Here is a 57,671-nt window from a genome sequence, read left to right on the forward strand (position 1 = left end):
CAAGGGGAAGTGGATATCCATCATGCCGGTACGGCAATGCGATTCCTAACGGCTTATTTTGCTTCGCAAGAAGGTAAAAATGTAATTTTGACAGGTTCACAACGGATGACCGAAAGGCCCATAAAGGTTTTAGTAGATGCTTTGAGGGATCTTGGCGCCGATATTACTTATGTGAAAAATGAAGGATATCCCCCTATTGCCATTCAGGGAAAAACATTGAAGAAAAGTCGCGTAAGTTTGCCGGCCAACATCAGTAGTCAATATATTTCTGCTTTATTGTTGATCGCTTCCAATCTGGAAAATGGCTTGGAGCTAGAGTTGATCGGGAAAATTACCTCGGTTCCTTATATTAAAATGACCTTGGCGCTGTTGACGCAAATAGGAGTAGAAAATTCTTTTAAGGGGAATACAATTCGGGTGTTGCCTAAAACCACGGTTGGCCCCAGAGATTTGGTGGTGGAGTCCGATTGGAGTTCGGCTTCCTATTTTTATAGCATCGCGGCAATGGGCGATGTCAATACGGAAATTAGCTTAACAGCCTATAAAGAGGATAGTTTACAAGGAGATAGCATTCTTGCTAAAATATATACGCATTTTGGAGTGGATACTTCGTTTGACAACCATAAAGTGATCTTGCGAAAAACTAGGGAACCTAATCCGGGTAGATTTGAATACGATCTATCCAACGCCCCGGATATTGCACAGACCATAGCCGTAAGTTGTTTTGGGTTAGGGATAGGATGTTATCTTACCGGCCTTCATACGCTTAAAATAAAAGAAACCGACCGTTTGGAGGCATTAAGGATAGAGTTGTCCAAATTGGGAGCAGAAATTCATGTGACCAATGATAGCTTGGAATTAAAAGCATCCTCAACCATAAAAAAAGATGTTGCCATTGGGACTTATCATGATCATAGAATGGCTATGGCCTTTGGTCCATTGGCTCTTAAAACGCCCTTGTTTATAGAAGATGCCGATGTAGTTTCCAAATCATATCCCGATTTTTGGAAGGATATGAAAACACTTCAATTCAACATAAAAGAACAATAATTGTATTTAATGGCGCTTTTACTTGACATCCCCTATGTGGAGATTGTATATTTGCTGCCGCAAAAAACGACAACTAAAATTCGTATAGATGAAATTATCACACTTTAGTTTTGAACTTCCTAAAGAATTATTGGCCGAATACCCAGCGGAGAACAGAGATGAATCCAAATTAATGGTCATCCACCGCGAGACTGGAAAAATTGAACACAAAATGTTCAAAGACCTCATTAATTATTTTGATGAGGATGATGTTATGGTCATTAATAATACCAAGGTTTTTCCCGCTAGACTTTATGGAAATAAAGAAAAAACAGGAGCTCGAATCGAGGTTTTTCTTTTACGCGAATTGAACGAAGAACAGCGCCTTTGGGATGTATTGGTGGATCCTGCGCGTAAGATACGTATTGGGAACAAACTGTATTTTGGGGATGACGAAACATTGGTTGCAGAAGTCATTGACAATACAACTTCCAGAGGAAGAACATTGCGATTTTTATACGATGGTTCCTATACCGATTTCAGAAGAAAGTTACGGGAATTGGGAGAAACTCCTCTTCCAAAATATATCAAAAGATCTGTAGAACCTGAAGATGAGCAGCGCTATCAAACCATTTATGCAAAGCACGAAGGTGCCGTAGCAGCTCCAACTGCCGGGTTACACTTTTCCAAACACTTGTTAAAGCGTTTGGAGATCAAAGGAGTTAATTTTGCAGAAGTAACCTTGCATGTAGGTCTGGGAACATTTAACCCTGTTGAGGTAGAAGATCTTTCCAAGCATAAAATGGATAGTGAGGAGTTGGTTATCGATGAAAAGGCTACAGAAATAGTCAATGAAGCCAAAAAGAATAAGCGTCGTGTATGTGCTGTAGGGACCACCGCTATGCGCGGATTGGAAAGTGCAGTTTCTTCCCAAAATACGTTGAATACTTTTGAAGGGTGGACCAATAAATTTATTTTCCCTCCTTATGATTTTAGTATTGCCAATGCCATGGTGACCAATTTTCATTTGCCAAAATCTACCTTGTTAATGATGGTATCGGCATTCATGGGGCACGATTTAATGAAAAAAGCGTATAAAGAAGCAATTTTGGAAAGCTATAAGTTTTATTCTTATGGAGATGCCATGCTTATTTTATAAGATCAATTTCATATCATATTTTCCCGTCCTGGTCTGGAATACATTTCAGTAGGACGGGATTTTTTTTAGATGCATTATCTTTAGGCCATTGGAAACAACAAAAAAGAAAGATATACGGGCTTTGACCAAGGACCAATTGCGCGATTTCTTTGTGAAACAAGGAGATAAGGCGTTTCGGGGCAATCAGGTCTATGAGTGGCTTTGGCAAAAATCGGCCCATTCTTTTGAGGCCATGACCAACGTGTCCAAAGCGACCCGAGCCCTGTTGTCGGCAAATTTTGTCATCAATCATATCCAAGTGGATCAAATGCAGCGCAGCTCGGACGGCACGATTAAAAATGCTGTACGTCTGCACGATGATTTGATCGTGGAATCGGTGCTCATTCCCACCAAAACTAGGACCACCGCATGCGTATCCAGTCAGGTAGGCTGTAGTTTGGATTGCAAATTCTGTGCTACTGCGAGATTGAAGCGGATGCGCAATCTAAATCCGGATGAGATATTTGATCAGGTAGTTGCCATAGATAATGAAAGTAGGCTGTATTTTGGAAGACCCCTAAGCAATATTGTTTTTATGGGGATGGGAGAGCCATTAATGAATTATAACAATGTGCTTAAAGCCATTGAAAAAATTACATCAAAAGAAGGTTTGGGGATGTCCCCAAGGCGCATAACGGTATCTACTTCTGGGGTGCCAAAAATCATCAAAAAAATGGCAGATGACGGCGTAAAATTTAAATTGGCGGTATCCTTACACTCGGCCATTGAGGATGTCCGTACTTCCATTATGCCTTTCAATGCTACCTTTACACTAGTAGACTTACGGGAAGCCTTGCAATACTGGTACGCAAAAACAAAAAGTAGAATCACGTATGAATATGTGGTCTGGAAAGGAATCAACGACACGCAAGAGGCCATACGGGCGTTGGTGGATTTTTGCAAATTTGCGCCGTCCAAAGTAAACTTAATTGAGTATAACCCTATTGATGGGGGCGAGTTTCAGCAAGCATCCAATGCTGCAATTGAGGCTTATGTGCAGACCTTGGAAAGAAATGGGATCACCGTCACCGTACGCAGATCTAGAGGGAAAGATATTGATGCAGCTTGCGGTCAACTGGCAAATAAAACACAATAACGTATAATGAAGGGATTCCTGTTTAATTTATTTAATTTTATACGACTAAAGAAAGGTTCAAGTTGAGCTTTAACATACCAGTGTGATCCGTGAAAATAGCAGCACAAATACGAGAGCCTATTGAAGAGGAAATGGAACTTTTTGAAAAGAAGTTCTATGAGTCTATGTCTTCCAAGGTGGCTTTGCTCAATAGAATTACCTATTACATTGTTAACCGTAAGGGAAAACAAATGCGACCTATGTTTGTTTTTCTGACCGCCAAGATGGTTTCTGGAGGAACAATCAATGAACGTTCCTATCGAGGGGCTTCCGTAATCGAGTTGATTCATACGGCAAGTTTGGTCCACGACGATGTAGTGGACGATAGTAATAAGCGAAGGGGGTTCTTTTCCATTAATGCTCTTTGGAAAAACAAAATTGCAGTATTGGTAGGCGACTATCTATTGTCTAAAGGAATGCTATTGTCCGTAGATCATGAAGATTTTGATCAACTGAAAATTATTTCCGTAGCTATACGTGAGATTAGTGAAGGGGAATTGCTCCAAATTGAAAAAGCCAGACGTTTGGATATCACGGAGGACGTTTACTATGAGATTATACGACAGAAAACGGCAACTTTGATTGCCGCCTGCTGCAGTTTGGGTGCCTGTTCCGTAAAGCCCGATTCTCCAGAAGTGGAAACCTTTAGAAAGTTTGGAGAACTTATAGGAATGGCATTTCAAATAAAAGATGATCTCTTTGACTATGGGGACGCCAAAATTGGAAAACCAACAGGCATTGATATCAAGGAACAAAAGATGACACTGCCATTGATCCATGTATTGAATCACTGTTCTCAAAAAGAGAAAAAATGGTTGATCAATTCTATTAAAAATCACAATAAGAATAAAAAGAGGGTCAAAGAAGTCATTGCTTTTGTCAAAGAAAAAGGTGGTTTGGGCTATGCTGAGAAAAAAATGTTGGATTACAAGAATGAAGCCCTGGAAATTCTTAATGACTACCCCGATTCCCCATATAAAGCCGCTTTAGAGCTGATGGTCAATTATGTAGTTGACCGAAAAATTTAGATATAGCATCTTTTTTTCAGGATTTTTTTTGAAAAAAATAAACTTCGAGGCAACCTTTTTTAAAATCATGCCGTCTATCTTTATAGAACGTATTACACAAAACCAGTGAAGCTTATCTCATTTTATACTAATGAAAAACAGCTGATTAAAAAGGCTGCAGCGGCAAATAGAGAGGCGCAACAACATCTATATGATAAGTTTGCACCCAAAATGTTGAGCGTGTGTAGACAGTACATCAGAGATTTACAGTTTGCGGAAGATGTCATGGTAAATGGTTTTGTTAAGGTCTTTAATCACCTAAGTGATTTTAAACATGAAGGAAGTTTTGAAGGTTGGATCAGACGTATTATGATAAGGGAATCGATTTCTTATCTAAGAAAAAGACAATTTGTGGTTTTTGATGATACCCTATATGAAAATCACAATAAAGATCATGTTTCCATGCACACGGATATGGATGTGGAACATATTCAACGTCTGATCGATGAATTGCCGGAAGGATACAAAATGGTTTTTGTGCTTTATGCGGTAGAAGGATATAAACATGCCGAGATTGCGGAAATGTTGGAAATAAGCGAAAGCACTTCTAAATCGCAATTGTTCAAGGCAAGACGCTTATTACAAGAAAAATTAAAAGAACAAAAAATTCGAAGTTATGGCACCCCTTAAATTTGAAGAAAATATTGGAGAAAAGCTGGGAGCTCGGGAAATAAAGCCTTCTGAAAAAGCATGGGATACTATTGCTTCTAAATTGGATGTTTCCAAACCTCAAAAGAAAAATAGATTCCCATGGTACGCCATTGCAGCATGTGTTATAGGTTTGTTGATCGTATCTACACTGTATTTAGGTAGGGAGACAGGTGTTGACCCAATGCAGAATACCAATAAAGTAACGGAAGCACCAAAAAATGATATCGATAAACCCTCTGGAATACAAACGCCAGCAGAAGCAACTGTTGCAGTACAAGAAAGCGAAGTGATACCGGAAGAAGTGACAAAAAAAATGCCTGAGGGAAAACAAATTCACAAGGACCAACCACAACATTCCCCAAAAGAGGTTCAAGAAATGGGAGTTACTGCTGTAGCATCTGCGGAAACAATAAAAGAATCTACAGTGCTTAATGAAATGGATAAAACATTCCAGAAAGTGGAAGGGATTATCAATACTAAAGTGGAAGGGATTATCGCTCAGGTGAATTTGTTGGAGGAAAATAATGAGGCCATTACCGATGCGGAAGTGGATTCTTTGCTGCGTATTGCCCAAAAAGAAATCCTGACCAAGAAGTTGTTTAATGAAGATCGAACAGTAGATGCCATGGCCCTGCTTTCTGAAGTAGAGGGAGAGCTGGACAAATCGTTTCGAGAACAGATCTTTGAAGGCTTAAAAAATCGCTTCTTTGAGGTGAGAACTGCCTTGGCCGATAGAAACAATTAATTAATCAAAGAGTTTATTTATCAATCATAGTACCCAATTTCCCTGGGAGAGGAGAGGTACGTTCAAAAATCAAAATCATCAATCATTAATCGTCTCATTTTTTTAGTCCTAAATGGTAAAAAAAGAGCATAATAAAAATTATATGGGAACAATAGCAAAGTATGTAGGAGCATTATTAATCGTCCTGATGGCACAAAATATATATGCACAGGACGAGGACTATAAGTCGAAGATAAAAATTTTGGAAGAGCAAAAGGAAAAGATAAGCACGCAAGAAAAAGCGGAATTAAAAAAAGGGATACAAAAAATCAACAAACAATTAGAAAATAAAGAAATCTCGACAACAGAAGCTCAAGAGTTGAAAGAAGCTTTGGCAAAAAAACATGCCTTGAATATTGAGAATAGGATAGCTATTTTAGATAATCAGATTGCTTTGCTGGAACGCAATATGGGAGATGGATTATCATTAAACAATAGGTATGACACCCGTTTTATAGAAGTTGGATGGGGGCAACCGGACGAATCGGATAATCTCCTTTTGGGCATACGATATAATAATGGCAAGTGGAAAAAAAGACATCGTAAGTACGATAGAAGGACCTACTCCGATCTTGTATTGGCCATTGGATTGAACAATACGTTGATCGACGGACAATCATTAGATGATAGTCCTTATAGAATTGGAGGAAGCCGATTCTTTGAATTGGGCTATGCCTGGCGTACACGTATCTTTAAACATACCAATTTCTGGAGATTGAATTATGGGTTCTCCTTTCAGTTCAATGGGCTAAAGCCTAAGGGAAATCAGATTTTTGTTGCCAATGGAGATCAAACCGAATTGCAGGAATTTGAATTTGATCTTCGGAAGTCAAAACTGCGAACTGATAACTTAGTGTTCCCTGTGCATCTGGAAATAGGGCCTTCCGTACGAAGGGAAATGAAAGATCGATTCCGGTACTCCCTTAAAAATCAGTTCCGTTTGGGAATCGGAGGCTATGGAGGATTCAATATCGGAACGCGCCAAAAGCTAAAATACACGCAAAACGGTGAAAATATCAAGGAAAAACTAAAAAGAGATTACAATACTGCAGATTTAATTTACGGATTGAGTGCTTATACAGGAATCGGAGGGGCGCTATTGTATGTAAAGTATGACCTTAATCCTCTTTTTAAAGATGCCGTGGTAGAGCAAAATAATATCTCCGTGGGCCTAAGGTTCGATTATTAAGAAAAGCGTGTGCTGGTCACATCCTGTTTCTGAACATACCAAACCAAAAAAAAGCCAGAAGAAATTTCCTTCTGGCTTTATATTTTAAGGCTACTTAAACGCTAGATCGCTACAATACCTTGGGTATTGGTATCTGGAAGATTTCCAGACTCTTCGCCAATGAACTCCAAGGATTGTCCGTTAACCCTGTAGATTCCGATAGTGCCATCCAATCCGTATAATTGATATAAAAACTGTCCATCTTCGGAAATCCACATATCGATCCATCCATCAGTATTGGCAAAAGCCTCAGATCCTACATTGGTATCTCCCGTTCCGGTACCCTGTGCGGCCGACTGGTCGATCAATTTTACAATACCGTTGTTAAAACTATAAGAAGCCAATCCGGCTTCAATGGCATTGGATACAAAGAAAGTATTGCCATCGGCGGTAAAATCCAGCCAACACGCTGTTCTTCCCGTATTTCCCGTTCCCGAGCGTTCGTCCAGGGAAATAGCGGTTAGGCTACCATCGGCCTGAATTTGCCAAGTAGATACCGATCCATCCTGTAAAGCAGGAAAGGCTGGTGGAGTACCGTCAGGCTGAAATTCCCTGGCTTCGGTAACTACAACATAATTCTCTCCAACAACTTGAAAGCCAATGGCAGAAGGTAAGTTTCTATCTTGTGTGTTTCCACGTAGGGTAGAGGTGGCCGCACCTAAGGCTGTAGCACTTAGGGTACCATCTGCACCAACACTGTATACCACTACTTCATCCTCGCTTCCAGAAGCTAACGCTACGGCACCGGAATTAATGGAAGTGACTACCAACCAATTTCCATCGGGTGAAAACTGAACGGCAGAAGGCCTATTGTTTAAGTCTCTGGTAGATCCGGCAATAGGTTGCAAGCTTCCATCATTGAGCAACCAATAGCCTGTGATCGTACCTTGATGTTCGGGTTCGCCTCCAGCTAAAAATTCCGGCCTTGTGATGTTGGATACATACACAAGTCCTTTGGTGCCATCTACGGTTATTTGACCCGTTGTAGCAATACTATTAGGGCCTATGGCGCCTGTGGGTACCGGATCTCCTGCTCTTTCCAAAGAGAAATCGTCAGCAATGTTAAAAGAAGTGATGGTATTGCTCCCGGCATTCACGGCCAATAAATTCTCATTGTCATCCGTCTTGGTCAGGGCATAAGCAGAAATTAATGGATCTAAGCCCTCTCCGCCATCAAAATCCCCGCCATTGCCACCCGTAGGATTGGGACCAATGGGCGTTAAGGATCCATCTTCATTTCTACCATAGGCGATAATGACGTTCGCTCCTTGTACGTTCCCAGCTACCTGTCCATCACCATTGGTCATGGCATATACTCCACCTACAAAAGAAGTGGTAGGATCATCCGTTGGGTCTTCCGTGGGATCGTCTCCTCCATTAGGATCTACGGTAACATCGTCATCTGATTTGCAGGACATAAAAAATAGACTGACGGCCATAAAAGTGGATAAGTAAATTTTTGTTTTTTTCATTTGTTGTAACGTTTTTGTTTAAATCATAGAAAATTGTGGTAATCGAAATGTTGTATTGATTTTCAATTCCACAAAAATTTCAAGCTGTTGTTGTGGTTTCATCACAATGGCACAAGGAATTTTTCTTAATTCATTGTGTGAACGCACTTTAAATTAGTACATAGCTATTTTCAATACTTACATCGAAAAAAAGTATAGTGAACTTTGTTATTGTTTTGATTGAGAGGGTTTTGTGTAGAACAGGATGAAGGTCAGGAGGTTATAAAAAAGAGGATTTTTCTCGAAATAAAAACGCAATGAAAATGTTATACTTTCTATATAAATTTTAACAGATAAAAGAAAGTGATTTGGACTTATGGAAGAGGCAAAGAGACGCAAATTGTTCTTTGGAGGGGAAGCTAGTTTGCTTTAAAACGTTTTAGATCGGTTTTTTGGAAGATCCATTCCGGAGTTTTTACTTGTGATCCTTCTTTGATACTGTACCAAGGGCTTAAATCAGGATTGTTTGGATTCTTGAGAATTTGTGTTTCCTGAGCCGGCATATAGCTTTGAGCCAGAAGGAATATTTTTTCTTGAGTGTCTTGGTGAATGGCCACGTCTACAACAATTACGGCATGTCCCGGGAATCCTCCTTGAATAAATACATCTCCAATATCCAGCTGTTCCGAAGGTATTGGAATCATTTCTTTGCTTAAAGAAGCTGTTCCGGCATAACTAAAGATAATTTCCATGTAGTTCCAGAACTCTTTATAAGTGTGGGAAGGTGCTGTCTTCTGTATCCAGCGTACGGAATTGCCATTGACTGCAATGCGCTTTCCTTTTGCCCATTCGGTGTAATTTACCCTGAAACCATTGGTAAAGTTAAAATGAATGGCCTCATAGTTCTTCTGTTGATATAGGTACTCTGCCCGTAAACGCATGACAGCATCGGCACATTGATGTAGGTCCCGAGTCCCAATAGGAAGATCTACTACGGCATCGTAAACCGCATAGTTCTCCTTGATGTTACCATTGTAATAATGCACTTTTGCACCATAGGCTTTTAAAGGCAAACTCCTTAAGTATTGCGCAAAAGAAAGGGAGTCCACTCCCGTGCGATAAAACCCTTTAGGAGGCGAAAATCGTGTTAAAATGGTAGTTCCCGTAGTATCTATTTGTGGAATTGTGGCCCTTGTATGTTCAAGAGGCGCTTTCTTTTCTTTAGGAGAAGAGTTGCCCTGACCACATGCCTTGAGAAACATGGACACGAATACTAAGGTAAGTAGCAGGGCACTCTTCATAACGAATAGTTTTATAAAAGTTCAAAGGAAACAGAAATATAGTATTCCCTTTGATTGATTAAACTTCCGTAATATAGGGATTCTGTGATTTTTGCAGAATTATTATCGTTGATGCTCATGATCTTTCCTACTTTTCTGCCTATTTTTTGAGCAATTTTTTCAGCTTTCCCTCGGGCATTCTCTATGGCCAATTGGGCATAAGCTGCCATTTGATCTTGATTCAATTCGGTTTGTAAGGTGGTGTCGGATTTGGTAACATCTAGGGCCTTGACCGACAAAAACGTTTTCATGCTTTCCAAAGAAGTGGTTTTGTATTTTAAGATAGAACCTTCTTTGTCATATCCAAGGAGAGCATAACTCAAAGCATCATCTGTAATGGTGCTGGTATCAATACCCGCCTTTTCAAGTTTTGCCAAGTAGGTGGCCTTTAGTTCGGCCAGATTGGTCAACTGTGCCTCGTAATATACATTGTTGAGACTTATGATCATACTTGCGGTATATACCGGGCTAATGGAATAGGTATGGGATCCGTTTACAGCGATACTACTAGTTTGTATTTGCGCAAAGCTTACTGTAGAAGTCAAGAACCAAACTAAGAATACGATAATTTTTTTCATAATACAGATTTAATATTGAAATAAGATTAGGCTACAATGAATACGAAGGAAGCGATGATCATCCAGATTCCAACAAATACCCCTACAATACCTAGCTTACCTTGCTTAGGGGCTATTTTTGCCCGTAGCTCGTCCGCTTTTGCTTTAGCAGCTTCATTCTTTGAAAGAAACAGTTTGTTGATCAATCCGTACCCTAGCATAAACCCTAAGGTTGCCGATACTATGTTTCCGGCTAAAAAGGTGATCCACCATATGGGCATACTCGTTAACCATCCTAAATTTAGAATAGCAGAAATAATGCCCCATATTCCCCAGAAACAAAAAATAATACCGATCCAGCCTTGATACGGCTCAATTTTGGCCAATAACTCCTCGGCATTTGGTTTTTTGGACAATAGTAAGGATGGTACGGCAATAATACTTAATAAGACTAATGTAATTCCCCAGATCATGATGTTGTTTTTAGTTAATAATCGGTTTAAAATGTATAGGACAAAGTTGCCTATAATGCGAAGGTCAGGAAACCCCTATGACAGTGAATTCTTGCCCCCTGAAAATGGGGGGTGTATATATTTTGAATTATATTTACGATATTTTTTAGTAAGACCTTAAAGCAATATTTTTTGATTTCAAAATCCACCATAGATCAAGTATATGAGACTGCCCGCTTAGAAGAGGTTATCGGCGATTTTGTGCAATTGAAGAAGTCAGGCTCAAATTTTAAGGGGCTAAGTCCGTTTAGCGACGAACGTACCCCCAGCTTTATGGTTTCTCCCGTAAAACAAATATGGAAAGATTTCAGTAGTGGAAAAGGAGGCAATGTGGTTGCCTTTTTAATGGAACACGAGCACTTTACTTATCCGGAAGCCATTAAGTATTTGGCAAAAAAATACAATATTGAGGTAGAGGAAACGGAGCGAACCGATGAACAAAAGGAACAAGCCAATGAAAGGGAAAGCATGTACCTGGTGTCCGAATTTGCCCAAAAGTACCTTGCTACTACCTTGTGGGAGCATGAATTGGGAAAGGCCATTGGTTTAAGTTATTTTAAGGAAAGAGGCTTTACCGAAGAGACCATACGAAAATTTGGTTTAGGGTATAGTCTGGACCATTGGGATGCCTTTACCAAAGTAGCCTTGGATAAAGGATACCAATTAGCTTATTTGGAAAAAACAGGACTTACTATTGTAAAGGAAAATGCGAACGACCCTGGAACAAAACGAATGTTCGATCGTTTTAAGGGGCGTGTGATGTTTCCCATTCATTCCATGAGCGGCAGAGTTTTGGGTTTTGGAGGAAGAATTTTGACCAATGATAAAAAAGCAGCCAAATATTTAAATTCCCCGGAGAGCGATATTTATCATAAAAGTAAGGTGCTCTATGGGATTTATTTTGCCAAACAAGCCATTGCAAAAGAGGATAACTGTTATTTGGTAGAAGGATATACGGATGTAATCCAGTTTTATCAAAGAGGGATTCAAAATGTCGTGGCATCCAGTGGAACGGCCTTAACGCCAGAACAGATTCGTTTGATCAATAGGCTGACCAAGAACATCACCGTACTTTTTGATGGTGATGCTGCAGGTTTAAGAGCATCCCTTAGGGGAATTGATTTAATTTTGGAACAAGGAATGAATGTGCGCGTATGTACATTTCCAGAAGGAGAGGATCCCGATAGTTTTTCAAAAAACAACTCCTATGAGGAGGTGGTAACCTATCTGCAGGAGAATGCTAAAGATTTTATTCAGTTCAAGGCATCGATTTTGGTGGAGGAAGCGGCCAATGACCCGATAAAAAGAGCAGATACGGTTCGGGATATTGTACATAGTATTTCTAAAATCCCGGATCAAATTCGGAAAGAGATTTACATTCAGGAATGTGCACAGATCATGAAGGTATCCGAGGCGGTACTTTTTAATACCTTGGCGCAGATTGGAAAAAAGGAAGTAACAGATACCTCCAAAAAAATAAGGCAAGAGCAAAAGGCATTTGAAGTCGTTAAGAATGAGATGCCCCGGGAAAAAGTAGATGTGCAGTACGAATTGGAGCGCAAGATTATTGAGATGCTGTTGTTGTATGGTAATGAATCCCAAGAGTTTGAGGACCTGGTATTGAAGGAAAACGAAGATGGGGATTTGGAATTGGAACCCGAATCACTTCAGGCTAAAGTATATGAGAAAATCTATTTGGATCTGCAGGATGATGAAATAGAATTGACGAATGAACGCTTTAGAACAATTTACTATCAATTGATCGAGGAATTGAATAAAAATGAGAATTTTGCCATCAATACTTTTATTGCAAATTTAGATGCCGAAACGGTAACCGAAGTTTCTTCCATATTAATGGAAGAAGAGAAGTATGTGCTACATAGTTGGGACAGAAAAGATATCTATCCCAAAGACAAAAAGTTAGGCGTGGCACAATTGGTAAGTGAAACTATTTTAACCTTACGCTGTTTCTTGATCAAGAAACGGATGGAAGTTTTGCAGAAAAACACAGAGAAAGGGGAAGGAGATAATAGGGAGACTTTGGAGGAAATTATAAATTATTTGAATTTGAACAAGTTATTGAACAAAAAGTTAAACAGAGTACTGTCTTAATTTTTGGAAAATCATATCGTTTAGAATTAAAAAGACCCGCTTAAGCGGGTCTTTTTAATACAATATATACTAAAATATCTTCTAGTAAAGTTCCAATGCTTTTGCTTGTTGTAGCAAATCAACCAAGTTGTCAACGTTAAGCTTACGCATCAATCTTGCTTTATAGGTACTTACTGTTTTTTCGTTCAAATTCAATCCAATGGCAACATCTTTATTACGTTTTCCACTGGCCAACAACTTTAATACCTCGACTTCTCGAGTAGAAAGTTTTCTGAAAAATCTTCTTGGTTTTTGAGTCCCTTCATCAAAGGCTAGGCGCTGTGCCAATTCATTGGTGATGAACATATTTCCTTGGCTCACTTTTCGTACCGCAGTAATGATGTAATCCAAGTCCGCAGTTTTAGATAAGTAACCAAACGCCCCTGCTCTTATGGTACTCAATGCATATACATCTTCAGATTGACCACTGTAAATCAATACTTTAATGTCAGGGAATTCTTGCTTTATTTTTCGCAGTGTAGCAATGCCATTAATTTCTGGAATATCCATTTCTAACATAACAACATCGGGATTGTTGTTTTTCAATGCTTCAAAAAGTTCTGATGTAGTAGCAACATCAACGATAACTTCAAAGTCAGAAGAAGAGCTTAAAACTTGCTTTATTCCCATTCTAACTATAGGGTGGTTGTCCGCTATTAATACTTTAATCATGTTAATTATTTTTTCTGGATTTCGTTTAGCTTGGTTGCGTCTAAAAATACTGACATGCAATGTAAGGCTAAATAATCTAATTTCTTAAACAAAAATGAATTATTTTTCCGAATAATGCATCTTTTTTATCAAAAAAATCGTTTTAATCACTTGATTCTTAGTCAAGATGTCATTTTAGTGCATCGGGAATCTTGCAAATTGGTATGGGAATCATCTTATGTTTATTGGCGGTATTAAACCTTTTATAGATTCGGAATACCTCTTCTTCCCGCCCAGAGAAGTCCGCTATTGTTTTTCCTTCTGCATCCATTTGCATGGCCCATTCCAATTCTGGGTAAGAGGCCCCAATTTGATCTTCATCCGTACGATCATCGCCCCATAGACCGTCTGTGGGCGCTGCACTTAGAATCTCTTCATTGATCCCTAGAACGCGGGCAATTTCGTAAACTTCGGTTTTTAAGAGATCGGCTATTGGGCTGATATCTACGCCGCCATCACCATATTTGGTATAGAACCCAACACCAAAATCTTCTACTTTATTCCCGGTTCCTGCAACAAGGTAACCTTTTAAAGCCGCAAAATAATACAAAGTGGTCATGCGCAATCTTGCCCTGGTATTGGCTAAGGACATAAATCGATCTTCTTCGTTCGCAACTGCGGGGACCGCCTCAATAAAATCATCGAAGATCGGGGTGAGGTTCACCAACTGTCGTTTAACGTCACCAAAATTTTCCTGTAACCAGTCGATATGTCGTACAGCTCTTGTCACTTGATTCTCTGCTTGATGTATGGGCATTTCCAGGCACAGCAATTCCAGACCGGTCTTAGCACATAACGTAGAGGTAACGGCAGAATCGATACCTCCGGAGATTCCAATGGTAAACCCCTTGATATTGGCATTGATGGCATAGTCTTTTAACCATTGGACAATATGGTCGATTACTTTTTCGGTTTGCATAACAATATCGTATTACATTTAAAACAGTTAACTTTGCGGTCGTAAAAATAAAGCCTAAGCCCTAATAAATGAAACTTATCATAAATTTTTATGGAAATAGGAAAAGATGGAGTTTGCTTTTGCTGATTCCATTGCTGTTGTTCTTGAATTGCAATGAAGAAGATAAGATTGCCGAGGCGATTGACAAGATTGATGTTCGCCTAGAAATAGCGCGTTTTGATCAGGAATTTGCAAATGCCCTAGCTTCGGATATTCCGGCATTGCGAAAAACATACCCCTATTTGTTTCCCGCACCGGATAGTGTATGGATTGCTAAACTGAAAGATTCCCTGCAGTTGGAATTGAACGCGGAAGTAAGGGGGGCTTTCGGTGATTTTAGTGGAAACAAAGCGGAGCTTGTATCCTTTTTTAAGCATGTTAAATATTATTTCCCAAAGTATAGCATCCCCAAAGTGGTCACTATGACCAATGATGTGGATTATAATAATAGGGTAATATTGGCCGATAGCCTTTTGCTTGTAGGTCTTGATAATTACTTAGGGAAAGAGCATAAGTTTTATGTTGATATTTATGACTACATCGCTTCGCGTTTGGATTCGCAATTTTTGATCAGCGATATAGCCAGCACTTTTTCCAGAACAGTGGTGCCTCGGCCAGAGAATCGTACATTTTTGGCGCAACTGATTTATTATGGAAAAGAACTCTACATAAAAGATAAGTTGATTCCCTTTAACTCCGACGCTCAAAAAATAGGCTATACTCCTGAAGAATTGGAATGGGCCAAAGTTAATGAGGAGGCTATGTGGCGTTACTTTATAGAACAACAACTATTATATAGTACGGACAGCAGTTTAGGACGGCGTTTTTTAGATCCTGCTCCTTTTTCCAAATTTAGATTGGAATTGGATAGCGAATCTCCTGGACAAGTAGGCCGCTTTCTGGGATGGCAAATTGTTAGATCCTTTATGGAAAACAATGCCGTGGATCTACAACAAATGTTGTCTTTGCCTGCGGAAGAAATTTTTAAAAAATCGAATTACAAACCCAAGAAATAATGGCGAAACTACACACTTCCGAAATAAAATTGAAAGTAGGATTGGATGAGAATAGGGTTCCTGAAGAATTGACATGGTCTGCTCAAGATGGCGGCGTAAATAATGAAGAGGCCAAAGCCATGTTGCTGTCTGTATGGGATAGTAAAAACAAAGAATCCTTGAAAATAGATCTTTGGACCAAGGATATGCCGGTAGATGAAATGAAGATATTCTTTCACCAAACTTTGGTTTCTTTATCGGATACTTTTATGAAGGCCACACAAGATGAAAAAATGACGGCGACTATGAAGGATTTTTGTGACTACTTTGCAGAAAAATTGGAATTGAAGAAGTAGAGGTAATTCCCCTTTGTTTTTCCGTAGCCCCAATCTTGAATTCGTCCATGGCAGCAAAAGCACTCCAGAAACTCATTTTTGTATACAATGCCGATTCCGGTCTTCGGAATTTGATCATAGATGCTGCGCATAAAGTGTTAAGCCCTAAAACCTATCCATGTCATCTTTGCGATATTACCTATGGCACCTTTACGGAAAAGAAGGCGTGGAAAAAGTTTAGAAAGAATACCCTAATGGAAATGGAATTCTTGCATAGGGATGAGTTTCAAGAGCGATATGCCTCTAAATTTGGCCATAAATTTAGTTTTCCTATCATATTGTGGGCAGAAAGGGGGCAGCTGGAAGTTTTTATGACGCCCAAAACTTTGAATGGCATTGCCAGTACAACTGCGTTAATCCAGGAAATCAAGCGCAGACTGTAGTTTTGGGCAAGAGGTAAAATATTAGAAACGGGCTTCCTTGAAAAATGAAGTATTGACTTCATCAATATAATCCAGTAATTCTTCGCGCCCTGTATAATTGGAAGATGAGGTTACAAAATAAGGAGGGGCCTCTTCCCAAATACCTTCCACTAATTTTTGTGTATAGTTCTCTACATGCACGGAGATGGCTTTTGGCTTTAATTTATCGGCCTTGGTGAAAATAATACAAAAAGGAATCTGTTGGATTCCCAGCCATTCCATAAACTCCAGATCTACTTTTTGCGGTTCATGTCTGATATCGACCAGAACAAAGGAACACACCAATTGCTGGCGCTGCTCAAAATAATCGGTAATGTACTTTTGAAAAGTTTTCTTTTCTTTTTTGGAAACGCGCGCATATCCATAACCGGGTAAATCTACCAAAAACCAATTATCATTGATTTTAAAATGATTGATCAATTGTGTTTTTCCAGGTCGCCCCGAGGTTTTGGCAAGATTCTTTCGTTCGGTCAACATATTGATCAAGGAAGATTTACCTACGTTGGAACGCCCTATGAAGGCGTATTCCGGGAGGAGGTCTTTTGGGCAATGTCCTACTTTGGAATTGCTCATTACAAAGTTGGCCGACTTAATTTTCATTAAAAGTGATTTAGAAATTACGTGACTTTAACCAATCATCCAAAATCCTATTGAATTGTTCCGGATGTTCCATCATTGGGGCATGACCGCATTTTTCTATCCAGAAAAGATTGGAATCTGGTAAAAGGGCATGGAATTCCTCTGCAACATTTGGCGGGGTAACGGTATCGTTCTTACCCCAAATAATACAGGTAGGCGTCTGCATATTGGGCAAATCCTTGGACATATTATGTCGGATAGCACTTTTGGCAATGGCCAATGTCTTTACCAATTTCATACGATCATTTACCGTAGCAAAAACTTCGTCCACGATTTCCTTGGTGGCTACTTCCGGATCGTAAAAAACGTCTTGGGCTTTCTTTTTAATGAATTCATAGTCTCCACGTTTGGGGTATCCATCTCCCATGGCACTTTCATAAAGGCCCGAACTACCGGTAATGACCAAAGCTTTTACCATTTTCGGGTATAGCTTGGTGTGTAAAAGTCCAATATGTCCGCCTAAAGAATTTCCAAGAAGAATAACTTGTTCCAATCCTTTGTGCTCAATAAAAGCTTCCAAGAACTTCGCAAAGCTTTTTACATTGGTTTTTAATAAGGGCTTGTCATAAATGGGAAGTTCTGGAACCAATACTTTGTATCCCTTTTCGGGGAAATGTTCCAATACACCATGGAAGTTGCTCAATCCTCCCATGAGTCCATGCAATATAATAATAGGAGAACCTTCTCCTATTTCTATATACCGGTACTTACCATCGGTAATAATCTTTTCTTCCATTAAAGGTAACTTCTAATCATAATTGGCAAAGATAGACATTTCAGGCTAATACAAAACAAGATTTTCCTAAGGGTGTAAATGGTATAGGAGTGGGAGTTTTTCAAGCTATTTTACAAAGAGATCATTTTCCGAAAAACATACTTTTTGTGCAATTATAGAGGTAAAAACCAAGAATTTATTAACAATGTGGTATTTTGTGGTAAAAAGTGGTAATAATTTCAATATATTTGAGTTATAAATTAAAAACCAGCCATTTATAGTGACCAGTTTCATAGGGACATACGATTGTAAAGCTGATGCCAAAGGTAGGGTAATGATTCCCGTTAGCCTTAAAAATCAGCTTGCTCCTATGGTAAATAATGGTTTTGTGATAAAACGTTCTGTTTTTCAGCCTTGTTTGGAGCTTTATCCTATGGAAGAGTGGAATGCCCTAATGTTGAAGATGAGCAAAAAAAATCGTTTTGTGAAAAAGAACGATGACTTCATCCGGCGTTTTTCTGCTGGAGTAAAGCCTGTTGAGGTCGATGGTACGGGAAGACTTTTGATTCCCAAAAACTTGATTACCAAAGTAGGAATCACAAAAGAAGTAGTGCTTAGTTCCTCGATCAATATTATTGAAATATGGGATAAGGAGCGCTATGAAAAGGTCATTGAAGAGGCGGCTGAAAATTTCGCGGAATTGGCGGAGGAAGTGATGGGAGGTGATGGCGATGAATTATCATGACCCGGTATTATTACATGAGTCTGTAGATGGGCTCAATATTAAGGATGATGGGGTATATGTGGATGTCACTTTTGGTGGAGGAGGACATTCCAAGCTGATTTTAGAGCGCTTGGGTGAAGCGGGAAGGTTGGTGGCATTTGATCAGGATGAAGATGCTCTTGATAATGCTTTGGAAGATGATCGTTTTCAATTGATCAATGAAAATTTTAGATATATCAAGCAATTTTTGAAGTTCTATGGCATTCGGAAGGTGGATGGAATCTTAGCGGATTTCGGAGTTTCCTCGCATCAATTCGATAAAGCGGAACGTGGTTTTTCAACACGCTTTGACGCTGACTTGGATATGCGAATGAGTAAAAAAAACGAAATCTCTGCCTATGAGGTGGTCAATTCCTACGATTATGATGCATTGCGAAATGTGTTATTTCAATATGGGGATTTGCGGAATGCAAATGCTATGGCCAAGGTTTTACTGGAGCAGAGGGAAGAGTCTCCGATAGCGACCACAGCCCAGTTGAAACAGGCGCTGAAGCCTTTTTTGCCCAATTTCAAAGAGCATAAGATATTGGCGCAAATCTATCAGGCCATTCGTATTGAGGTGAATCAAGAGATAGCCGTAATCAAGGAATTCCTGATGCAGGTGCCTGATCTTTTGAATAAAGAAGGAAGGTTAAGTGTCATAAGTTATCATTCGTTGGAAGACCGTCTAGTGAAAAGATATATCCGGGCAGGGAAATTTGAAGGGGAGCCGGAAAAGGATTTTTATGGAAATATTGATGTGCCCTTGAAGAAAGTGGGCGGGCTCATTGTTCCATCCAAAGAGGAGATTGCTAGAAATAACAGGGCAAGAAGTGCAAAGCTTAGAATAGCTAAGCGAGTTTAAAAAAAATAAAGGAATACAGTAATGCGTAAACGACTGTTGGACATATTAAAGGGGAAATTTTTAGTCAGCGGAGATGCTCCGAAAAACTGGCTATTTATAGTTTTTGCTTCTTTTTTGGCTACCGTAATGATAGCCAGTTCCCATAGTGCCGATGGAAAAGTGCATCGTATTGCTGCCTTGAATGAGGAAGTGAGAGAATTAAAGAATGAATATGTAGATGTTCGGTCGGACCTGCAAGGGTTGAAATTGGAATCTACAATTACCAAAATGGTGGCAGAAGAGGGCTTGTTTCCTTCCGAGACACCACCGAAGAAAATCATGGTAAAATCTGAAGAATAGTGGCGGTTACCGAAAAGAAAATATTAACCAGATTGTATGTAGTGGCAGGAACCCTTTTTCTGTTCGCCCTCGCCGTAATGGCCAAATTGGTGATGATTCAAATGGTAGATGGCGATGTGTATCGTCAAAAAGCGGCCAATAGAACAGAAAAGATGTTTACTATAGATCCCAATAGGGGAAACCTCTATTCGGATGATGGGAGTCTATTGGCAACTTCCGTTTCCCGTTATACGGTGCGTTTTGATGCCGTTACGGTAAGTGATGTCGATTTCAAGGAGAACGAAAAAGCCTTGTCCAAAGCCCTTTCCACTTTATTGGGGAAGCCTGTATCGCATTATCGGGAACTCTTTAGGAAAGCAAAAGCCAATAAAAGTCGATATGCCCTGGTGGCCCGTAATTTGGATTATTCGGATTATATGGCCGTTAAGGATTTTCCATTGTTCAATATGGGGCCTTATAAAGGCGGGTTGATTATAGAGCAAAAAACCGTACGTGAGCATCCGTTGGGGAAAATAGCGGAACGAAGTGTGGGCTATGAACGGGAAGATGAGAATGGCTATTTCACCCGTGTTGGTCTCGAGGGCGCATTTGGACAGTACTTACGGGGAGTGAAAGGAAAAAGGTTGAAGCAAAAAATAGCCAAAGGACAATGGAAGCCTATTGGAATGGACAATATTGTGGAGCCCAAAGACGGTTACGATGTAGTTTCTACCATTGATATCAATATTCAAGATATAGGACATCATGCGCTGTTGAAGCAGTTAGAGTATTACAAGGCAGATCACGGTTGTGTCATTGTCATGGAAACGGCTACAGGAGAAATAAAAGCCATTTCCAATTTGGGGAGAACCAAAGAAGGAAAATATTACGAGCGATTGAATTATGCCATAGGGGAGTCCCACGAGCCTGGATCTACCTTTAAGTTAATGTCCATGGTGGCGGCATTAGAGGATGAGGTTATCGATACTAGTACGGTCATTGATACGGAAAAAGGAAGATGGAAGATCTACGATCGAACAGTACGGGATTCCAAAGCAGGTGGCTATGGGAAAATATCTGTTGGAAAGGCTTTTGAAGTTTCTTCCAATACGGCATTTGCTAAAATTGTGCACAACAATTATAAGAAGGAACCCTCTAAATATGTTAAGCGTCTCATGGAGATGAATTTAGGGAAGGAATTGGGGTTGCCGATAAAAGGAGAGGGGAAACCGGTGTTGCGCTATCCAGGAGATGAGGGTTGGTCTGGCATTTCTTTGGCATGGATGTCCCATGGTTATGAAGTGGCCATGACCCCGTTACAAACCTTAACATTCTATAATGCCATTGCCAATAATGGAGAAATGGTAAAACCAAGATTGATTAAAGAGGTGAGGGAATGGAACACTACCATCCATAAGTTCGATAAGGAGGTTATTAATCCTTCTATTTGTTCAGAAGCCACGATTGGAAAAGTGCAACAATTGTTGAAAAATGTAGTGGAGAAAAAACATGGAACAGGGCATGGTTTGTATTCCCCCAATTTTTCTATGGCCGGAAAAACAGGGACTTGTCAAAAGAACTATGTATCCAAGGATCCCGACAAACTGCGATATATTTCCACTTTCGCTGGATATTTTCCTGCGGACAATCCTAAATATTCCTGTATTGTGGTCATTCATGAACCGGATAAAAAGGTGGGTTACTATGGGGCCGATGTTTCCGGGCCCGTGTTTAAGTCCATTGCACAAAAGATTTATGCAACATCCCCCTTGATCGATACGGTTGATCCTACGGAACTGAATGGGGAGCTTTTGGGAGATACCTATGAAGCCTATTATGCAATGGCCGAAAAAGAATATGCCAAAGTTCCCAATGTTAAGGGGATGAGTGGAATGGATGCCGTGGCCATGCTAGAGAATTTAGGATTGGATGTAGAAGTTATTGGAAATGGAAAAGTGAAGCGGCAATCCATATCTCAGGGAACCGATTTGTCCAAAGTAAGAAAAATTGTATTGGAACTTTCATGAAGCTATTAAAGGACATATTATATGGAGTGCGCCTTTCTGCGGTAAACGGACCTACCGATATTGTGGTGGATGCCCTGTATTTTGATTCCAGAAAGGTAACCAAGAACAGTGCTTTCGTGGCTATTAAAGGAACAATAACCGATGGACACAAATATATTGATGCTGTAGTGGCCGCTGGTGCCACAACTGTAGTTTGTGAAGTTTTACCCGAGCATTTGAAAGATGGAGTCACTTATGTAGAGGTGCACAATGGAAATAGTGCTTTGGCAATCATGGCTTCCAACTTTTATGATACGCCCTCAAAGAATTTAAAATTGGTAGGTATTACTGGAACCAATGGGAAAACAACGATCAGTAGCCTATTGTACCAATTGTTTAAAAAAGCGGGATATAAAGTAGGGTTGATATCTACCATAAAGGTTATGGTAGACGAGACCAGCTATGCTACAACGCACACGACTCCGGATGCCTTGAAGATCAATGAACATCTGAAAGAAATGAACGATGAGGGAGTGGAATTCTGTTTTATGGAGGTGAGTTCCCATGGCATTGACCAAAAGAGAACAGAAGGGCTTGTTTTTGAAGGAGCTATTTTTAGTAACCTATCCCATGATCATTTGGATTATCATGAAACTTTTGCGGCCTATAGGGATACCAAAAAGATACTTTTTGATCAATTGCCCAAAACAGCCTTTGCCTTAACCAATAATGATGATAAGAACGGTGGGTTAATGTTGCAAAACACAAAGGCAAAGAAATATAGTTATGCCTTAAAAACCTATGCAGATTACCGAGGGCAGGTATTGGAACATCAGTTTGATGGGCAGTTGCTGAAAATTAATGACAGCGAATTGTGGTCAAAACTTATAGGACATTTTAACGCTTATAATTTGGTGGCCATATATGCTGCTGCCGAATTACTGGGGCTTGAAAAAATGGAAATCCTTCCCTTGCTCAGCGAGCTGGAAAATGTAGATGGGAGATTTCAATATTATATATCACAAAAAAGAATAACGGCTATAGTCGATTATGCCCATACGCCGGACGCACTAAAAAATGTACTAGAGACCATAAGTACATTGAGAACTGGAAATGAAAACGTCATCACTGTTGTAGGGTGTGGTGGCGACAGAGACAGATCAAAGCGTCCGGTAATGGGTCATATCGCATCTGAATTCAGTGATAAGGCCATTTTTACCTCCGATAACCCAAGAACGGAGTCGCCAACTGCAATCTTAGAGGATATCGAGGCAGGTGTAGAACCACAAAATGCAAAGAAAGTCTTGTCCATTGAGAACAGAAAGCAGGCCATTAAGACCGCTTGTCAATTGGCACATGACAATGATATTATTCTAGTAGCGGGCAAAGGACATGAAACCTATCAGGAAACCAATGGGAATCGTGTGGATTTTGACGATTTTAAAATCGTAAAGGAAGTATTGAAAAGTTTAAATAAATAAGCCAGGATTGGGCTTGCACAAATAAGATTATGTTATACTATCTTTTTGAATATTTGGAAAAACAGTACCAATTGCCAGGGGCGGGTCTTTTTCAATTCATTACGTTTCGTGCAGCTATGGCCGTTCTGTTATCGCTTTTGATCGCAACGACCTATGGGAAGAAAGTTATTCTTTTTCTGCAGCGAAAACAGATAGGGGAAACGGTGCGTGATTTAGGATTGGAAGGTCAAAAACAGAAAGCAGGAACACCCACCATGGGTGGATTGATCATCATTATGTCCACTTTGATTCCCGTTTTACTTTTTGCCCGATTGGACAATGTCTATATCATACTCCTTATCGTAACGACCTTGTGGATGGGAATCATTGGGTTTATTGATGACTACATTAAAATTTTCAAAAAAGACAAAGCAGGTTTAAAAGGACGATTTAAGATCATGGGGCAGGTGGTTCTTGGTCTTATTGTTGGGGCTACCCTCTATTTTCATCCAGAAGTGACGGTTAAAGAGCGTATGGATACGGAGGTAGTGGTGGTAAATGCAGAAACCGTAGTGAAGTCGGGACCGGAAATCAAATCTACAATGACAACGGTTCCTTTCTTTAAAAACAATGAACTGGATTATAGTGCCTTTATTTCCTGGGCAGGGGATGGATTGGCAGATTATGCCTGGTTGGTCTTTATTCCGATCATTATCATCATTGTGACGGCGGTTTCCAATGGAGCTAATCTTACGGATGGCATAGATGGTCTTGCCGCAGGAACATCGGCCATTATTGTATTTACCCTGGGCATTTTTGCTTGGGTTTCGGGAAATATTATTTTTTCGGATTACCTCAATATCATGTTTATCCCAAGAACTGGAGAGCTAGTGATTTTTATTGCTGCCTTTGTGGGGGGATTGATTGGCTTTTTATGGTACAATGCTTTTCCCGCTCAAGTTTTTATGGGAGATACGGGAAGTCTTACCATAGGTGGGGTAATCGCTGTAATCGCTATTATCATTCGTAAAGAACTGTTGATACCGATCCTATGTGGGATTTTCTTCGCGGAGTCCATATCGGTGATGTTGCAAGTAGGCTATTTTAAATATACCAAAAAACGTCTAGGGGAGGGGAAACGCATTTTTCTGATGGCCCCCTTACATCATCACTATCAGAAGAAAGGATATCACGAAAGTAAAATAGTAACCCGTTTTTGGATTGTAGGAATACTATTGGCCATTATCACTTTTGTGACATTAAAGGTGCGCTAAATGAAACGGCTTGTAATACTAGGGGGAGGAGAAAGTGGTGTAGGTACGGCCATTTTAGGAAAGGAAAAAGGCTATGAAGTCTTTGTCACGGATAAAGGGAAACTAAAGAAAAAATATAAAGACGTTCTTGAACATTTTGAGATTGATTGGGAAGAAGAGCAGCATACCGAGTCAAAAATTTTAAACGCTGATCTGGTCATGAAAAGTCCAGGGATACCTGATAGTGTGCCTTTGGTAAAAAGCCTTGTGGAAAAGGGGATTCCTGTGATTTCGGAAATCGAGTTCGCTTCACGCTATACAGATGCCACCATTATCGGTATTACGGGGAGTAATGGGAAGACGACGACCACAATGTTGGCAAACCATCTATTTAAAACGGATGGAGCCCTTGTGGGGATGGCCGGAAATATTGGAGACAGCTATGCAAAAATGGTCGCTCAGGAAAAGTTTGATTTTTACGTGCTGGAAATCAGTAGTTTTCAATTGGATGGTATTGTGGATTTTAGGCCGCATGTTGCCATTATTACCAATATCACGCCAGATCACTTGGATCGTTACGCCTATTCTTTTGAAAATTATATCGCTTCAAAATTTAGGATCGCAGAAAACCAAACCAAAGAAGATTATCTCATCTATGATGCGGATGATCCCGTCATAGTCGACTGGTTGGAAAAACATCCCGTTCAATCACAATTAATTCCTTTTTCCCTGGAAAAAACCTTGGAGATAGGGGCACAACTAGAAAAAGAAAATATAATAATAAAGACGCATAATACACATATGGAAATGACAACAGACACTTTAGCCTTAGAGGGAAAACATAACCTTAAAAACACCATGGCCGCCTCCTTGGCTGCCAAATTGGTGGGAATCCGTAAGGAAACCATTCGTAAAAGTGTTCAGAACTTCCAGGGAGCCGAGCACCGATTGGAAAACGTATTGAAGATTCATCATGTACAATATATCAATGATTCTAAAGCAACCAATGTAAATGCTACCTATTACGCATTGGATAGTATGAAAACACCCACCGTATGGATTGTGGGAGGGGTAGACAAAGGAAACGATTATAAAGAGTTGATGTCCTTGGTACGTGAGAAGGTCAAAGCAATTATTTGTCTTGGAGAAGATAATTCCAAGATTGTCGATGCTTTTGGCAATGTAGTGGATTTGGTGGTAGAGACCTATGCCATGAGTGAGGCGGTAAAAGTGGCCTATAAAATTGCTGAAAGGGGAGATACCGTATTGCTGTCGCCAGCATGTGCAAGCTTCGATCTATTCGAAAATTATGAGGATCGCGGAAATCAGTTCAAAACCGCCATTAAAAATTTATAAGTAATTGGTTAAATTCTTTAAAAATATCAATGGAGACCGTGCCATATGGGCTATAGTGGCCTTATTGGCCCTATTCTCCTTTTTGCCAGTATATAGTGCCAGTAGCAATCTGGTCTATGTAGTGGGAAACGGTACCACAATGGGGCATTTGGTAAAACATGCCCTGCTCTTGTTTTTGGGTTTTGGAATCATCTACGGGGTGCACAAAATTCCGACACATTTTTTTAAAGGATTATCCATCATTGCAATGCCCATTGTTTTGGTATTGCTCGTGTATACCCTGGCTCAGGGAAATACGATAGGTGGGGCCAATGCTAGTCGTTGGATACGTTTGCCCTTGGTAGGCTTTACATTTCAAACCTCGAACCTTGCGGCCGTGGTTTTAATGATTTATGTGGCGAGATACCTCAGTAAAATTAAGGATAGGACAATTACGTTTAAGGAAAGTATCCTTCCCCTATGGGTACCGGTATTTCTAGTATTGGTGCTGATATTGCCCGCAAATTTTTCCACCGCGGCCATTATTTTTTCCATGGTATTGTTGTTGTGCTTTTTGGGAGGCTATCCTTTTAAATACCTTTTGGCTATTGTAGGGTCGGGCATTTTGGCCCTTAGCATGTTCATTTTAGTGGGTAAGGCCTTCCCGGATTTGTTTGCCAATAGAATTGATACCTGGGAAAATAGGATCGAGAATTTTTTTAATGGAAAAGATACCGAGGCAGATTACCAGATAGAACGCGCTAAAATAGCCATCGCAACAGGAGGGGTTGTTGGGAATGGTGCAGGGAAAAGCGTGCAAAAAAACTTTTTGCCCCAAAGTTCTTCAGATTTTATTTATGCTATTATCATTGAAGAATACGGTTTAGTGGGCGGCTTTGCCTTGATGTTTTTTTACCTCCTCTTACTGTTTCGCATCGTGGTCGTGGCCAATGGGAATACGACCATCTTTGGAAAATTGGTAGTGCTTGGAGTAGGATTGCCCATTGTATTTCAGGCAATGATCAATATGGCGGTAGCTGTGGAATTGTTCCCGGTGACGGGGCAAACCCTACCCTTGATCAGTAGTGGGGGAACTTCCACTTGGATGACATGTCTGGCGATTGGGGTCATATTGAGTGCCAGCAACAAGGAGGAAGCAAGCAAAAAAAAGAAGGCGAGCGTAGACGAAACAAACCCTTTAGAAGTACTGAGTGGACAATTATAAATTCATATTATCCGGAGGAGGCACTGGAGGGCATATCTATCCAGCAATTGCCATTGCCAATGAATTGAAGCAGCGTTATCCCAATGCTGATTTTCTCTTTGTGGGGGCCAAAGACCGTATGGAAATGGAAAAAGTACCCCAAGCTGGGTATAAGATAAAAGGATTGTGGATTAGCGGACTAGAACGAAAACTAAGCCTTAAAAATATGATGTTCCCCCTGAAACTGCTCAATAGCCTATTAAAAGCGGGATCCATTGTACGTTCCTTTAAACCCGATCTTGTGGTGGGAACAGGAGGATTTGCCAGTGGTCCATTACTGCGGGTAGCGTCCGGCAGAAATATTCCTTGTGTATTACAAGAACAAAATTCCTATGCCGGCCTTACCAATAAATTGTTGGCAGGAAAAGTAAAAAAAATATGTGTTGCCTACGATGGGATGGAAAAATTCTTTCCTGCTGAAAAAGTAGTGAAAACCGGGAATCCGGTTCGTGGTGGGTTAATGGATATTCCAAAAGATGCTACGGAAGCACATCATTTTTTTGAGCTGGATACCCAGAAAACTACTGTGCTTATATTGGGCGGGAGTTTAGGTGCAAAAAAGATTAATGCCCTGATAGCATCAAAATTGGAATACTTTAAAAAAATAGGGGTGCAATTGATTTGGCAATGTGGAAAAGGCTACTACCAAACCTATGAAAAGCATGAAAATGCAATAGTGAAGGTAAGGGCTTTTTTGAATCGAATGGATTTGGCCTATGCTGCGGCAGATATTATTATTTCTAGGGCAGGAGCAGGTTCTGTATCTGAATTGTGTATTGTGGGGAAGCCTGTTATTTTCATCCCTTCACCCAATGTGGCAGAAGATCATCAAACCAAAAATGCGAATGCCTTGGTAGAGGAAGACGCAGCAATTATGGTGCAAGAAAGTAATTTGGATAGACAATTTGAGGAGGTTTTTTCGGACTTGTATCTGTCTGAAGAAAAAAGAGCGACCCTAGGGAATCATATAAAGAAATTGGCAATGCCGAATGCAACGAAGCATATTGTTGATGAGATTGAAAAGTTATTGCCTAAAACATAAAATTAGAAAAAAGGAATATGAATTTAAAAGACATCCATAGTGTATACTTCATTGGTATAGGAGGTATTGGTATGTCTGCTTTGGCCCGGTATTTTAAATTCATAGGAAAGGAAGTGGCCGGTTATGACAAGGTGAGAACCCCTTTGACCACAGAATTGGAAAGGCTGGAAATCGTCATTCATTATGAGGACAACCCCAAAGTCATATCGGGAGCTTTTTTAAATCCCAAGAGTACCTTAATCATATATACGCCTGCAGTTCCTAGGAATCATGCAGAGTTGCAATATTTCATTGGACGCGATTTTGAAGTGAAAAAACGGTCCGAAGTTTTAGGCATCATTACCAAAGACACGTTTTGCTTTGCTGTAGCCGGAACACATGGAAAAACTACAACTTCCTGCATATTGGCCCATTTGCTTAAAGAAAGTGGTACTCCGATTACCGCTTTTTTAGGAGGTATATCCGAAGATTTCAACAGTAATTTTCTTTTGGAGGGAACCGATTATTCCGTGGTAGAAGCCGATGAATTTGATCGCTCCTTTTTGCGATTGTTTCCCAATGTAGCTTGCATTACTTCTATGGATGCCGATCATTTGGACATTTATGGGGATAGCAAGACGCTTACACAATCCTTCAAAGATTTTGCGGCAAAATTGAGCGATAAAGAACATTTGTTCGTGCGTAATGGTCTTCCTTTGGAAGGGACTACCTATGGCATTGAGGATGGGGCGGATTATTGCATCAAGAATTTAAAAATAATAAATGGTAGTTACCATTTTGATATCACAACTCCCGAGACCACTATAGAACAACTGACGTTCCATAAACCAGGGAGACATAACCTGCTTAATGGTTTAGTAGCTTTTGCAATGGCGATGAAAATAGGATCCCCACCTGATCGCCTTGCCGAAGCACTGAAATCTTTTAAGGGGGTGCAACGTAGATTTTCGTATCAGATCAAGAATAACGGTTTTGTGTTTATCGATGATTATGCACATCACCCAACAGAAATAAATGCAGTATTTGAGGCGGTGGAAGAGATGCACCCCAATAAAAAAGTACTTGCAGTATTTCAACCGCATTTGTTTTCAAGAACACGCGATTTTGCAGATGATTTTGCAACGGCATTGTCTAAGTTCGGCAATCTGCTGCTATTGGATATCTATCCGGCAAGGGAGGAGCCCATTGCGGGAATTTCATCAGCTTGGTTGTTAGAAAAAGTTGAAAATTCAAATAAAAAAATAATTGAAAAATCAAACTTATTAGAGGAAATAAGAAATCAAAAGCCAGAGGTTTTGGTGACGATGGGAGCAGGGGATATTGGATTGGAAATTTCAAAAATAAAAAAAGGACTGATCAATGAAAGTGAATTGGAATAACATAAAAATTTTAAGTTTAATTCTTTTAATAACAGGGCTTTATGCTTTTTCTGAAGCCCGAAGCGAAGGAAAAACCATTGCGGATGTGAATATTGATTTTAACGAAAATGATGCGCCATACATCACGCATGCCATGGTTAATAAATTGTTAATACAAAATTATGGGAGCCTCACAAACGTAGCCAAAGAAAATTTAGATTTGAATACGATAGAGAAACTCATCACCAAAAATGAAATGGTGAAAAGTGCGGAGGTTTATCTTACTGTAAATGGAGAACTTAAGTCTAAAATAGCGCAAAGAAAGCCTATTGGACGTATCGAGGGAAGTGAAAAATTTTACATGGATGAAGAAGGAAAAATGATGCCTTTGTCCAAAAATTATTCGGCCAGAGTACCCATTATTACCGGAAAGATCAATGAAAAAAATTTAGAAGATGTTTTTACTATTCTAAAATATAGCGCTACAGATGATTTTCTTTATAAAAATATCATTGGTGTGCATATTGCGGAAAATGATACTTATCAATTGAAGTTTCGATTGGAAAATTTTGTGGTGGATTTGGGGAAGGCGAAAAATTTAAAGGGAAAATTCAATAATTATAAAGCATTTTATATCAAGGCAAATAAAGATGGCTCTTTGCCTAATTTTTCAAAAGTGAGTCTTGAATTTGCAAATCAAGTAGTGTGCACCAAAATATAATAGGATAATGGAAAAAGGGAATTATTCAGTAGGATTGGATATAGGGACCACAAAAATTGTGGCCATTATTGGGAAAGAAAACGAATACGGAAAAATTGAAATTCTGGGCATTGGAAGGTCCAAGAGTTTAGGAGTGCACCGTGGGGTAGTGAACAATATTACCCAGACCATAAAATCTATTCAACAAGCTGTAGAACAAGCGGAAGCTAGTTGCGGGCTACAGATAAGCTCTGTAGTTGTGGGTATTGCCGGACAACACATTCGAAGCTTGCAGCATAGCGATTATATCACTAGACCCAATTCCGAGGAAGTGATCAATGAAGAGGACCTGGACAAATTATGCAATCAGGTGTATAAACTGGTGATGCTGCCGGGAGAAGAAATTATACATGTGCTGCCCCAAGAGTATAAGATGGATGGTCAGGCCGAAATAAAGCAACCCATTGGAATGTATGGTGGTAGATTGGAAGCAAACTTCCATGTAGTGGTAGGACAAGTCTCTTCGATCAAGAATATCGGAAGATGTATTAAAAGTGCTGGTCTGGATTTGGGGAATATTACCTTGGAGCCTCTAGCTTCATCCGACGCTGTACTGAGTCAGGAAGAAAAAGAGGCTGGAGTTGCCCTCATCGATATTGGTGGGGGAACCACGGATTTGGCCATTTTCAAGGATGGTATTATAAGGCATACGGCAGTGATTCCTTTTGGAGGAAATGTAATCACTGAAGATATCAAGGAAGGATGTTCCATTATTGAAAAACAAGCTGAACTATTGAAAATGAAATTCGGTTCGGCTTGGCCAGGGGAGAATCGGGACAATGAAATTGTATCCATCCCGGGACTTCGCGGAAGGGAACCTAAGGAAATCACCTTAAAAAATCTTTCAAAAATCATTCATGCCAGAGTCGTTGAAATCATTGAACAGGTGTATGTAGAGATTAAGAATTACGGCCATGAGGAACAAAAGAAGAAACTAATCGCTGGGATTGTCTTAACCGGAGGAGGAAGCCAATTAAAACATCTAAAGCAATTGGTAGAATACATCACTGGAATGGATACCAGAATTGGATACCCCAATGAACATTTGGCGGGAGATTCCGATGAAGAAATCGCCAGCCCTTTATATGCCACAGCAGTTGGCCTTTTGATGAATGCCATTGCCAATGATGCAAAAAACGCTGCGAATTTTGTAGCGGAAGAAGAACCTTTGGAAGAAGAGGTGGTTTTTCAAGAAGAACAACAAGAAACAGTGGCAAAAGCTGCTGTGAAGAAAGAACGAAAATCCGTTTTTGAAAAATGGTCCGAAAAATTAAAGGATTTTTTGGATAACGCGGAATAACAGAATACAAGTAGAACACACAATAGAACTAAGTAACAAGTAAAAGATGAGCAAAAACATCGAAGTGGACAGTATCGCTTTTGATTTACCTAAGAATCAGAGCAATGTAATTAAGGTAATTGGCGTTGGTGGCGGCGGAAGTAACGCCATCAATCACATGTTCCAGGCCGGTATTAACGGTGTGGATTTTGTAATCTGTAATACGGATTCCCAGGCATTACAGAATAGTGCCGTACCCAATAAGATACAGTTAGGGGTATCGCTTACAGAAGGATTGGGTGCCGGAGCCAACCCAGAGGTGGGGGAACAAGCTGCGATTGAAAGTATGGAAGACATTAAACGCATGTTGGGAACTTCCACTAAAATGATATTTATTACCGCAGGAATGGGGGGTGGAACAGGAACAGGAGCGGCTCCTGTTATCGCCAAACAAGCCAAAGAATTGGATGTGCTTACCGTAGGTATTGTTACTATGCCTTTTCAATTTGAAGGAAAAATGCGTGTGGAGCAGGCTCAGCAGGGAATAGAGAGATTGCGTGCAAATGTAGATTCCCTCATCGTAATTAATAACAACAAACTTAGAGAAGTATATGGCAACTTAGGTTTTAAAGCTGGATTCTCTAAAGCTGATGAAGTATTAGCTACTGCAGCTCGTGGAATTGCAGAGGTCATTACGCATCACTATACGCAAAATATTGACTTGCGGGATGCCAAGACGGTATTGTCCAATAGTGGTACCGCGATTATGGGGTCCTCAACGGCTTCTGGTTCTTCAAGGGCCAATGAAGCCATTACAAAGGCCTTGGATTCGCCTTTATTGAATGATAATAAGATTACAGGAGCTAAAAACGTATTGTTACTTATCGTTTCCGGCTCTCAAGAAATCACTATTGATGAAATTGGGGAAATTAACGACCATATCCAAATAGAAGCCGGTCATGGTGCCAATATTATCATGGGGGTTGGTGAAGATGATAGTTTAGGCGAGGCCATAGCGGTTACGGTCATTGCCACAGGTTTTGATGTGGATCAGCAAAATGATATTGTAAATACAGAAAGCAAGAAGATTATTCACACTTTGGGCGATGAGCAGAAAGCAGAACAAGATCTTAGCCCAAAAAAAGGGGTGACAGCTGTTGAAATCCCAGTGACTCCCGCACCGGAAAAAAAGATCATCAAGCATGTTTTGATGGAGGAGGAAGAAGAGGATATGGGCTTGATTCCCACTACAGATTATATCAAAAACTTTAATGTTATCTATGAAGAGGTATTAGAAGAGCATGTAGGAGACGACTTTTTGATTTTTGATGCTGTAAAGGAAATGGAGGTAGTTGATCCCGAAGTGGTGGCCCCTATAGATAAGGATGAAGATCAAATAGCCTTTAGTTTTGATGAGCCTTTAACGAATTATAGCCTAGAGGAAGAGGAAGAGAAGGAGAACGTCATTACCTTTAATTTAGAGGATGATGTTCGGGATATGGATGTAAAAGACCCTATAGAAGTGGTTCCTGCCGCGTCCTATGACAAGGAGACAGAGACACGGTATAGCTTGGATGATTATATGGAATTGGAGCATCAGTTGACCAATGCTAAAGCCAAAAAGGAAGAGGTACAAGAGAAAGATGAAGAATTGGTTTTTGAGAAGAAGGTTGCTGTTGAAGAGCGGGCAGATGAAGAAGCCACTGAAATTGATCCGATGAATACGCCTATTGAAGAAATGTTGAAAGAGCGCGCAGATGAACGTAGACGAAAGCTTAAGGATTTCAACTACAAATTTCAAAATAGCCTGAACAATATTGATGAAATAGAAAAAGAACCGGCCTATAAAAGACAGGGCGTTAATTTAAATGAAAAACCTACAGAAAAGAAAGTTTCCCGAACAAGTTTAGGGGAAGATAGCAATGATGAAATGCGTTTGCGATCCAATAATTCTTTTTTGCACGACAATGTAGATTAAAGAACTGGGAACAGAGATTTCCATGAAAGTATAAGCCCGGAAACATGTCTTGTTTTCGGGTTTATTTTTTTATCTTCGTTTCTTCTTTAAAACTAAAGTTATGAGTTTACAACAACAGGTAATGGAGCAAATGAAAGCTGCAATGAAGGCAAAGGATAGTGTTGCATTGGAATCCTTACGTGCAATCAAATCGGCCTTATTATTAGCGCAGACCAGTGGTACGGGAACCATTACCGAGGATGAAGAGGTAAAACTGGTACAAAAGCTAGTGAAACAGCGAAAAGATAGTGCCGCAATCTACACGGAACAAGGGAGAGCCGACTTGGCAGCTCCTGAATTGGCGCAAGCCGAAATTATCGCACAGTTTTTACCCGAACAGCTCACCGAAGAGGAGATTGAAAAAGTGGTAGTGCTTACCATAGAGGAGCTGGGTGCCGCTGGGATGAAAGATATGGGAAAGGTAATGGGTGTAGTTTCCAAAGAACTTGCCGGGCAAGCCGATGGAAAGACGATTTCTACCATTGTGCGCGCTAAATTAGCCTAATAATTCCTTGCCAATTCTTTGGTAAAGCAATTACTTTTTATGTAAATTTGCCCTCCTTAATACAAGGATACTGGCCTCGTGGCGCAACTGAATAGCGCATCAGATTTCGGCTCTGAGGGTTGGGGGTTTGAATCCCTCCGGGGTCACGAATATATAGTGCAATAAGAAAAAACGCCAAGCTCGCTTGAGCGTTTTTTTGTTTGTGCTATATTCAAAGCGGAGCTTTGTAGGGATATGTAATCCCTCTTCGATGCAAATCCCGTTTTCCGAATCCCATAAAGAATCCAGTATTGCTTTTGTGGCCTTTGATATTCAAAGCGGAGCGTTGTAGGGATATGTAATCCCTCTTCGATGCAAATCCCGTTTTCCGAATCCCATAAAGAATCCAGTATTGCTTTTGCGGCCTTTGATGTTCAAAGCGGAGCGTTGTAGGGATATGCAATCCCATATATAATACTAGATCCCTTTCAGGGAAAATTTATATTGACCTTCATATTTTTTTAATTCCTGAATTAAATAATAGCGATGGGAATATCCATTAAACACCGCAATGACTTCGTTAGGATGCTGCTGTATTTGTTTTAAAATATTTTGGACCATAGCCTTATTTCTGATATCCCAATACGCCATGTGTATGGGGATAAAATCTGAATAATGGGCTAATTCGGGTCTGTTTTTTGCGATTTCTGGTAGTGTTTTATATACGTAAAGCTGCCTTTGTTTTATAATACTATCCGAGAATGCGCTATTAACAGCAGTAATAGTTCCTTCTCTAAATGTTTTGGTATCTGCTTTGTTTAACCTTAAGAATTGAATCACACTTGCAGCTTGTTGATCCGTTAATTGATTCTTTTGATATAATCCAATTAAGGCGTTCAATAGTTTTTTGGAATTCTTGTTCAATTGATGCTTACGATGAAATGTATTTCTGAGTTCCCACTCATAGGGTAAAAGACAGCAATTGGGATTGTTCCTAAGATATTTAAGCGCCACTGCTTTTTCCATTTCTTTTCTTCTTTTGAAAAAATTCATAAGTTGGGTAAAATAATCCCTTCTTTTTACAATTCGCTTCACAGCGCTGGAGTCACCTTCGTAGAGGATAATGGAAGGAGAAATGCGATCCAAATAATCATACAAATGATGCCGTTTAATGGAGTCCGTTTCAAAATGTACGGTGCCAATAATGTGAACTTCGGTATTCTTTGTGTTTTGTTTGTTGCGGTGTTTCACTTTTTTAACGACCTCTTGATGTATAAAACGGTTCAGTACTATCGTATGTATGCTTAAGCTTACCACAATTGTTAGCAATGGAATGCACAGTAGCGCGATACCTATTTTTTTCATAAACTTCATTTTTCCAGTACCGTGAATTCTTCAGTTAAGGTATCTAGGATTAACATGCTTTCGTTAAAGGGTTGATTCCCCAACCACCCACCAATTCTAGTAAAAGGGGTTATCAGCGGCTGCGTAGCTGTATACATATCCACATAACTCACACGCTTTAGTGCTAAATTGGCATTCCCCACCGTGAATAGTTTGTTGGAAGCTTTGCTTACGATAGGAATACTGTTTCCCCAGCTATTGGCCCCGTAACGTATTTCTGGCCTGTTTGTATCCGTATACCGCTTAAAGCGACTTTTTATGGTAATCAGTCCGAAAGCACTACAGCCAGAATCGTATAGAAATTGATAGGCTTTATTATCAAGAGTCACTGGTAACATGATGCGCCTTCCGGTAAAATCGAAAGTCTTAAATCCAGATAATGCCTTCATCCATAGAGGGCGCTCATCATATACTTGTAATTTTTGATTTTTAAAATCAATGCTTGTAATTCTATTGGCTAGGAAGTCGCTCCCAATAGTTCCTATTTTGATGGGTGCAATCGTATCGCTTTTATCAAAAGTATTTCCATAATTTGGAAGTATCTTGATCATGGATGCTCGTATGTGATTGTTACTTAAGCTGAAATCCAAGTTTTTAATATACCTGCCGTCCTCTTGTACTATTTCCTGTATATCCAGACCTAGGGCTCTTAGCGCTTTGACGTCCTTTTCATAAAGCAATGTATGTGGAGCTCCAGTATCAAACTGTAGATAGAACTGATGCGACAGGTTTTCAATTTTTAGAGGTATCGTAATGGCTGCCTGAGATTCATAAATTCCCCCTATGGAATCACCTGCCCAATTAAAATGAATGGATTTGGATTGGTAGGTATAGTTGAAATAATTTGTTTTTTCTTGAAATAATGCCTTATTGAATTTTCGAATGCCTACAGCACAAATAATGACGGCAATAAGGATAATGGTAAGTAGGGTATAGCCTATTTTTTTCTTCATGAGGTATGGATTTTGATGTGATGAATGCTTGGAGCCTATAGCAAGCTCGATACACAAATAAAGAAGAAAAAGGAGGAAAAAATCAGGGATTCATGCCGCCAATTTTACGACAATTTAAAGAAAACGAAGGGGGATGTTTAGAAAACTGAAGTTGTTGCGCTGCAATTTTAACGCAATACTACAGACCATAATGATATTGATGGCATAGGCAATAAGGAGGACATATAAGATGATAGGTGTATTTGAAAAAAGGGTACGCCCTATAAAAGGAGATAGGCAGAGCAAGATGGAAAGTACGGAGGAGAATATAATTTGAAAATTGATAATACGCCTGCCCATTTCATCGACCAATTTGGAACCTCTATTTTTACGCCAAAGGATAAGAGGAAGTATGATATTACCAAATGGAATTCCTAAAAAAGATAGAACAGATAGATTGATGAGCCGAATAGAGGTAGCTTCCTCTTTTTGGGTTTGTTCAACATGCTTAAATTGTTCTTGAAGTGCCGAGGGTTCCATTGTAAAAGCTAGGGAAAGTACGTTTAAGGTATGCCCTTTAGGTTCTTTGTTTTTAGATTCCAAGCGCTGGATCGTTCTAAGGGACAAACCTGTTTGTTTCGCTAGCCCATCTTGTGTAAGACCAGATTGTTCTCTTATTTTTTTGATGATGTTCATCTTTTTCCGAATAAACCTGTCTTTTAATTGCTTTTACGCAGTTGCATCTCCAAGATACAGGATTTTTATTTCGCTAGCAGGAGTTTCACGGATAAATATAATTATGGCAACTAGGTCATGGAAATTTTAAACCTATATCATGTTCATATTTGGGGTAAGCATTCTAGTTTTTCACGCAAAATTTTGTGGTATTCCCTATCTTTATCCCTATGTTCAAACCTATACTCCTTTCTAAAAAGGAAGCCTGTAAAATAGCATTGATGTCCCAGGGCTTTCACACTAAAAAAAACACCACAAAAGCAGTCATTGAACAGATGGGTTATGTGCAGATCGATACCATTTCGGTGACGGAACGCGCACATAATCATGTACTGTATACCCGTAATGCAACTTTTAATCCGGAGGAGTTGGATCAACTCGTACGACAAAAGGCCATTTTTGAATATTGGAGCCATGCTGCGGCATATTTGCCCATAAAGGACTATGTGTTTAGTCTCTATCAAAAAAATAGATATAAGACTGGAGGTAAACATTGGTTTCCCAGGGATAAGAAAATGGAAAAATATGTTTTGGACAGAATTCGCGCCGAAGGCCCCCTCCAATCCAAAGATTTTGAAAGTAAGGAAAAAAGCGATCATCCCTGGGGGAATCGGAAGCCTACGAAAATGGCAATGACCAATCTCTTTATGGATGGCACTATTATGATCGATCATCGAAAAGGGTTTCAAAAAGTATTTGATCTTACAGAACGTGTACTTCCCGATCATGCTGATTTAAATGTGCCTACGCTAGAAGAATATGTCAACCACCTTATAGGTAATGCGCTTAAAGCCCACGGAATTGTGAACCTACAAGAAATCATTTATTTGCGGAAAGGGGTGAAAACCATGGCAAGTAAACTGTTGGCAAAAAAAATAGAAGCTGGAGAACTACTTCCTGTACGCGTTGGAGATCTGGAAACACCCTATTATGCCCAACAAACCGTATTGGAGTATCTTGATTCGGGTATTAGGCTGCCTAAACGACTCCATATTCTGAATCCTTTTGATAATCTTTTGATTCAGCGAAAAAGAACGGCAGAACTCTTTGACTTTGAGTACCTGTTGGAATGTTATGTCCCCGAGAAAAAAAGAGTACACGGCTATTATACGCTTTCCTTGCTCTATGGAGATACTTTTGTAGGGCGTTTTGATGCCAAGGCAGATCGCAAAAAAGGAGTTTTTCATATTAAAAAAATATGGTTTGAAAAAGGATTTAAGCCTACCAAAACATTCCAACGCGCACTCGATAAAGAATTGTTGGCCTATGCTAGATTTTGCGGATGTGCCGAACTAAGCGGCGAAATTTAAGGCATGGCAACATGATGGTTATCCTGAAGAATAGCATTACTAGGCCTTTAAAGGCTATTTTCCTGTTCTACTACTTCCTTCAAAGCCCTATTCATGGCTTCAAAGCCCTTTTTTGTAGCATCGAGAGGAAAAAAACGGACTAAAAGCCCGCGAAAAGTTTCATTCTGCTGAAATAAGGTGGTTCCGTTACCTTGGTCTATAAGCTGAAAGGAATGGCTGCCATCAAAGAGGCCTTTAAAAAGAAAATGCCCCAACCATTGTAATTTCCTATGCTTTTCCAGGATTTGGATTTTAGGTTTAAAAATCATCTTTTTTCCTCCTGGGGGTACAATGGCCACTACAAGCCGATGGCCAACGCCCATTTTTCCCTGTATGGCAGTAATAAAGGGGTTCCAAGAAGGGTATTGTTCAAAATCACTAAGTATGGCCCATATTTTTTCTGGGATTGCATTGATGACAATGCTCGTGTGGATTTCTTTTGTCATAGGACGGTGGGTATTATAGTATACGGTACAAAGCTCGCATAGTAATACCACAGTACACTTGATAAATATCAAGAAATCATGACACTTGTTTTTTTCGAATTCTGCTAAACGTTTCGGGCGTCATTCCTAGCATCGAAGCAATATATTGTAAAGGTACTTGATTGAACAATTCCTTGTTCTCTTGAAAAAACACATGATAACGTTCTTCAGCCGATAAGGATAAATGACCGAAAACACGATTTTCCAGCTCTGTAAAGCAGCGTACCAAAAACAATTTTTCCAGTTCATTCCATCCTTGCACCACTTTGCCAAGATTCTGATAGTCTTTTTTTGAAATACTGAAAACTTCCGTATCGCTTAGGGCTTGGATATTCCAACGTGAAGGAGTATCAAAAATAAAGCTGGAAAGATCCACGGAAAATGAACCGGCTGTAGAAATCCACTGGGTCACTTCCTTACCATCGGTCAACGCAAACATGCGTAATAGCCCCGTATGAACAAAACTTAAACTAGAAGAGTAGGCTTCCGATTTTAATAAGAACGCTCCTTTTTTTAATTTTTTTGAATGAAATAAGGTACTTATATGCTTTATCTCCACAGGGTTTTGAACAGCAAAATAGGAGGCGATATAGTTTTCAAGTGGATTCATTTGTATGGATTATGCAAAGTCATTGTATTTCAATGGTGATTATTGATCGATCTGACGATTTCTAAACTAGATTTTTTTGGAGATGTTCCTGATGGTGTCCTACATGATAGATGCTAAAATAGAGCATCTCCCTAATGGATAGTTTACCCAGAAGTGGATGGGGTATCGTTAATGCATCCAGTTCTGCTTCAGAATACTGCTGTAGGACATGGACTATAGTGTTTATGGCTTCCAAAAGAGTTGTATTTCGTTCATCCCGTTGGGTAATAGTAATGGCTTCAGGAACAAATTTCCCTGTGGCCTTTCCACCGCCTTCCAATGCTTTTTTATAGGTTTTGACCAAAGCCTCAAAATTCAAGCCGGGGCGCTCCAAAGCCCCGAATTTTTCTTGGATAAAGCCTTTATTGGGCAATACTTGGGCAAGGGGAACAACGCTTTTTACAATATGATCTAATTGCTGCCCTGCCGTCCATTTACCATGGGCAACCCTGCTAAATTCTTCAGGAGATAGTGCGTTCAAGTAGCCTGCAAATTGTTTATGACATTGGTGCAATTGAATTTGTAAGTCTTTTTTAGTCATAGTTTGTTGGTTTGTAACAGGGGAGGTCCTCTTATGATTCCCTATTGACCTCTAAGTGATAAAGATAGGAGATTAAAAGAGATCTTTAAAAAACACTATTTTTAAGAGAGAGGAAGAATGTTAAAAAACTATGGAAAACTAGGATAGGGCCATCATGGGAAAACTTGGGGCGTTTCGGTTAAAAAAAGTTTTGTCACCGTGGTCTCGGTATGGTATAAAACATCCTTCTTACTTTTGGAACCTAACTACGCACTGCGAAACAGTAATGCTATTGTAAATGATGCTTGAAAATTTTATAAAAGCCATAGGAATAACGGAAGAAGGGTTAAAAAAAGAACTTTTACAGGAATCCCATATCTCCACGCACCCGAAAGGAGCTGTAATTATTAAAAACAATCAATATATAAAGGTCCTTAAAATCGTATTGAAGGGTAAGGTGAGGGTATATCAAGAAAACGAAGAGCGAGAAATTTTGATTTATTATCTCAATGCCATGGAAACCTGTACGCTATCCTTATCGGCTTGTTTTGAGGATTGTAAAAGTACCGTAAATGCCGTAACGGAAGAGGAGAGTGTTATTTTAAACATTCCCGTTAGATGTGTACGGGATTGGAATTTTAAATACCGTTCTTGGAACGCTTTTACGATCAATACTTATAAGGATAGTTATAATCACTTGATGTACAATTATGCCAATTTGGCTTTTCAACCGTTAAAAGACCGATTATTGGCCTATCTCCAGTCCACATCGGATGGAGAGGTCATACGAAAATCGCATCAGCAATTGGCCATGGAATTGGGGACTACACGAGAAGTCGTTTCCCGATTATTGAAAAAACTAGAGGCTAACGGGGCACTTCTTCTAGGTCAAAAGGAAATTCGAATTTTAAAAAAATAGGACACTTGTGCTAAAAGTCACAGGTATCTATAAGGTATTCATATAACCTTTGTACTGTCATTAAAAAGTAGTAAAAGATGAAAAGAATACCTTATGTAATACTAACTGCATGGGTCCTATTTTTAGGATCCTGCAATGAAAAAGAGAATCCTGGGAATACCATAACACTGCCAATACAAGCTTATCAAGAACATCAACCCACGGCACATCATATAACGGCTCTGGAGGTTTTGGATGCTAGTAAGAAATGGATCGCAGCCTTTAATGCAGGAAATGCCTTTAATGCAGGAAATGCCTATGCACAAGATGCCGTAATGCAGGCTGCTCCCTTTGGAAAGAAACAAGGAAAACAGGAAATCCCCTCATTTTGGGCGGGGTTAATTGAATCTGGAGCCTCTGATTTGTCCTATTCCAATGTGGGCATTGAGGTGGTAGACGAAAAAACGGCTTTCTTGTCAGCGCATTGGCAAATGAATATTGGTACAGGCATTATCTATCAAGAGAAATGGGAAAAAGAGGAAGGACAGTGGAAATTGACCTATGATGATTTTGAAGTTTTGGAACAGTTTGAAAAACCAATGCCCAATGTTTCATCCCCTACGGGAAGCCATCAGGTACTGGAGGAAGTGATCAAGGAATCTATGGAATGGATCACTGCCTTTAATGCCCAGGATGGGGAACGATGTGGACAAGCGTATTGGGAGGAAGCTACAATGAATGCCATGCCTATTACCAGTGCTCATGAAGTTGCAGAAATTAGGAGTTTTTGGAAGCAGTTGATCTCGGATGGTGCCAAGAATTTAATTTACCACAATCCTTCCTTATCGCAGGTCGCCCCAGATAGGGTATTGCTGTCCGCTCATTGGTCTATGAATATTGGGGAAGGAAAAATTTATCAGGAAAAATGGGTGAAATCAGAAGGAAAATGGGGGTATGCCTACGATGAATTTCAAGTATTAAAATCATATTCGCAACACATCGATTAACTTTAGAGCTATGGAATTGACACATTTGCAATTGGGCATTCAAAACCCGGAAAAAACCCTTCCTTTTTACCTTGAAATTTTAGGGATGGAACAAGTTCACACTTTTAAGGAAGAAAGTAGGGTGCACCATGTACTACAATTTAGGAAAACAGGCCTAAAGTTGGAACTTGTTCATGACAAAAAATGGGAGCAATTGGAAGTCTATCAGGAGAAAAGAACGGACAATTATTGGAAGTTTAGCCTATTTGTAGCCGATATTGAAGGTGTTGGGGGTGAAATAAGAAATAAAAACCACTCCATTGGTGATGCCTATCAGTTTGGGGATATTGGCTATTTGTCCCATACCAAAGACCCTGAAAATCATCAGATCGAATTTATCCAGAAAACATTTAAATCAAAGGGAACAATTCCAATTGCAGACACTGATTTTCCGCTTAAGGAATGTCCAAATTTTGGGCTGATCACCCTTCGGTCTACGGACCCTCTAAAAAGCATTCAGTTCTATGAAACTATTTTTGATATGCAAGTGTATGTACGAATGTATGTAGATCGGGGAAATGGTTTTACCCTTTACTTTTTAGGAAAAAAAGGGTTGACTCCTCCCAGTTGGGATATGGATGCAATTGAAAATAGGGAGTGGATGTATCAACAAAAGGAAACCTTTATAGAGCTGCAATACTACTGGGGAAGCGAATACGATGCTAATTTTAAATTGGAAAAGAACAATCCTTTGGGGTATCGGGGTATGGTTTTTTGCACTACTGCTAAGGAGAAGCTAAAGTTAAAATTAGAGCAATATCGCGTGCCAATAACGACGATTTATAAGGGAAAACTACAGCTGACAAGTCCGGATGGACATCAAATTCAGATAGTTTAAAGAATTACTTTGAAACATATAGGTTGGAGAATCCAGTATCAGGATTCTCCAACCTTATTTGGATGCGGCACTTTAGGATACATCCATTTTTAGGGTTTTTAACTCATGAATAGCTGTGGTAAGATATAATTGAGCTTGTGTGGTATTGGAATTCTTCAAGTCGTTCATAATGTTGGTAATGTCTCCAGAAAGAAAACCAATAGCATTTTTTATGCCGGACAATTGTTGAATGATCTTGGTAAAATAATCGTTCATGGCATTGATACTAATGAGCAACAATTTTATGGAAGCAATTTGTGCGTGTAAACTGTTTTCCTGAGCCTCTAGATTGTTGGCCTTTTCTGTCCAGGAAATAATAAAACCCAGAGCGATGCCCAAACCAACGAGCCCTAAGGGACCTAAAGCCAGAAAATAGAGCTTTCGTTTGGTGTAGAAATCAATTTTTTTCGAGGCAATGGCTGCCTTGGTTTTTAAATCGATTATTTTGTTCTTAAAGCCTTGTTCCATGGCATCCAATTGTTTGCTAAGATGTAACATTTGGACCTTCGTATCCTGTATGCTGGCTGCTGGCCTTTTTATGGAACTTTCCAATTGCAGGGCACCTTTGTGGACTTCATCGATGAGTGAAACTACTTGACTGGTATGATGCGGATTCTTTTTTAAATCCTCCAATGCCTTCTCTAAATTTGGAATGGCCGATGTTGCATAAGGCAACACCTGTTTTTGTATCATCTTCAAATGGGAAATATCAGCACCAATGATTTTTTTGGATAACTGTCGGATTCCTTTTGCCGAAGCAGGAAGATTTACGAGATTCCCTAATTGCTTCACTAAAGTATCCAGGTTGGACATTAAAAGTGAAAAGATTTTTTTAGGAACGGATTTTACTTTATCGGGAAGTTCATGTGCTGGGTGATCTTCAACATGGATTGCCATGGTCCGCATAGGGTGAATTGGGGCTACTGTATGACCTTTTTCCAGTTGTTTCAGGTATGTGTTTACTGTTTCTCCTTTGGGCAATACTTTAGAACTGACCCCCGCCATTTGATCTTTGATAATTTTAATTTCGGACAATAAGGTTTTGATATCAGTGTTGGCTTCCTTTAAAAATAAGGTCCTTACCTGACCTTCCGTAATAATTCCGGAGTGAAGGTCATCGATGAGGTTTTCCAAATCATCTGCAATGGTTTGCCAGGTATTTTCCATAAGATCGGCAGCAGCAACTGCCTTTTTAAGCTGATTGCTCAACAAATTGTATGCGCTATCAATTCCAGTCACTAGATTAACTTCAGAAGTCAAAGAGGACTTTTCTTCCAATAATTCTGCTTTTTGGTTATACGAGCTTGCCAAGGTGACAATAGTACCGGTTTCTGCACCAACCCCTGCAACAACCATGACCACTCCTCCAACAACGAGCTCAGGATTCGTGCCTGCAGTAACGAAATCGGCAATAGCGCCAACGGCAATGGTTACAACGCCACCTAAAATATCCAAACCTTCAAAAACAGAGGCTGTTATGGCTCCTGCGATCGTTGTATCAATATGACTCAGTTCAGATTTTATTTTATCGAGTTCTCCCTGGTCACCGTTGACCAGTTGATTCAATCTGGAAACTATTTTGGAAAAAGCTTGTGAATCGTCCCGTAAATTAGTGTCCAAAGATTGCAGCTGGCTTACAATTTTTCGGGATTCTCGCTGACTTTTTTCAGAGAACTGTTTAAGGGCTTGTAGTTCCTTCAACCATTGTGAAATGGTACTTCCTGGAGGAAGCGTTGTTGGAACGCTACTGTAGAGCGTACAGTAATTATCCAGACCGCTAAGAGAACTCAATAAGGCCGGACTGATGACGTTCAAAAAGGTAGTGCCATGACTTTTCGCTTGGGCCAAACTCGTATTAATTTCTGTGGAAATGGCCTTTAATTTAGGATCGGCAGAAAAATCTACCTGTGCCTGTTGTAATACGCTATTGCAATAGGCTTGGAGCACCAACCCTTGGGATAAGGTCTTTTTAGAGACCATTCCTAAATTCTTTACATTGCCGGAAGTGACCGGCTTTTTTTTCGTTAAAGTGTTCATCGTTTTAAATTTTTAAATGGTGATAATGAAATTTTTTTGCCTCGATGGCTATTTAGGCGGCATGGGAATGGGCAAATTTTTCCACAAACTTCCCTAAATTGTGATTTCCGGTAGATGCTACGTTTACCCCTGCCATCTGGGCTTTTATGGTTTGGATATCGCTCTGTATTTTGGGAACGGTTTGATGGGCTCCAGTTAAGAATAAACTTCTTAAGGCATCCGTGGAGGTAATTCCTTTATGCAGGTCAGCCGCCATATTGCCCAGGTCCGCACTTAAGCTTCCCCAAGCATTTTTCATTTGGGTCGCAGCGGTCATGCTCGATTTCAGTTGGTTGCTCATCTGAGAATAAGCACTGCTGATGCCCAGAGCAAGGTTGACTTCGTGCTTTAAGCTCGATTTTTCCTGAAGTAAGGCGGCCTTTTCCTTATAGAGATTTGCCAAGGTAATGGCCGATGCCACTTCCCCTCCAATACCTACGGCCAATACAGCGACTCCTCCAACAATTAAAGGAGTAGTGGTCCCCGCCGTAACAAAATCGGCTATACCTCCAACAGCGATCATGAAGGATCCACCAACTATGGCAAGGCCACTGAGTACAGTTCCTGAAATGGCTCCGGCTATTTGTCCATCAATTTTGTCCGCGCTGGAAGAAAGGTCCTTTAAAACCCCATTGTCCCCACCTACGGCTGCATTTAATTTGGTGACGATATCCGTAAAGGTGGCGGCATCTTTTCCAAGGTTACTGTTCAATGTGGACAGCTCATTTACAATACCGTTGCTCTCTGCTTCATAGGTAATTGCAGCTTGTTGCAAGGCTTTAAGGATACCCAACCATGTTTTTTTTGAACTTCCCTTGGGGCAAGCAATGGGAACGTTGCCATAGAGCGAATAATAATTGTCAATGTTTGAAATGTTCTTGATGATTGAAGGTTGAATCACATTTAAATAGTGGTTGGAATGCTTTTGGGCGGTGGCAAGGCCAGTATTGATCTCTTTTTGGAAACTGGCCAAATGTGGCAATTTTTTGAAGTCCACTGTGGGTTGTGTTAAAACGCTGTTGCAATAGGTCTGAATCGTTAAACCTTGCGAGACTTGATCTTTGGCCGGAGCCATGGTTGGATCTTTGTGTGTCATAATCTTAAGTTTTAAAATGAATAATTGTTTTGTGTGATTTAAAAGTGACCTTTTTATCGGGAGAAGGAAAAGAGATTATGTGAATGCATCCTTTTTTTGAGCCGAGCTATACAATTGTTGAGTCAAGGGTTACTGGAAAGGAAGAGCAAACTTCTAGCAGGTGAAGCAATATTGCATTGTAAGAATTAATTTTAAAAAAATATTCATAAAAACCCCTATTTTTTTAGTACATTATGAATTCAAGATGAAAGAAAATACATCATTTTGAAACTGCCAAAAACCAACCTAAATACCAATCAAAATGAAAATTGTACTAAGTGAAGACAAGAAGATCACTTTTTTAATTCATGAGCAACGACTTTATGAAGCTCTCTTAAACTGTGACCTGGGTGTGGGGACCTCTTCATTCCCCATAACGATAGACGGTTTTGTAACCATCAACGATCCTGAATTATACGAATTCTTACCAGGAGAGACCATCACCATGAAATTTGCCGAACAACAGCCCAATCCCGTATTGGATTTCCAAGTGGTAGGATGTAAGCTTAATAATGTTGGACAGGATTTTAACAAGGCGGCTATTGTACAATTAGATCCCTGGAAAGGGATTTTTGTTGAGGACACCGTCCATATTAAATACCTCCCTGATGGTTCTCTTTTTATTACTCCCGTAGCCGATAGCTGTTCCATTAGTATTCCAAGAGAAGAAGAACCTTATGCGGCTACTCGGGAAAGCTATATTTGCTATAGTATTATATTTTCAGCAGTAGTTTCCCAGAATAAGCTGACACGTACCTATTATTTTCAGATAGACCCTTTGATTAAGATTACTTCTGGCGGTAGATAAAAATGGCTTGTAAATGATATTCAGATGAAGATTTCGGTAAGAGATAAACATTGCCTTTTCCTTTTGCTGTTTCATGCTAGTATGGTGTTTTCCCAGAATGTTCACCGAACAGATAGCCTGCTAAAAGTATTGAAGCAGGATGGACTTCCGCAAAAGAATAGGGCAGAATTAATGATCGATATTGCCTATGATCATACGGCATTGGATAGTGCGGCCTATTATGCTCAACAGGCACTGGAGATTTCAAGAGCGATCAACGCTCCTGTACTAGAGGCACAGGCTTGGGAGGAAATCGGAGCCATTGAACAGCGTTTGGGAAATAAGGGAGCTTCACTAGAGGCTATTTTTAAGGCGCTTCAATTGTACGATTCCTTAAAATTGAAGGAAAATCAAGCGGCTTCTTATGCCCAAATAGCAGGGTATTACATCGGTGAAACGGACTATGCCCAAGGAGTAGACTATTTGAAGAGAGCAGCTGGGGTGTATAGCGAAATGAAAAATAATTTGTATGAGACTTTAACCCTGATCAATATAGGGGAAGCCTATCGACTTTCAGGAAAGTTGGATGATGCAGAAAACACTTTTGTGAAGGTATTACAGCTAAATCAGTCTATTCAAGACAGGGCCATAGAAGGATATACTTTGGGTAATCTGGGAATGGTATATGCTGATCAAGGCCGTATAAAAAAAGCAAAACAAAAACTTAATGCCGGTATTGGGATTGTTGACGATTTGGGCGATGGGTATTCCACTTCCATATATTTAGCCGAGTTGGGTACTATATACCAAAAAGAAAAAGAATGGGACTTGGCCGAAGAAAATTTTTTGTTGGCCCTAGCAATGGCCAAGCAATCTGAGTTAAAAGAACAGATTAGGGATTTCAGTAGGTTATTGGTGGGTTTTTATGAGGTACGCGAGCGGTATTCGGAAGCCCTGAGGTATCAAAAATTGTATCAGCAATATCAGGATAGCATCGTGAATAAAGAAAATATCCAAAAGGAAGAACAACTTAAAGCCGGATATGAAATAAATAAGAGAGAATCGGAAATAGGACTGTTGAATAAGGTCAATACCAATCAAAAGAGAATGGTAATCGTATTAATAGTTGGAATCCTGCTCGTTCTCTACATTGCTTATTTGCTCCAAAAAGCGAACAAAAGAAAAAAGAAGACAAATGAAGTATTATCCCAACAAAAAGAAACCATAGCCAAAAGAGAACAAGAAAAAACCTTGCTGTTGCATGAGCTAAATCATAGAACAAAGAATAACCTTCAAATGATTTCCGGACTTCTTAATCTTCAGAGTAGAACGCTTCAGGGACATCCGGCGAAAGAGGCCATTTTATCAGGGAAGTATCGCGTAGAAGCATTGTCTTTGGTCCATCGGAAATTATATCAAGATGGAATAGAAACAAAGATACTTTTGGAAGACTATATTAAAGATTTGGTGCTTGGACTCTTTCAGGCCTATGGAACTGTTTGTAAACCCTATTTTAAGATTCCTCGAATCAGTATCAATGTAGATGCTGCTGTCCCACTTGCATTGATTCTTAATGAAATGGTCATTAATGCGTTGAAATATGCATATACGAAAGTAGAACAACCCGAACTTCATATTTTGGTGGAAAAGGAAGCGGGAGGCTTTTTGCAAGTAGAAGTGGTAGATAACGGAATTGGTTTTGTAGCTAAAAAAACCACTACGAATAACGCTTTTGGACTCAAATTGGTTACTTCCCTTATTGAGCAATTAGAAGGTACCCTTGAAAAAATAAATGTGACGGGAACACATTGGAGGATGCATCTAAAATTGAATTGAAGTAATAATGATCGAATAGAAATTATGGATACCCAAGCAATACGGCCTAAAATATTGATTGTGGAAGATGAGATTATTCTGGCACAGGATATTAAAAACAGATTAACCGATAACAATTACCAGGTTGTTGGTTTGGTATCCTCTATGGATAAGGCCTTGGAATGTATTGAAGCCCATCCTGATATCGATTTGATTCTGATCGATATTGTATTGAAAGGGAAAGGAGATGGGATCGCACTGGCGGAACAAATTAATACGAAGTATCAAATACCTTTTATTTTTTTAACGTCGCATTCCAATGATGCAATCATTGAGCGCGCCAAGAAGGTAAGGCCCTATGCTTATATTTTGAAACCATTTAATGATAGGCAAGTGAATATTGCCATAGCCTTGGCCTTATTGAATTTTTCCAACAACAAGCTACAAAAAACCATAGGGAATCAAGAGTTCAAAACAGAAAAGGCCCATGTGCTGCATATAAAGGATAGTTTGTTCCTTAAAAAAAATCATCATTTTGAGCGGGTCCCCTTACGCCAAATTTTATTTCTTCGGGCCGATAGCAATTACTGCACGATACATACAAAATTGGGACAATTTATGTACTCCACGGTCCTTAAAAATATAGAGGCACAACTGCCGATGGAGCAATTCTTGAGAACGCATCGAAGCTATGTAGTGAATATACAGGCCGTGAATGGTTTTGAGGGAAATATGCTCTTTATAGACAATGAGAAAATTCCCGTAAGCAAGACATTCAAGGAAAATGTTTTTAGACATTTTCAAACCATTTAAGAAGAGGCCTTCCACTTCAAAAATCAGTATTCGGAAATTTCGGGTGCTATAAAAAAACTCGACCAAACTCTGTGAAAAGATTGGCCGAGGATAAAGGATAACTAAACTAAACTATTGTTGACTATTCTCTTATTGCAGTACAAAATCATCAAATAAGAAAGTACCTGCGGTCTGCCCTCCCGGATCTACAAATAAGGTAAGTTGACTGAACTGTCCGTCTGGAACATTAGGCTCTCCAAAACCAGAGTTTCCATCTAAGAACGTATTTGTCGCTGTATTAAAATCAAAGCTCAATAGTTCCCATCCAGAGCCGGTATGGGCGGCATTTACTTCCACTTGTCGTTCTCCATTGACACCGTTGTTGGCTTGAAGCCTAACAGAAACGGCAACTTCGGAATACATTAGCATACTTATTGTTTTTGCATCGGTGCCAAAATCTACTGGAGTGGTCAAATCAATACTCGCTCCTTCAAAATCTGCACCACTATTGGTCAATGCGCCTACCAAAGTTTCTGCGGTATTGGCACCTGAAAGGAACGGATTGGTCACAATTTCATAAGTAGCTCCATTAAAAGCACCGACTGGTATGGCCGGATCCTCATCAAACGTAAGGATACTTACGGGCATTGGCGTATTTCCACCTCCATTATCATTTCCACTTCCCATCAATTCAATATCGTCAAATAAGAAGGTGCCGGTTGTCTGTCCTCCCGGATCCACAAATACGGTTAATTGATTAAACTGTCCATCTGGAACATTAGGCTCTCCAAAACCGGAGTTTCCATCCAGAAAGGTGTTGGTGGCCGTATTAAAATCAAAGCTTAGCATTTCCCATCCAGAACCGGTATGGGCAGCGTTAACTTCTACCTGGCGTTCTCCGTTGACACCATTATTGGCTTGCAAGCGAACGGATACTGCTACCTCGGAATACATTTGCATGGTAATGGTTTTTTCCGCACCCCCAAAATCTACCGGGGAAGTCAAATCAATACTGGCTCCTTCAAAATCTGCACCACTATTGGTTAAAGCTCCTACTAAGGATGCCGTCGGGTTTGAACCGGAAAGAAAGGGGTTGGTCACAATTTCATAAGTAGCTCCGTTGAAAGCACCAACAGGTACTGCGGGATCTTCATCAAAATTGACCAAAACTACATTAGGAACAAAAGCGGCTCCTTCGATCATAACAGTTTCTGTCACTTCTGAAGTCTGATCTCGTGAACCCCGACCTATTATTCTCAAATCATAACTACCTCCTCCGGGATACACATGGGTTGTAGATTCTCCTGCGGCAATAGTAGTTGGCATTTCATCGGCTACGTCACCAAAAAAGATATCAAAACTTACCGCCAAATCTGCAGTAGGGCTAACGGTAATCTCATTAGGATTCTCTTCAGAAATGACGAAATTGGAAGCAATATTGATGACTTCATCCAATGAAACGGTGGCAGTTTGTGAAATTTCTTCACTGACCAATCCGGTAGGGCCCATGGCCAAAATACGAATGGTGTAGGTACCAGCTACTTCATAAACATTGCTTGCAACATTATTGTTTCCTACGGTCACAGGAGTTTCATCGGCAGATTCACCGAAAAAGACTTGAAAAGAAGCAGCGCCTTCTGCAGCAGGGGAAACATTTACCGTTCCTGTATTGTCAACAGGAATATCAATAGTAGCGGTCAAATTAGCGGGAGCGGTTCCCTCTACCAAGATAGCATTGAACTCATCATCGCTACACGAATAGAATGCGGTAATGGCCAAGAAGAATACCAATAATTGTTTCATAGTTTTCATTTTACTTTCTAAGAATTTATATTAATGTATTAAGATTAAAGGTTTGATTACCAAAGTGTATTTTTTTGATGACCACAACAGGAATAAAGCCTCACTTTTTATGCCTTGTGTCTACCCAAAAAATACTGTTGGTATTCTGCAATTATGGAATGTACAATTTATTTTTAATCACGGGCCTCCAATGCAACAAATTTGCTAGGAATTGCTTCATTTGTTATAGAATTGTCAATGTCCGTTGAGGTCAGTGTTTACCGTGTGTTTGTGAAATATTTAAGAAGAAGTGATTCCATCAAAAGGTATAAGTGAACAAGATGGTAGCTCCAAAAAAATAGACGAAAAAGTGCATTTAAAATGGGTTAAAACCCTCTCCTTTTTGAAAGAGAAAAAGATGAGGTAATGCTTCTTGGGATTTCCGATAACTTGAGTTGTTGTACACGGATTTTTTTGAAACTTGGGTAGTTTTGGTATGGGGCAATTGATGGAAGAAGTCACTGGTAAATCGAAATAAAAAAGTGCCAGCATGATTACCGACACTTTTCCTTACAAAAACTAAACTACAATTAAGATATCGTATTATTTTTTTGCTTTAATATTGGCTGCTTTAACTTCTTTGACGATTTCGTCTGTAGTATACACATGACTTGCGATCATTTGAAAGTTCACCACAGCAGCTTCATAGGCGTTCATTCCTGGTAAGATAGCTCCAGCAGTGGCATCCTTTACTACAGAAACCCGAAAACCTTCTTCTACCAAGTCACGCATATGGGATTCTGTACAAAGATTGGCAGACATACCGGCCAATATGATGTTCTCATACCCCATTTTGCGCAATTGCAAAGAAAGATCATTGGATTCTGGTCCATATACTTTATGTGGACTGGTTATGACTACATTGTCCCCGTCAATGTATTTTTTATAACGCTCCAACCAATCTGCACCTGATTTTTCGAATCCTTCTGTAGTCAATTCCCCTTTTCGATCAAACATATTGATTTTGTGCATTAGCGCTTCCAAAGCCCCTTCTATTTTCCAATCATGATCGTGCTCGTAATAATAATGGGGAGAAACAAAAACTTTCATTCCTTTTTCCTTGGCCACTTTAAATAGCGCTTCTAGATTTTCCACGGTATTGTTTGCCTTTACACTTTCTCCAACAACGCCCCAGGTGACTCCGTCAGGACTTAGAAAATCATTTTGTGGGTCTGTAATGACAATGGCCGTACGACTATTTACCGTAAATCCAGGATCGGGTAATTGTGCAAAAAGACCAGTTATACCTAACAAAAATGCTACAAATGTTCCTTTTAAATTTTTCATCTTAATTTGTTTTAAATTGTTATTAATTCTTTTCTGATACAAATATGGGATAAGAACAAAAGGAGTGGGTAGGTAAGTATTCCCGAAGTGTTGGCAATTTTTCCTACCCCTGATTCTCTCGGAAATCTGATGGGGAAACACCTTCGTGTTTCTTGAAAAAACGGCTGAATGCTTGGATATCGTCATATCCTATTTTATAACCAATTTCCTTAATTTGAAGATCGGAATAGCGCAAAAGTCTTCTAGCTTCCAACATTTTTCTGTCATGAATGTATTGCAAGGGGGTCTTTGCACCAATTTTTGAAAAGATATTGGATAAGGTTTTTGGGGATTTATGCAAAAGTTCTGCATATTCCGATAAGCTGTGCTTACTGCTAAAATATTGTTCTACGAGGAAATTGAAATCCCGAACGATATCTGAAGCAGATTTTTCCCTCGGGTAATTCTCCTGAATCTTGTAGAGACGCGCGCATAAAATGAGATAACGTTTCAACATCATTTGCAGCATTTCTATTTGCAAGTTATCGTCTGATTGCATTTCGATTCCAAACATTTTCCAAAGGATATCAAATTTTTCCTGCTCTTCCACAGGGATGGAAATCAAGGGCAATTGTGACGCTCCAAAAAATAACATTCCCTTGCAACCTACTTCATCATCGTGGTCTAAAATGCAATAAAAAGGCCTGTTGAAACGTAAAAAACGTATGGTTTCAATGTTTTTGGGGACAACTTCGTGAAATTCGGTATAAAAGATAATTTGGTTCTTATGAAACGTATGCCTTTTGCCATCGATGACAAAGGTGTTGGGACCAGACTCAAACCACAAAACGGTAAGGCTGCTTTCTATGCGTTCCGAAATAACATTGCAATTGGAAGAAGTGAGCGTCTCCAATTGCAAGTATTCTTTTATGTTGCCTAGGAATTTCATTATTTTTTAAGGGAGTTGGCGATTCTAAACGGTGTTTTGTATATATGAATAAAACACTGTTCCTCTCCATTTAGTCGGTCGCAAGTAATTTCTTTACAACGCTGCGCCCACTATATACGGCCCCATCCATATAACCCCCATGGATGGGAGAAGTTTCGGCACCACAGAACCACAGCTTTTCGTTAAAATAAGGGCTTTGAAATACAGGATTCCCGTACTGTGGCATATGATAGGTTCCTTTGAATTTTTCTGGGAAGGTAAAAGGATCTTCAGACCAGTCCTTTTCTTCATAACTATGGTATTGTCGCACCTCTTTTCCAAAGTGTTCTTCTAGATGACCCAAGATAAGTTCTTTTCTTTTTTCCGGGTTTTCATAACGCATTTGTTCATTGACAAACCCCATGAGTGCAAATGAAGTATCCAAAGCATTGGAATGATCGTAGAGTTCGGTAGTTGGGCCTACTTGCCCCATAATGATTCCCGAATATCCCTTTTCTCTCCAGAAAGCTTGTTCAAAAGTCAAGCCCACTTTAATGGCGTTTCCCATCCAGGTGTGTGTGTTTTCCATGGCATATTGGAGGGAAGGGGGTAAAAGGGGGGTGTATGCAATACAACTTGCCAACTGCGGGGGCAAGGTGACGATTACTTTTTCGGCGGTATAATGTTGTTCTTGTGTAGTAATGGAAACGCCAGTGGAGGTAGCTGTTATGGCATGTACTACAGCGCCCAGTACCATATTTTTTTCTAGAGGTTCGGCCAATCTATTTAGCAATGAGATGGAACCACCGGCAAAGCGATATGCCGATGGACCATTGGGATCACTTTCAAAATAATGGGCAGGAGCTGTGGGACTATAGGTGAGAATACCGGTGCCTTTGGCATACTGCGGAAAACTATTGATGTTCAGCGTATTTGCCAAATCAACAAGATGTTCATGATAGTTTTGAAACCAGGTTGCACCCAGGTCTATGCCCTGATGGGTATGTATTCTTCCGCCAATTCTATTTCTTGCTTCTAGAATTGTAAAGTCGCGCTCATTCTGATTGTAGAGTGTATACCCAGCAGTAAGACCAGATAGTCCAGCACCTACAATAATATATTTTGAATGCGTTTTTTGCATCGTTTATTCCATTAAATGCGTTCCATGCACTACGGCTGCCCCTGCACGCAAGGCTGCAGCTACAAAGGTAACTTCTGCCAATTCTTCTGGCGTAGCCCCTGCTTCAATGGCATGTTTTTTATGAATCTCCAGGCAGTAGGGACATTGGGTCGTTAAGGCCACGGCTATGGCCATCAATTCTTTATATTTTTTGGGAATGGCACCTTCTGCCAAGGCAGCTTGATCTAAGGCTTGAAAAGCACTCATGGAAGCTGCGGCGTTTTTTCCTAAATTACCCAACTTTGTTAGGTTTTTCATATCATACATAATCTTTGCTATTTTATAGTAATAGCTGCAAAATTCTGCGTATTCTTTGATTTAAAATGGCAAACTAACGAAAACTAATGGTAAACTAAAGAAGCAGATTCGTTTCTGTGCTATTATCCCCGTATCTTCAGGAAAAGAATCCACTAAAAAGGAGATGGCACATAATAAATGCAAGAACAGAGAGGATGATACCAACTAAAAAAATGGTGAATGACCTTCGCAAGAGTTTAAATTTTCTGTTCATGGTCTTTCCAAGATGATAGGCATCCTTGGCAATAACGGTATATAATTCGTCACCTTCGTTCATTAAACCCATTAATTGGTCTACATAATCTTGTTCTTTCATTTCATGAAAATTTCCATAAAACAGAAGATTATTGGCCCTGGTCTCGCCATGCGTAAGTTCTGGACGGGTAGATAGCACCGCATAGGCAATGGATATGAGGTTGGTACCCAGAATTAGGATGACAGGATAAATTAAGTGTGGATCGGTATCCAATTGATTTAAGACGGTTCCCAAAACGATGGATAAAATCAATGCGTTGATCGAAATCAATATATTTGATTTCCTGTCGATCATCGTATTTAAGGTGTATTGGTTTTTAGAGAGCAACCTAAATAAAGTTTCTACGCCCCGTTCGGCCCTAGGTTCTATTTTGGACAATTTTTTCTTTAATCGTTTTAGGCCCTCCTTATCCACGGCCAATTCTTCCATCAAGTAGCGTTCTTTTTCTTTTTTGGACATTTCCATAGCCTTATCTTTTAGATTTTAAAACGGATACCACTTCGTACGTACACTTTATTCTGATTGTCCAATTGTGAAATGGTATTTTGGTCACGATCCCGCAATTGTACTCTGTTATTAAAGATATAGGCACTATTGGCAAAGAATTCAATATGATCGGAAAATTTATACTCGTATTGCAATCCACTTACAATAACCGACAAGCGAAATCTATTGGCTTCATCTTGCCCGTTGACCAATAGATCTTCCTGTATATTGGAAGTGAATCCGTCCAGCTGGGCAAACCATTTTAAACGTGATTTCTCCGAAATATGATATTGTAGGTTTGCTCTCGGTACACCGATATTATACGACCAATGGGAATGAAATTTTCGATAATAGCTTATGAAGGGAATAGGGAAAGGGATTCCTCTATTTTGCGCATAGGAAACCCCAAGAATAAGACGATACGGTTTTTTTATGGTAGCATCTTCTTTTTTGTCCTTGATGAAGACGATATCCGTAGAAAAAACGGCATCGTCCAGCCGAATGGCCCGAGCGGACAAATTAGAACTGAAACCCGGAGTAATTCTAGCCCCAAATCGCCAATCTTTATTTAGTTTAAAGGTATAGGAAATATTAAAATCCAATAATTTGAACTCTTGCAACTGAGTTTGATCAAAACCAGGAGTCTCTTTATTAAAGTTAAGGTCAATTTTACTGTAATCAAGACCTAAGAAAAGGTAGGCGTCCTCTTTTAATTTTATGGGGTAATTGAACAAGGCTCTTAAACGAGTGTATTCCTTATCTGATTTTCCTGCCGGGATATAGGTGTAATCTATTCGGGCAATATCCGATAACTGCGCCGTGGAAACTATAGTACATACTAGGGTTACAATAAAAAATAATACAATCTTCAATTTCATTGGCAAAACCCTTTTTAGGGATAATATAAGGTTAGGAGTATATCTTTTTGGCAAGCTTCCCAATACTAAGACCTTGCACAATGATGGAGAATAATACAACAACGAAGGTAATATACAGAATTATTTCCGAAGAAGGAGCATCTCCCAAACTTAAAGCCAATGCTATGGAAATTCCACCTCGGAGTCCACCCCAAGTTAATATGATTACTGTTTTAAGGGGACTGCTTTCGGGATGCTTCAACAAGGAATACGGAAGGAATACGGAAACGAAACGGGAAACCAAAACAATAAAGATGGCAATACCTCCTAAAATGAGGTAGGTGGTATTAAATTCCAATAAATGTATGGACAATCCAATAAGGACAAACAAAATACCATTAAAGACATCATCCAATACTTCCCAAAAATCATTCAACAGCTTGCGTGTAGCCCCCTTATTTGTCGCTACATTGAGTTTGTTGCCAATAATTATTCCTGCAACGACCATCGCCAATGGCCCAGATACATGAATAATGGAAGTAATGGCATAGCCCCCCATGACGATCGCAAGGCTGATCATTACGGCCAACTGCGGATTTTCTTCAATAGATTTAATACTGAAATAACCAATGAATCCCAAAAGAGCACCATACAGCAAGCCTCCCACGGCTTCCTCTAAAAAGAGTTTGCCTATTTCTAGCCCTATACCACCTTCTACATGGTGTTCCCCCATTCCGGTTATAATCAAAACACCGGAAAATACCACTACGCCAATACCATCATTGAACAAAGATTCTCCTTCAATTTTGATGCCTAAACTTTTAGCAATATTTGCTTTTTTAAGAATGGCCATAACAGCAATAGGATCCGTAGGAGAAATTAAAGCGCCAAAAAGTAAGGCATGAATGAATGGAAAA

At 39.8% G+C, this 57,671-nt stretch carries 56 protein-coding genes and 1 tRNA gene (2 of these 57 running past the window's edge); 33 read left to right on the forward strand and 24 right to left on the reverse strand.

The features are described from left to right. From ACEXOE_RS20710 to ACEXOE_RS20740, 7 genes are all read left to right on the forward strand, one after another. On the forward strand, positions 1-1,050 hold the 3' portion of the coding sequence (locus ACEXOE_RS20710; protein ID WP_394750773.1) for a 3-phosphoshikimate 1-carboxyvinyltransferase. The gene continues 180 nt to the left of window position 1, outside the view; only the last 1,050 of its 1,230 coding nucleotides appear in the window; its start codon lies beyond the left edge, outside the window; its stop codon occupies positions 1,048-1,050. A gap of 88 nt (positions 1,051-1,138) precedes the next feature. After that, positions 1,139-2,188 (forward strand): tRNA preQ1(34) S-adenosylmethionine ribosyltransferase-isomerase QueA, encoded by a 1,050-nt coding sequence (gene queA / locus ACEXOE_RS20715; RefSeq protein WP_394750774.1) that lies wholly within the window; start codon positions 1,139-1,141, stop codon positions 2,186-2,188. Positions 2,189-2,276: 88 nt separating this feature from the next. Next, the gene (gene rlmN / locus ACEXOE_RS20720; protein ID WP_394750775.1) at positions 2,277-3,323 is read left to right on the forward strand and encodes a 23S rRNA (adenine(2503)-C(2))-methyltransferase RlmN; all 1,047 of its coding nucleotides are present in this window, start codon (positions 2,277-2,279) and stop codon (positions 3,321-3,323) included. Between the two features lie 89 nt (positions 3,324-3,412). Next, positions 3,413-4,390, forward strand: coding sequence for a polyprenyl synthetase family protein (locus ACEXOE_RS20725; RefSeq protein WP_394750776.1), 978 nt, complete (start codon positions 3,413-3,415; stop codon positions 4,388-4,390). A 105-nt stretch (positions 4,391-4,495) separates the two neighbouring features. Beyond that, positions 4,496-5,059: an RNA polymerase sigma factor gene (locus ACEXOE_RS20730; RefSeq protein WP_394750777.1), complete on the forward strand. Its 564-nt coding sequence runs from the start codon at positions 4,496-4,498 to the stop codon at positions 5,057-5,059. Continuing rightward, the gene (locus ACEXOE_RS20735; protein WP_394750778.1) at positions 5,046-5,825 is read left to right on the forward strand and encodes a hypothetical protein; all 780 of its coding nucleotides are present in this window, start codon (positions 5,046-5,048) and stop codon (positions 5,823-5,825) included. Before ACEXOE_RS20730 ends, ACEXOE_RS20735 begins: the two co-directional genes overlap by 14 nt. A gap of 142 nt (positions 5,826-5,967) precedes the next feature. After that, positions 5,968-7,053 carry a coiled-coil domain-containing protein gene (locus ACEXOE_RS20740; protein WP_394750779.1) on the forward strand — a complete coding sequence of 362 codons (1,086 nt, stop codon included), beginning with the start codon at positions 5,968-5,970 and terminating at the stop codon, positions 7,051-7,053. Positions 7,054-7,154: 101 nt separating this feature from the next. Here the strand turns inward: ACEXOE_RS20740 and ACEXOE_RS20745 are convergent, their stop codons facing one another. The 4 genes from ACEXOE_RS20745 to ACEXOE_RS20760 form a co-directional block, all read right to left on the reverse strand. Further along, positions 7,155-8,564: a lactonase family protein gene (locus tag ACEXOE_RS20745; RefSeq protein WP_394750780.1), complete on the reverse strand. Its 1,410-nt coding sequence runs from the start codon at positions 8,562-8,564 to the stop codon at positions 7,155-7,157. A gap of 398 nt (positions 8,565-8,962) precedes the next feature. Continuing rightward, complete coding sequence (locus ACEXOE_RS20750; RefSeq protein WP_394750781.1) at positions 8,963-9,844, reverse strand: DUF4846 domain-containing protein; 882 nt, start codon at positions 9,842-9,844, stop codon at positions 8,963-8,965. 11 nt (positions 9,845-9,855) lie between these two features. After that, a complete protein-coding gene (locus tag ACEXOE_RS20755) occupies positions 9,856-10,461 on the reverse strand; it encodes an SIMPL domain-containing protein (RefSeq protein WP_394750782.1) in 606 nt (201 codons plus the stop codon). A gap of 26 nt (positions 10,462-10,487) precedes the next feature. After that, on the reverse strand, positions 10,488-10,913 hold the full coding sequence (locus ACEXOE_RS20760; RefSeq protein WP_394750783.1) for a hypothetical protein: 426 nt from the start codon (positions 10,911-10,913) through the stop codon (positions 10,488-10,490). A gap of 171 nt (positions 10,914-11,084) precedes the next feature. Here ACEXOE_RS20760 and dnaG point away from each other — a divergent pair, with 171 nt between their 5' ends. After that, positions 11,085-13,064, forward strand: a complete 1,980-nt coding sequence (gene dnaG / locus ACEXOE_RS20765) for a DNA primase (RefSeq protein WP_394750784.1) — start codon at positions 11,085-11,087, stop codon at positions 13,062-13,064. 81 nt (positions 13,065-13,145) lie between these two features. On the opposite strand, the gene ACEXOE_RS20770 is transcribed toward dnaG, so the two are convergent. Continuing rightward, on the reverse strand, positions 13,146-13,775 hold the full coding sequence (locus ACEXOE_RS20770; protein WP_394750785.1) for a response regulator: 630 nt from the start codon (positions 13,773-13,775) through the stop codon (positions 13,146-13,148). Positions 13,776-13,944: 169 nt separating this feature from the next. Further along, positions 13,945-14,733, reverse strand: a complete 789-nt coding sequence (nadE, locus tag ACEXOE_RS20775) for an NAD(+) synthase (protein ID WP_394750786.1) — start codon at positions 14,731-14,733, stop codon at positions 13,945-13,947. Between the two features lie 68 nt (positions 14,734-14,801). Between nadE and gldB the strand changes: the two genes are divergently transcribed. Genes gldB through ACEXOE_RS20790 form a run of 3 tightly spaced genes read left to right on the forward strand, consistent with a single transcriptional unit; the run spans position 14,802 to position 16,545 of the window. Continuing rightward, positions 14,802-15,788 (forward strand): gliding motility lipoprotein GldB, encoded by a 987-nt coding sequence (gldB, locus tag ACEXOE_RS20780; protein WP_394750787.1) that lies wholly within the window; start codon positions 14,802-14,804, stop codon positions 15,786-15,788. Next, positions 15,788-16,123 carry a gliding motility protein GldC gene (gene gldC / locus ACEXOE_RS20785; RefSeq protein ID WP_394750788.1) on the forward strand — a complete coding sequence of 112 codons (336 nt, stop codon included), beginning with the start codon at positions 15,788-15,790 and terminating at the stop codon, positions 16,121-16,123. The genes gldB and gldC overlap by 1 nt, the downstream gene beginning before the upstream one ends. Positions 16,124-16,170: 47 nt before the next feature. Beyond that, positions 16,171-16,545, forward strand: coding sequence for a GTPase (locus ACEXOE_RS20790; protein WP_394750789.1), 375 nt, complete (start codon positions 16,171-16,173; stop codon positions 16,543-16,545). 21 nt (positions 16,546-16,566) lie between these two features. On the opposite strand, the gene yihA is transcribed toward ACEXOE_RS20790, so the two are convergent. Both yihA and ACEXOE_RS20800 read right to left on the reverse strand, forming a co-directional pair. Next, entirely contained in the window at positions 16,567-17,184 is a 618-nt protein-coding gene (gene yihA, locus ACEXOE_RS20795) for a ribosome biogenesis GTP-binding protein YihA/YsxC (RefSeq protein WP_394750790.1), read from the reverse strand. A gap of 10 nt (positions 17,185-17,194) precedes the next feature. Beyond that, positions 17,195-17,959, reverse strand: coding sequence for an alpha/beta fold hydrolase (locus ACEXOE_RS20800; protein ID WP_394750791.1), 765 nt, complete (start codon positions 17,957-17,959; stop codon positions 17,195-17,197). A gap of 259 nt (positions 17,960-18,218) precedes the next feature. Here ACEXOE_RS20800 and mraZ point away from each other — a divergent pair, with 259 nt between their 5' ends. From mraZ to ACEXOE_RS20875, 15 genes are all read left to right on the forward strand, one after another. Continuing rightward, complete coding sequence (gene mraZ, locus ACEXOE_RS20805; RefSeq protein WP_394750792.1) at positions 18,219-18,683, forward strand: division/cell wall cluster transcriptional repressor MraZ; 465 nt, start codon at positions 18,219-18,221, stop codon at positions 18,681-18,683. Continuing rightward, on the forward strand, positions 18,670-19,566 hold the full coding sequence (gene rsmH / locus ACEXOE_RS20810) for a 16S rRNA (cytosine(1402)-N(4))-methyltransferase RsmH (RefSeq protein WP_394750886.1): 897 nt from the start codon (positions 18,670-18,672) through the stop codon (positions 19,564-19,566). Before mraZ ends, rsmH begins: the two co-directional genes overlap by 14 nt. 21 nt (positions 19,567-19,587) lie before the next feature. Further along, the gene (locus ACEXOE_RS20815) at positions 19,588-19,905 is read left to right on the forward strand and encodes an FtsL-like putative cell division protein (protein WP_394750793.1); all 318 of its coding nucleotides are present in this window, start codon (positions 19,588-19,590) and stop codon (positions 19,903-19,905) included. Further along, entirely contained in the window at positions 19,905-21,911 is a 2,007-nt protein-coding gene (locus ACEXOE_RS20820) for a penicillin-binding protein (protein WP_394750794.1), read from the forward strand. The genes ACEXOE_RS20815 and ACEXOE_RS20820 overlap by 1 nt, the downstream gene beginning before the upstream one ends. Then, positions 21,908-23,371: a UDP-N-acetylmuramoyl-L-alanyl-D-glutamate--2,6-diaminopimelate ligase gene (locus ACEXOE_RS20825; RefSeq protein WP_394750795.1), complete on the forward strand. Its 1,464-nt coding sequence runs from the start codon at positions 21,908-21,910 to the stop codon at positions 23,369-23,371. The genes ACEXOE_RS20820 and ACEXOE_RS20825 overlap by 4 nt, the downstream gene beginning before the upstream one ends. A gap of 29 nt (positions 23,372-23,400) precedes the next feature. Next, a complete protein-coding gene (mraY, locus tag ACEXOE_RS20830) occupies positions 23,401-24,624 on the forward strand; it encodes a phospho-N-acetylmuramoyl-pentapeptide-transferase (RefSeq protein WP_394750796.1) in 1,224 nt (407 codons plus the stop codon). After that, positions 24,625-25,959: a UDP-N-acetylmuramoyl-L-alanine--D-glutamate ligase gene (gene murD, locus ACEXOE_RS20835; protein WP_394750797.1), complete on the forward strand. Its 1,335-nt coding sequence runs from the start codon at positions 24,625-24,627 to the stop codon at positions 25,957-25,959. 4 nt (positions 25,960-25,963) lie between these two features. Further along, complete coding sequence (locus ACEXOE_RS20840; RefSeq protein ID WP_394750798.1) at positions 25,964-27,163, forward strand: FtsW/RodA/SpoVE family cell cycle protein; 1,200 nt, start codon at positions 25,964-25,966, stop codon at positions 27,161-27,163. After that, a complete protein-coding gene (gene murG / locus ACEXOE_RS20845; RefSeq protein ID WP_394750799.1) occupies positions 27,150-28,244 on the forward strand; it encodes an undecaprenyldiphospho-muramoylpentapeptide beta-N-acetylglucosaminyltransferase in 1,095 nt (364 codons plus the stop codon). Before ACEXOE_RS20840 ends, murG begins: the two co-directional genes overlap by 14 nt. A gap of 17 nt (positions 28,245-28,261) precedes the next feature. After that, positions 28,262-29,623, forward strand: coding sequence for a UDP-N-acetylmuramate--L-alanine ligase (gene murC, locus ACEXOE_RS20850; RefSeq protein ID WP_394750800.1), 1,362 nt, complete (start codon positions 28,262-28,264; stop codon positions 29,621-29,623). Beyond that, a complete protein-coding gene (locus ACEXOE_RS20855) occupies positions 29,604-30,323 on the forward strand; it encodes a cell division protein FtsQ/DivIB (RefSeq protein WP_394750801.1) in 720 nt (239 codons plus the stop codon). Before murC ends, ACEXOE_RS20855 begins: the two co-directional genes overlap by 20 nt. Before the next feature lie 7 nt (positions 30,324-30,330). Further along, entirely contained in the window at positions 30,331-31,662 is a 1,332-nt protein-coding gene (gene ftsA, locus ACEXOE_RS20860; protein ID WP_394750802.1) for a cell division protein FtsA, read from the forward strand. Positions 31,663-31,708: 46 nt separating this feature from the next. Beyond that, positions 31,709-33,619, forward strand: coding sequence for a cell division protein FtsZ (ftsZ, locus tag ACEXOE_RS20865; protein WP_394750803.1), 1,911 nt, complete (start codon positions 31,709-31,711; stop codon positions 33,617-33,619). A gap of 100 nt (positions 33,620-33,719) precedes the next feature. Beyond that, a complete protein-coding gene (locus tag ACEXOE_RS20870) occupies positions 33,720-34,163 on the forward strand; it encodes a GatB/YqeY domain-containing protein (RefSeq protein WP_394750804.1) in 444 nt (147 codons plus the stop codon). Between the two features lie 72 nt (positions 34,164-34,235). Next, a tRNA-Arg gene (locus ACEXOE_RS20875) sits at positions 34,236-34,309 on the forward strand. Between the two features lie 310 nt (positions 34,310-34,619). Here ACEXOE_RS20875 and ACEXOE_RS20880 read toward each other — a convergent pair. The 3 genes from ACEXOE_RS20880 to ACEXOE_RS20890 all read right to left on the reverse strand — a co-directional run bounded on the left by ACEXOE_RS20880 (position 34,620) and on the right by ACEXOE_RS20890 (position 37,174). Then, positions 34,620-35,507, reverse strand: a complete 888-nt coding sequence (locus tag ACEXOE_RS20880; RefSeq protein ID WP_394750805.1) for a hypothetical protein — start codon at positions 35,505-35,507, stop codon at positions 34,620-34,622. A gap of 5 nt (positions 35,508-35,512) precedes the next feature. Then, positions 35,513-36,499: a hypothetical protein gene (locus ACEXOE_RS20885; protein WP_394750806.1), complete on the reverse strand. Its 987-nt coding sequence runs from the start codon at positions 36,497-36,499 to the stop codon at positions 35,513-35,515. A gap of 114 nt (positions 36,500-36,613) precedes the next feature. Next, positions 36,614-37,174, reverse strand: coding sequence for a DUF4870 domain-containing protein (locus ACEXOE_RS20890; protein WP_394750807.1), 561 nt, complete (start codon positions 37,172-37,174; stop codon positions 36,614-36,616). A 209-nt stretch (positions 37,175-37,383) separates the two neighbouring features. On the opposite strand from ACEXOE_RS20890, the gene ACEXOE_RS20895 reads away from it, so the two are divergent. Next, complete coding sequence (locus tag ACEXOE_RS20895; RefSeq protein ID WP_394750808.1) at positions 37,384-38,523, forward strand: winged helix-turn-helix domain-containing protein; 1,140 nt, start codon at positions 37,384-37,386, stop codon at positions 38,521-38,523. Positions 38,524-38,570: 47 nt separating this feature from the next. On the opposite strand, the gene ACEXOE_RS20900 is transcribed toward ACEXOE_RS20895, so the two are convergent. The 3 genes from ACEXOE_RS20900 to ACEXOE_RS20910 all read right to left on the reverse strand — a co-directional run bounded on the left by ACEXOE_RS20900 (position 38,571) and on the right by ACEXOE_RS20910 (position 40,237). Further along, complete coding sequence (locus tag ACEXOE_RS20900) at positions 38,571-39,008, reverse strand: SRPBCC family protein (protein WP_394750809.1); 438 nt, start codon at positions 39,006-39,008, stop codon at positions 38,571-38,573. Positions 39,009-39,084: 76 nt separating this feature from the next. Continuing rightward, the gene (locus ACEXOE_RS20905) at positions 39,085-39,657 is read right to left on the reverse strand and encodes a Crp/Fnr family transcriptional regulator (protein ID WP_394750810.1); all 573 of its coding nucleotides are present in this window, start codon (positions 39,655-39,657) and stop codon (positions 39,085-39,087) included. Positions 39,658-39,718: 61 nt separating this feature from the next. Further along, entirely contained in the window at positions 39,719-40,237 is a 519-nt protein-coding gene (locus ACEXOE_RS20910) for a DinB family protein (RefSeq protein WP_394750811.1), read from the reverse strand. Between the two features lie 277 nt (positions 40,238-40,514). On the opposite strand from ACEXOE_RS20910, the gene ACEXOE_RS20915 reads away from it, so the two are divergent. From ACEXOE_RS20915 to ACEXOE_RS20925, 3 genes are all read left to right on the forward strand, one after another. Continuing rightward, the gene (locus ACEXOE_RS20915; protein ID WP_394750812.1) at positions 40,515-41,135 is read left to right on the forward strand and encodes a Crp/Fnr family transcriptional regulator; all 621 of its coding nucleotides are present in this window, start codon (positions 40,515-40,517) and stop codon (positions 41,133-41,135) included. A gap of 77 nt (positions 41,136-41,212) precedes the next feature. Beyond that, positions 41,213-42,121 carry a YybH family protein gene (locus tag ACEXOE_RS20920; RefSeq protein ID WP_394750813.1) on the forward strand — a complete coding sequence of 303 codons (909 nt, stop codon included), beginning with the start codon at positions 41,213-41,215 and terminating at the stop codon, positions 42,119-42,121. A 10-nt stretch (positions 42,122-42,131) separates the two neighbouring features. Continuing rightward, positions 42,132-42,998 carry a VOC family protein gene (locus ACEXOE_RS20925; protein ID WP_394750814.1) on the forward strand — a complete coding sequence of 289 codons (867 nt, stop codon included), beginning with the start codon at positions 42,132-42,134 and terminating at the stop codon, positions 42,996-42,998. A 72-nt stretch (positions 42,999-43,070) separates the two neighbouring features. On the opposite strand, the gene ACEXOE_RS20930 is transcribed toward ACEXOE_RS20925, so the two are convergent. Next, positions 43,071-45,074 carry an HBL/NHE enterotoxin family protein gene (locus ACEXOE_RS20930; protein WP_394750815.1) on the reverse strand — a complete coding sequence of 668 codons (2,004 nt, stop codon included), beginning with the start codon at positions 45,072-45,074 and terminating at the stop codon, positions 43,071-43,073. Positions 45,075-45,126: 52 nt separating this feature from the next. After that, positions 45,127-46,209: an HBL/NHE enterotoxin family protein gene (locus ACEXOE_RS20935; protein ID WP_394750816.1), complete on the reverse strand. Its 1,083-nt coding sequence runs from the start codon at positions 46,207-46,209 to the stop codon at positions 45,127-45,129. A 301-nt stretch (positions 46,210-46,510) separates the two neighbouring features. On the opposite strand from ACEXOE_RS20935, the gene ACEXOE_RS20940 reads away from it, so the two are divergent. The 3 genes from ACEXOE_RS20940 to ACEXOE_RS20950 are packed head-to-tail and all read left to right on the forward strand — an operon-like array spanning position 46,511 to position 49,663. Continuing rightward, entirely contained in the window at positions 46,511-47,056 is a 546-nt protein-coding gene (locus tag ACEXOE_RS20940) for a hypothetical protein (protein WP_394750817.1), read from the forward strand. Between the two features lie 24 nt (positions 47,057-47,080). After that, complete coding sequence (locus ACEXOE_RS20945; RefSeq protein WP_394750818.1) at positions 47,081-48,871, forward strand: sensor histidine kinase; 1,791 nt, start codon at positions 47,081-47,083, stop codon at positions 48,869-48,871. 24 nt (positions 48,872-48,895) lie between these two features. Beyond that, positions 48,896-49,663 (forward strand): response regulator, encoded by a 768-nt coding sequence (locus ACEXOE_RS20950; protein ID WP_394750819.1) that lies wholly within the window; start codon positions 48,896-48,898, stop codon positions 49,661-49,663. 129 nt (positions 49,664-49,792) lie between these two features. Here ACEXOE_RS20950 and ACEXOE_RS20955 read toward each other — a convergent pair whose 3' ends face one another. The 8 genes from ACEXOE_RS20955 to ACEXOE_RS20990 all read right to left on the reverse strand — a co-directional run. Further along, complete coding sequence (locus tag ACEXOE_RS20955; protein ID WP_394750820.1) at positions 49,793-51,445, reverse strand: hypothetical protein; 1,653 nt, start codon at positions 51,443-51,445, stop codon at positions 49,793-49,795. Between the two features lie 582 nt (positions 51,446-52,027). Then, entirely contained in the window at positions 52,028-52,771 is a 744-nt protein-coding gene (locus tag ACEXOE_RS20960) for an isochorismatase family protein (RefSeq protein ID WP_394750821.1), read from the reverse strand. A 103-nt stretch (positions 52,772-52,874) separates the two neighbouring features. Then, on the reverse strand, positions 52,875-53,699 hold the full coding sequence (locus ACEXOE_RS20965) for a helix-turn-helix transcriptional regulator (RefSeq protein ID WP_394750822.1): 825 nt from the start codon (positions 53,697-53,699) through the stop codon (positions 52,875-52,877). A gap of 70 nt (positions 53,700-53,769) precedes the next feature. Further along, positions 53,770-54,819 (reverse strand): flavin monoamine oxidase family protein, encoded by a 1,050-nt coding sequence (locus ACEXOE_RS20970; RefSeq protein ID WP_394750823.1) that lies wholly within the window; start codon positions 54,817-54,819, stop codon positions 53,770-53,772. Positions 54,820-54,822: 3 nt separating this feature from the next. Further along, positions 54,823-55,116: a carboxymuconolactone decarboxylase family protein gene (locus ACEXOE_RS20975; protein ID WP_394750824.1), complete on the reverse strand. Its 294-nt coding sequence runs from the start codon at positions 55,114-55,116 to the stop codon at positions 54,823-54,825. A 136-nt stretch (positions 55,117-55,252) separates the two neighbouring features. Then, entirely contained in the window at positions 55,253-55,870 is a 618-nt protein-coding gene (locus tag ACEXOE_RS20980) for a Pycsar system effector family protein (protein WP_394750825.1), read from the reverse strand. A 17-nt stretch (positions 55,871-55,887) separates the two neighbouring features. Continuing rightward, positions 55,888-56,775: a DUF6268 family outer membrane beta-barrel protein gene (locus ACEXOE_RS20985; RefSeq protein WP_394750826.1), complete on the reverse strand. Its 888-nt coding sequence runs from the start codon at positions 56,773-56,775 to the stop codon at positions 55,888-55,890. A 31-nt stretch (positions 56,776-56,806) separates the two neighbouring features. Beyond that, positions 56,807-57,671, reverse strand: the 3' portion of a protein-coding gene (locus tag ACEXOE_RS20990) for a cation:proton antiporter (RefSeq protein ID WP_394750827.1). Its footprint extends 377 nt past the window's final position; 865 of the gene's 1,242 nt are visible here — the last part of the coding sequence; its start codon lies beyond the right edge, outside the window — the gene reads right to left on this strand; the stop codon is at positions 56,807-56,809.

This window comes from Spongiimicrobium salis (genome assembly GCF_043678055.1).
GTDB lineage: Bacteria > Bacteroidota > Bacteroidia > Flavobacteriales > Flavobacteriaceae > Spongiimicrobium > Spongiimicrobium salis.

Coding starts and splice junctions, on each gene's coding strand:
- queA (WP_394750774.1), top strand. CDS start 1,139: ATGAAATTATCACACTTTAGTTTTGAACTTCCTAAAGAATTATTGGCC.
- ACEXOE_RS20735 (WP_394750778.1), top strand. CDS start 5,046: ATGGCACCCCTTAAATTTGAAGAAAATATTGGAGAAAAGCTGGGAGCT.
- ACEXOE_RS20740 (WP_394750779.1), top strand. CDS start 5,968: ATGGGAACAATAGCAAAGTATGTAGGAGCATTATTAATCGTCCTGATG.
- ACEXOE_RS20745 (WP_394750780.1), bottom strand. CDS start 8,564: ATGAAAAAAACAAAAATTTACTTATCCACTTTTATGGCCGTCAGTCTA.
- ACEXOE_RS20750 (WP_394750781.1), bottom strand. CDS start 9,844: ATGAAGAGTGCCCTGCTACTTACCTTAGTATTCGTGTCCATGTTTCTC.
- ACEXOE_RS20755 (WP_394750782.1), bottom strand. CDS start 10,461: ATGAAAAAAATTATCGTATTCTTAGTTTGGTTCTTGACTTCTACAGTA.
- ACEXOE_RS20760 (WP_394750783.1), bottom strand. CDS start 10,913: ATGATCTGGGGAATTACATTAGTCTTATTAAGTATTATTGCCGTACCA.
- ACEXOE_RS20770 (WP_394750785.1), bottom strand. CDS start 13,775: ATGATTAAAGTATTAATAGCGGACAACCACCCTATAGTTAGAATGGGA.
- nadE (WP_394750786.1), bottom strand. CDS start 14,733: ATGCAAACCGAAAAAGTAATCGACCATATTGTCCAATGGTTAAAAGAC.
- gldB (WP_394750787.1), top strand. CDS start 14,802: ATGAAACTTATCATAAATTTTTATGGAAATAGGAAAAGATGGAGTTTG.
- gldC (WP_394750788.1), top strand. CDS start 15,788: ATGGCGAAACTACACACTTCCGAAATAAAATTGAAAGTAGGATTGGAT.
- ACEXOE_RS20790 (WP_394750789.1), top strand. CDS start 16,171: ATGGCAGCAAAAGCACTCCAGAAACTCATTTTTGTATACAATGCCGAT.
- yihA (WP_394750790.1), bottom strand. CDS start 17,184: ATGAAAATTAAGTCGGCCAACTTTGTAATGAGCAATTCCAAAGTAGGA.
- ACEXOE_RS20800 (WP_394750791.1), bottom strand. CDS start 17,959: ATGGAAGAAAAGATTATTACCGATGGTAAGTACCGGTATATAGAAATA.
- rsmH (WP_394750886.1), top strand. CDS start 18,670: ATGAATTATCATGACCCGGTATTATTACATGAGTCTGTAGATGGGCTC.
- ACEXOE_RS20815 (WP_394750793.1), top strand. CDS start 19,588: ATGCGTAAACGACTGTTGGACATATTAAAGGGGAAATTTTTAGTCAGC.
- ACEXOE_RS20825 (WP_394750795.1), top strand. CDS start 21,908: ATGAAGCTATTAAAGGACATATTATATGGAGTGCGCCTTTCTGCGGTA.
- mraY (WP_394750796.1), top strand. CDS start 23,401: ATGTTATACTATCTTTTTGAATATTTGGAAAAACAGTACCAATTGCCA.
- murD (WP_394750797.1), top strand. CDS start 24,625: ATGAAACGGCTTGTAATACTAGGGGGAGGAGAAAGTGGTGTAGGTACG.
- murC (WP_394750800.1), top strand. CDS start 28,262: ATGAATTTAAAAGACATCCATAGTGTATACTTCATTGGTATAGGAGGT.
- ACEXOE_RS20855 (WP_394750801.1), top strand. CDS start 29,604: ATGAAAGTGAATTGGAATAACATAAAAATTTTAAGTTTAATTCTTTTA.
- ftsA (WP_394750802.1), top strand. CDS start 30,331: ATGGAAAAAGGGAATTATTCAGTAGGATTGGATATAGGGACCACAAAA.
- ftsZ (WP_394750803.1), top strand. CDS start 31,709: ATGAGCAAAAACATCGAAGTGGACAGTATCGCTTTTGATTTACCTAAG.
- ACEXOE_RS20870 (WP_394750804.1), top strand. CDS start 33,720: ATGAGTTTACAACAACAGGTAATGGAGCAAATGAAAGCTGCAATGAAG.
- ACEXOE_RS20880 (WP_394750805.1), bottom strand. CDS start 35,507: ATGAAAAAAATAGGTATCGCGCTACTGTGCATTCCATTGCTAACAATT.
- ACEXOE_RS20885 (WP_394750806.1), bottom strand. CDS start 36,499: ATGAAGAAAAAAATAGGCTATACCCTACTTACCATTATCCTTATTGCC.
- ACEXOE_RS20890 (WP_394750807.1), bottom strand. CDS start 37,174: ATGAACATCATCAAAAAAATAAGAGAACAATCTGGTCTTACACAAGAT.
- ACEXOE_RS20895 (WP_394750808.1), top strand. CDS start 37,384: ATGTTCAAACCTATACTCCTTTCTAAAAAGGAAGCCTGTAAAATAGCA.
- ACEXOE_RS20900 (WP_394750809.1), bottom strand. CDS start 39,008: ATGACAAAAGAAATCCACACGAGCATTGTCATCAATGCAATCCCAGAA.
- ACEXOE_RS20905 (WP_394750810.1), bottom strand. CDS start 39,657: ATGAATCCACTTGAAAACTATATCGCCTCCTATTTTGCTGTTCAAAAC.
- ACEXOE_RS20910 (WP_394750811.1), bottom strand. CDS start 40,237: ATGACTAAAAAAGACTTACAAATTCAATTGCACCAATGTCATAAACAA.
- ACEXOE_RS20915 (WP_394750812.1), top strand. CDS start 40,515: ATGATGCTTGAAAATTTTATAAAAGCCATAGGAATAACGGAAGAAGGG.
- ACEXOE_RS20920 (WP_394750813.1), top strand. CDS start 41,213: ATGAAAAGAATACCTTATGTAATACTAACTGCATGGGTCCTATTTTTA.
- ACEXOE_RS20925 (WP_394750814.1), top strand. CDS start 42,132: ATGGAATTGACACATTTGCAATTGGGCATTCAAAACCCGGAAAAAACC.
- ACEXOE_RS20930 (WP_394750815.1), bottom strand. CDS start 45,074: ATGAACACTTTAACGAAAAAAAAGCCGGTCACTTCCGGCAATGTAAAG.
- ACEXOE_RS20935 (WP_394750816.1), bottom strand. CDS start 46,209: ATGACACACAAAGATCCAACCATGGCTCCGGCCAAAGATCAAGTCTCG.
- ACEXOE_RS20940 (WP_394750817.1), top strand. CDS start 46,511: ATGAAAATTGTACTAAGTGAAGACAAGAAGATCACTTTTTTAATTCAT.
- ACEXOE_RS20945 (WP_394750818.1), top strand. CDS start 47,081: ATGAAGATTTCGGTAAGAGATAAACATTGCCTTTTCCTTTTGCTGTTT.
- ACEXOE_RS20950 (WP_394750819.1), top strand. CDS start 48,896: ATGGATACCCAAGCAATACGGCCTAAAATATTGATTGTGGAAGATGAG.
- ACEXOE_RS20955 (WP_394750820.1), bottom strand. CDS start 51,445: ATGAAACAATTATTGGTATTCTTCTTGGCCATTACCGCATTCTATTCG.
- ACEXOE_RS20960 (WP_394750821.1), bottom strand. CDS start 52,771: ATGAAAAATTTAAAAGGAACATTTGTAGCATTTTTGTTAGGTATAACT.
- ACEXOE_RS20965 (WP_394750822.1), bottom strand. CDS start 53,699: ATGAAATTCCTAGGCAACATAAAAGAATACTTGCAATTGGAGACGCTC.
- ACEXOE_RS20970 (WP_394750823.1), bottom strand. CDS start 54,819: ATGCAAAAAACGCATTCAAAATATATTATTGTAGGTGCTGGACTATCT.
- ACEXOE_RS20975 (WP_394750824.1), bottom strand. CDS start 55,116: ATGAAAAACCTAACAAAGTTGGGTAATTTAGGAAAAAACGCCGCAGCT.
- ACEXOE_RS20980 (WP_394750825.1), bottom strand. CDS start 55,870: ATGTCCAAAAAAGAAAAAGAACGCTACTTGATGGAAGAATTGGCCGTG.
- ACEXOE_RS20985 (WP_394750826.1), bottom strand. CDS start 56,775: ATGAAATTGAAGATTGTATTATTTTTTATTGTAACCCTAGTATGTACT.